Source organism: Gordonia sp. PvP123 (assembly GCF_040547295.1).
Classification (GTDB): Bacteria; Actinomycetota; Actinomycetes; order Mycobacteriales; family Mycobacteriaceae; genus Gordonia; species Gordonia terrae.
The window spans coordinates 575474-629307 of sequence record NZ_JBEPPN010000001.1; the positions used below are offsets into that span (position 1 = coordinate 575474).

48 protein-coding genes, 1 tRNA gene and 1 rRNA gene (1 of these 50 cut by a window edge) are annotated in these 53834 nt (G+C 68.9%); 23 read left to right on the forward strand and 27 right to left on the reverse strand.

Features of this window, described 5'->3' with window-relative positions; all coding sequences use genetic code 11:
- Positions 1-2229: the start of a fatty acid synthase subunit beta domain-containing protein gene (locus ABIC25_RS02625; protein ID WP_354559790.1), read on the reverse strand. It extends 7023 nt beyond the left edge of the window; 2229 of the gene's 9252 nt are visible here — the first part of the coding sequence; it begins with the start codon at positions 2227-2229; its stop codon lies beyond the left edge, outside the window.
- A 576-nt stretch (positions 2230-2805) separates the two neighbouring features.
- On the opposite strand from ABIC25_RS02625, the gene ABIC25_RS02630 reads away from it, so the two are divergent.
- The gene (locus ABIC25_RS02630; RefSeq protein ID WP_064571485.1) at positions 2806-3231 is read left to right on the forward strand and encodes an HIT family protein; all 426 of its coding nucleotides are present in this window, start codon (positions 2806-2808) and stop codon (positions 3229-3231) included.
- Positions 3228-4037 carry an SIR2 family NAD-dependent protein deacylase gene (locus ABIC25_RS02635; RefSeq protein ID WP_354559792.1) on the forward strand — a complete coding sequence of 270 codons (810 nt, stop codon included), beginning with the start codon at positions 3228-3230 and terminating at the stop codon, positions 4035-4037. The genes ABIC25_RS02630 and ABIC25_RS02635 overlap by 4 nt, the downstream gene beginning before the upstream one ends.
- A 24-nt stretch (positions 4038-4061) precedes the next feature.
- On the opposite strand, the gene ABIC25_RS02640 is transcribed toward ABIC25_RS02635, so the two are convergent.
- The 3 genes from ABIC25_RS02640 to ABIC25_RS02650 form a co-directional block, all read right to left on the reverse strand.
- Positions 4062-8246 (reverse strand): PDDEXK-like endonuclease domain-containing protein, encoded by a 4185-nt coding sequence (locus ABIC25_RS02640; protein WP_354559794.1) that lies wholly within the window; start codon positions 8244-8246, stop codon positions 4062-4064.
- Positions 8247-8350: 104 nt separating this feature from the next.
- Positions 8351-8683 carry a rhodanese-like domain-containing protein gene (locus tag ABIC25_RS02645; RefSeq protein WP_033203518.1) on the reverse strand — a complete coding sequence of 111 codons (333 nt, stop codon included), beginning with the start codon at positions 8681-8683 and terminating at the stop codon, positions 8351-8353.
- A 214-nt stretch (positions 8684-8897) separates the two neighbouring features.
- Positions 8898-10670: a DEAD/DEAH box helicase gene (locus ABIC25_RS02650; RefSeq protein WP_239402700.1), complete on the reverse strand. Its 1773-nt coding sequence runs from the start codon at positions 10668-10670 to the stop codon at positions 8898-8900.
- A 236-nt stretch (positions 10671-10906) separates the two neighbouring features.
- On the opposite strand from ABIC25_RS02650, the gene ABIC25_RS02655 reads away from it, so the two are divergent.
- The 3 genes from ABIC25_RS02655 (at position 10907) to ABIC25_RS02665 (ending at position 15231) form a co-directional block, all read left to right on the forward strand.
- Complete coding sequence (locus ABIC25_RS02655) at positions 10907-12694, forward strand: AMP-dependent synthetase/ligase (RefSeq protein WP_101818619.1); 1788 nt, start codon at positions 10907-10909, stop codon at positions 12692-12694.
- Between the two features lie 72 nt (positions 12695-12766).
- Entirely contained in the window at positions 12767-14050 is a 1284-nt protein-coding gene (gene opgC, locus ABIC25_RS02660) for an OpgC domain-containing protein (protein ID WP_354559795.1), read from the forward strand.
- An 8-nt stretch (positions 14051-14058) separates the two neighbouring features.
- Positions 14059-15231, forward strand: coding sequence for a trans-sulfuration enzyme family protein (locus tag ABIC25_RS02665; protein ID WP_354559797.1), 1173 nt, complete (start codon positions 14059-14061; stop codon positions 15229-15231).
- 163 nt (positions 15232-15394) lie between these two features.
- Here the strand turns inward: ABIC25_RS02665 and ABIC25_RS02670 are convergent, their stop codons facing one another.
- Positions 15395-16945, reverse strand: a complete 1551-nt coding sequence (locus tag ABIC25_RS02670) for a DUF7782 domain-containing protein (protein WP_354559798.1) — start codon at positions 16943-16945, stop codon at positions 15395-15397.
- Between the two features lie 46 nt (positions 16946-16991).
- A complete protein-coding gene (locus ABIC25_RS02675) occupies positions 16992-17741 on the reverse strand; it encodes an HNH endonuclease family protein (RefSeq protein ID WP_420871528.1) in 750 nt (249 codons plus the stop codon).
- Positions 17742-18010: 269 nt separating this feature from the next.
- Here ABIC25_RS02675 and ABIC25_RS02680 point away from each other — a divergent pair, with 269 nt between their 5' ends.
- The 3 genes from ABIC25_RS02680 (at position 18011) to ABIC25_RS02690 (ending at position 20687) form a co-directional block, all read left to right on the forward strand.
- Positions 18011-19618, forward strand: a complete 1608-nt coding sequence (locus ABIC25_RS02680) for a hypothetical protein (RefSeq protein WP_354559799.1) — start codon at positions 18011-18013, stop codon at positions 19616-19618.
- A gap of 75 nt (positions 19619-19693) precedes the next feature.
- Positions 19694-20089, forward strand: coding sequence for a histone-like nucleoid-structuring protein Lsr2 (locus ABIC25_RS02685; RefSeq protein ID WP_172622052.1), 396 nt, complete (start codon positions 19694-19696; stop codon positions 20087-20089).
- Positions 20090-20402: 313 nt separating this feature from the next.
- Positions 20403-20687, forward strand: a complete 285-nt coding sequence (locus ABIC25_RS02690) for a hypothetical protein (protein WP_354559801.1) — start codon at positions 20403-20405, stop codon at positions 20685-20687.
- 1 nt (position 20688) lies between these two features.
- Here the strand turns inward: ABIC25_RS02690 and ABIC25_RS02695 are convergent, their stop codons facing one another.
- The 3 genes from ABIC25_RS02695 to ABIC25_RS02705 all read right to left on the reverse strand — a co-directional run bounded on the left by ABIC25_RS02695 (position 20689) and on the right by ABIC25_RS02705 (position 23569).
- Entirely contained in the window at positions 20689-22071 is a 1383-nt protein-coding gene (locus tag ABIC25_RS02695) for an outer membrane protein assembly factor BamB family protein (protein ID WP_354559802.1), read from the reverse strand.
- A gap of 2 nt (positions 22072-22073) precedes the next feature.
- On the reverse strand, positions 22074-23423 hold the full coding sequence (locus ABIC25_RS02700; protein WP_354559804.1) for a hypothetical protein: 1350 nt from the start codon (positions 23421-23423) through the stop codon (positions 22074-22076).
- 64 nt (positions 23424-23487) lie between these two features.
- Positions 23488-23569, reverse strand: a tRNA-Leu gene (locus ABIC25_RS02705).
- A gap of 100 nt (positions 23570-23669) precedes the next feature.
- Between ABIC25_RS02705 and ABIC25_RS02710 the strand changes: the two genes are divergently transcribed.
- The 5 genes from ABIC25_RS02710 to ABIC25_RS02730 all read left to right on the forward strand — a co-directional run bounded on the left by ABIC25_RS02710 (position 23670) and on the right by ABIC25_RS02730 (position 27056).
- Positions 23670-24107: a transcriptional regulator gene (locus ABIC25_RS02710; RefSeq protein WP_101822820.1), complete on the forward strand. Its 438-nt coding sequence runs from the start codon at positions 23670-23672 to the stop codon at positions 24105-24107.
- On the forward strand, positions 24104-24454 hold the full coding sequence (locus tag ABIC25_RS02715) for a DUF3817 domain-containing protein (RefSeq protein ID WP_004019538.1): 351 nt from the start codon (positions 24104-24106) through the stop codon (positions 24452-24454). The genes ABIC25_RS02710 and ABIC25_RS02715 overlap by 4 nt, the downstream gene beginning before the upstream one ends.
- Before the next feature lie 49 nt (positions 24455-24503).
- Entirely contained in the window at positions 24504-25610 is a 1107-nt protein-coding gene (locus ABIC25_RS02720) for a glycosyltransferase (RefSeq protein WP_354559806.1), read from the forward strand.
- Between the two features lie 193 nt (positions 25611-25803).
- Positions 25804-26421, forward strand: coding sequence for a TetR/AcrR family transcriptional regulator (locus ABIC25_RS02725; protein ID WP_004019536.1), 618 nt, complete (start codon positions 25804-25806; stop codon positions 26419-26421).
- Complete coding sequence (locus ABIC25_RS02730) at positions 26418-27056, forward strand: GNAT family N-acetyltransferase (protein WP_354559808.1); 639 nt, start codon at positions 26418-26420, stop codon at positions 27054-27056. The genes ABIC25_RS02725 and ABIC25_RS02730 overlap by 4 nt, the downstream gene beginning before the upstream one ends.
- A gap of 28 nt (positions 27057-27084) precedes the next feature.
- On the opposite strand, the gene rdgB is transcribed toward ABIC25_RS02730, so the two are convergent.
- The 8 genes from rdgB to ABIC25_RS02770 form a co-directional block, all read right to left on the reverse strand.
- Positions 27085-27699 carry an RdgB/HAM1 family non-canonical purine NTP pyrophosphatase gene (gene rdgB, locus ABIC25_RS02735; protein ID WP_101822815.1) on the reverse strand — a complete coding sequence of 205 codons (615 nt, stop codon included), beginning with the start codon at positions 27697-27699 and terminating at the stop codon, positions 27085-27087.
- The gene (gene rph / locus ABIC25_RS02740; RefSeq protein ID WP_248645211.1) at positions 27699-28454 is read right to left on the reverse strand and encodes a ribonuclease PH; all 756 of its coding nucleotides are present in this window, start codon (positions 28452-28454) and stop codon (positions 27699-27701) included. Before rph ends, rdgB begins: the two co-directional genes overlap by 1 nt.
- 35 nt (positions 28455-28489) lie before the next feature.
- Entirely contained in the window at positions 28490-29254 is a 765-nt protein-coding gene (locus tag ABIC25_RS02745) for a cyclic nucleotide-degrading phosphodiesterase (protein WP_004019531.1), read from the reverse strand.
- Positions 29255-29332: 78 nt separating this feature from the next.
- Positions 29333-30139, reverse strand: coding sequence for a glutamate racemase (murI, locus tag ABIC25_RS02750; protein ID WP_180819514.1), 807 nt, complete (start codon positions 30137-30139; stop codon positions 29333-29335).
- Positions 30139-30768 (reverse strand): rhomboid family intramembrane serine protease, encoded by a 630-nt coding sequence (locus ABIC25_RS02755; RefSeq protein WP_101822813.1) that lies wholly within the window; start codon positions 30766-30768, stop codon positions 30139-30141. The genes murI and ABIC25_RS02755 overlap by 1 nt, the downstream gene beginning before the upstream one ends.
- Positions 30769-30811: 43 nt before the next feature.
- Entirely contained in the window at positions 30812-31783 is a 972-nt protein-coding gene (locus ABIC25_RS02760; RefSeq protein ID WP_354559810.1) for a PLP-dependent cysteine synthase family protein, read from the reverse strand.
- Between the two features lie 2 nt (positions 31784-31785).
- Positions 31786-32073, reverse strand: coding sequence for a MoaD/ThiS family protein (locus ABIC25_RS02765; protein ID WP_064571500.1), 288 nt, complete (start codon positions 32071-32073; stop codon positions 31786-31788).
- A gap of 2 nt (positions 32074-32075) precedes the next feature.
- Positions 32076-32483: a M67 family metallopeptidase gene (locus tag ABIC25_RS02770; RefSeq protein WP_004019526.1), complete on the reverse strand. Its 408-nt coding sequence runs from the start codon at positions 32481-32483 to the stop codon at positions 32076-32078.
- A gap of 298 nt (positions 32484-32781) precedes the next feature.
- On the opposite strand from ABIC25_RS02770, the gene ABIC25_RS02775 reads away from it, so the two are divergent.
- The gene (locus tag ABIC25_RS02775; RefSeq protein WP_248645210.1) at positions 32782-33612 is read left to right on the forward strand and encodes an LppX_LprAFG lipoprotein; all 831 of its coding nucleotides are present in this window, start codon (positions 32782-32784) and stop codon (positions 33610-33612) included.
- A gap of 42 nt (positions 33613-33654) precedes the next feature.
- A complete protein-coding gene (locus ABIC25_RS02780; protein ID WP_231896014.1) occupies positions 33655-34062 on the forward strand; it encodes a DUF4189 domain-containing protein in 408 nt (135 codons plus the stop codon).
- Positions 34063-34090: 28 nt separating this feature from the next.
- Here the strand turns inward: ABIC25_RS02780 and ABIC25_RS02785 are convergent, their stop codons facing one another.
- From ABIC25_RS02785 to clpS, 3 genes are read right to left on the reverse strand one after another with little or no spacing between them, the layout of a single operon-like run.
- Positions 34091-35191 carry a P1 family peptidase gene (locus ABIC25_RS02785; protein ID WP_354559812.1) on the reverse strand — a complete coding sequence of 367 codons (1101 nt, stop codon included), beginning with the start codon at positions 35189-35191 and terminating at the stop codon, positions 34091-34093.
- 52 nt (positions 35192-35243) lie between these two features.
- On the reverse strand, positions 35244-35819 hold the full coding sequence (aosR, locus tag ABIC25_RS02790) for an oxidative stress transcriptional regulator AosR (protein WP_354559813.1): 576 nt from the start codon (positions 35817-35819) through the stop codon (positions 35244-35246).
- 42 nt (positions 35820-35861) lie between these two features.
- Complete coding sequence (clpS, locus tag ABIC25_RS02795; RefSeq protein ID WP_033203522.1) at positions 35862-36185, reverse strand: ATP-dependent Clp protease adapter ClpS; 324 nt, start codon at positions 36183-36185, stop codon at positions 35862-35864.
- Positions 36186-36204: 19 nt separating this feature from the next.
- Between clpS and ABIC25_RS02800 the strand changes: the two genes are divergently transcribed.
- The 5 genes from ABIC25_RS02800 (at position 36205) to glgB (ending at position 44822) form a co-directional block, all read left to right on the forward strand.
- The gene (locus tag ABIC25_RS02800) at positions 36205-37509 is read left to right on the forward strand and encodes a nicotinate phosphoribosyltransferase (RefSeq protein WP_354559815.1); all 1305 of its coding nucleotides are present in this window, start codon (positions 36205-36207) and stop codon (positions 37507-37509) included.
- A 49-nt stretch (positions 37510-37558) separates the two neighbouring features.
- Positions 37559-38170, forward strand: coding sequence for an isochorismatase family protein (locus tag ABIC25_RS02805; protein WP_248645207.1), 612 nt, complete (start codon positions 37559-37561; stop codon positions 38168-38170).
- A 138-nt stretch (positions 38171-38308) separates the two neighbouring features.
- A complete protein-coding gene (locus tag ABIC25_RS02810) occupies positions 38309-40387 on the forward strand; it encodes an ATP-dependent DNA helicase (protein ID WP_101822802.1) in 2079 nt (692 codons plus the stop codon).
- A 165-nt stretch (positions 40388-40552) separates the two neighbouring features.
- The gene (locus ABIC25_RS02815) at positions 40553-42553 is read left to right on the forward strand and encodes a maltotransferase domain-containing protein (protein WP_354559817.1); all 2001 of its coding nucleotides are present in this window, start codon (positions 40553-40555) and stop codon (positions 42551-42553) included.
- A gap of 7 nt (positions 42554-42560) precedes the next feature.
- Positions 42561-44822, forward strand: a complete 2262-nt coding sequence (gene glgB, locus ABIC25_RS02820) for a 1,4-alpha-glucan branching protein GlgB (RefSeq protein WP_354559819.1) — start codon at positions 42561-42563, stop codon at positions 44820-44822.
- Here the strand turns inward: glgB and ABIC25_RS02825 are convergent.
- From ABIC25_RS02825 to ABIC25_RS02840, 4 genes are all read right to left on the reverse strand, one after another.
- On the reverse strand, positions 44816-45760 hold the full coding sequence (locus ABIC25_RS02825; protein ID WP_004019515.1) for a tetratricopeptide repeat protein: 945 nt from the start codon (positions 45758-45760) through the stop codon (positions 44816-44818). The genes glgB and ABIC25_RS02825 overlap by 7 nt on opposite strands.
- Positions 45761-45855: 95 nt before the next feature.
- Complete coding sequence (locus ABIC25_RS02830; RefSeq protein WP_354559820.1) at positions 45856-47007, reverse strand: MFS transporter; 1152 nt, start codon at positions 47005-47007, stop codon at positions 45856-45858.
- A 92-nt stretch (positions 47008-47099) separates the two neighbouring features.
- Positions 47100-47495, reverse strand: a complete 396-nt coding sequence (locus ABIC25_RS02835; RefSeq protein ID WP_004019513.1) for a DUF3817 domain-containing protein — start codon at positions 47493-47495, stop codon at positions 47100-47102.
- A gap of 61 nt (positions 47496-47556) precedes the next feature.
- Positions 47557-48759, reverse strand: coding sequence for an acetyl-CoA C-acetyltransferase (locus ABIC25_RS02840; RefSeq protein ID WP_354559822.1), 1203 nt, complete (start codon positions 48757-48759; stop codon positions 47557-47559).
- 83 nt (positions 48760-48842) lie between these two features.
- On the opposite strand from ABIC25_RS02840, the gene mce reads away from it, so the two are divergent.
- Both mce and ABIC25_RS02850 read left to right on the forward strand, forming a co-directional pair.
- Positions 48843-49313 carry a methylmalonyl-CoA epimerase gene (mce, locus tag ABIC25_RS02845; protein WP_239402681.1) on the forward strand — a complete coding sequence of 157 codons (471 nt, stop codon included), beginning with the start codon at positions 48843-48845 and terminating at the stop codon, positions 49311-49313.
- A gap of 152 nt (positions 49314-49465) precedes the next feature.
- Positions 49466-50434, forward strand: a complete 969-nt coding sequence (locus tag ABIC25_RS02850) for a coiled-coil domain-containing protein (protein ID WP_004019510.1) — start codon at positions 49466-49468, stop codon at positions 50432-50434.
- Positions 50435-50475: 41 nt separating this feature from the next.
- On the opposite strand, the gene nucS is transcribed toward ABIC25_RS02850, so the two are convergent.
- Both nucS and glsA read right to left on the reverse strand, forming a co-directional pair.
- The gene (nucS, locus tag ABIC25_RS02855) at positions 50476-51159 is read right to left on the reverse strand and encodes an endonuclease NucS (protein WP_004019507.1); all 684 of its coding nucleotides are present in this window, start codon (positions 51157-51159) and stop codon (positions 50476-50478) included.
- Positions 51160-51226: 67 nt separating this feature from the next.
- Complete coding sequence (gene glsA / locus ABIC25_RS02860; protein WP_354559824.1) at positions 51227-52660, reverse strand: glutaminase A; 1434 nt, start codon at positions 52658-52660, stop codon at positions 51227-51229.
- A gap of 135 nt (positions 52661-52795) precedes the next feature.
- On the opposite strand from glsA, the gene ABIC25_RS02865 reads away from it, so the two are divergent.
- A complete protein-coding gene (locus ABIC25_RS02865; protein ID WP_354559826.1) occupies positions 52796-53674 on the forward strand; it encodes a universal stress protein in 879 nt (292 codons plus the stop codon).
- A gap of 69 nt (positions 53675-53743) precedes the next feature.
- Here ABIC25_RS02865 and rrf read toward each other — a convergent pair.
- A 5S ribosomal RNA gene (gene rrf / locus ABIC25_RS02870) occupies positions 53744-53834 on the reverse strand; the annotation flags it as partial.

The following is a 53834-nucleotide window of genomic DNA, read 5'->3' on the forward strand; positions in this document are numbered from 1 at the left end:
GCGGTAGGTCATGGTGGCGACGTCGCCGAAGTACGGCTTCGCGGTGTCGGCCATCGCGGCGATGATCTCGTCGCGGCGGGCGGCGACGGCCTCGGCGTCACCGGCGACCTCGTCGAGCAGTCGACCGCACCGTGAGGCGGTGTTGTCGACCTCGTGGATGTCGGCGCCGAGCTGGGACCGGCCGGAGGCCATTCCGGCGGTGGCGTGACCGGCTCCGATCCACTCGTCGATACCGGCGGTGTCGACGAGGAGCTGCTTGACCTCAGGGGTGGTCGTCGCTTCCTTCGCCGCCATGGCCGCGGTGCCGATGAGGATGCCGTCCAGTGGCATGGCCGGGTAGCCGTGGGCGGCCGACCAGGTGCCGGTGAGGTACTCGCTGGCGCGTTCGGGGGTGCCGATGCCGCCGCCGACGCAGATCACGACATTGGGGCGGGCACGAAGCTCGCCGTAGGTGGCGACCAGCAGGTCGTCGAGGTCCTCCCACGAGTGGTGACCGCCGGCGCGACCGCCCTCGATCTGGACGATGATGGGGTGGTGCGGCACTTCGGCCGCGATGCGCACCACGGACCGGATCTGCTCGACCGTGCCGGGCTTGAAGGCCACGAATCGGAGTCCGGCTTCGACGAACTCGTCGACGAGTGCAACGGCGTCCTCGAGCTCGGGGATCCCCGCGGAGACGATCACGCCGTCGAGCGGGGCGCCCTGCGCACGCGCCTTCTGCACGATGCGCTTGCCGCCGAGCTGCAGCTTCCACAGGTAGGGGTCGAGGAACAGCGCGTTGAACTGTGCCTCGCGGCCGGGCTCGAGCAGGTCGGTGAGCGTGGCGATGTTGCGCGCGAAGATCTCTTCGGTGACCTGGCCACCGCCGGCCAGTTCCGCCCAGTGCCCGGCGTTGGCCGCAGCGGCGACGATCGCGGGATCGACGGTGGTCGGTGTCATGCCGGCGAGCAGCATCGGCGACCGTCCCGTGAGCCGGGTGAAGGAGGTCTCGACGACGGTGCGCCCGTCGGGCAGTTCGACGAGGGTCGGCGCGAACTGGGACCACGGCGTGGCGACCTCGGGCACGCCACCCGGGCTGAACAGATTGCGCTGTCCGACGCGCAGAGCGGCCGGAACCAGTCCGACGCCCTGTCCGCGGACGAGTGAGGCGGTGAGGCGGGTGGCGATGTCTCCGGGTCCGAAGTCCAGGACCCACTTGGCGCCACCGGTGACGATCGCGTCGACCGACGCGACCCAGTCGACGTGCCCGACGAGGATGTCGTGGGCGTGGCGGGTGGCGAGGTCACGGTCGATGCCGCACCGATCGGCCCACTGGCCGACCAGTTCGACGGCCTCGGCCATCGCCGGGTGATGGAAGGCGACCGACACCTGCAGGTGGTCGAACTTCGGCGCGAAGGGTGCCCCACCGGTGACCTTGCGCTTACGCTCATCGGCCTCGGTCGCGGCGATCCGCTCGCAGAGGGCGGCGAAGGCGGCGAGGTGCCGCGGCGCACCGGACAGCACCACCGCGGTACGGCTGTTCCTGATGGCGACGACCGGCGCCGTCGTCAGATCGCTCTCGGGCAGGCCGTCGCGGTAGTGCGCCAGGATCTCGTCGACGCGAGCCGGGCTGATGTTGGTCAGGGCGAGCATCGGCGTGCCGTCGGTGGTGACGCCCAGCCCGCGGCGGCGCGCGGTCAGCGAACCGGCTGCACCGATGAGGTGCGCAACCGCCAGCAACAGACCCTGGCCGGATTCCGCGACCCGACCGTCGGCACCGACCGCATCGGTGGCCAGCGACCCCTGGGAATGCCCGACCACCGCGTTCGGCGGCAGCGCGGCAGTGTCCAGACCCTGTTTGCGGAGGGCTTCCACAGCGGCGAGCTGGGTGAGCAGGACGCCCGGGCCGGAGAGGGTGAAGTCGGCGAGAGTGGCCTCGGCGGGGACGTCGTCTCCCGCGTCGTGGGCGTGGACCCAGGTGAGGGGGTGGAACCCGGACACACGTGCCACGACGAGTTCGTCGGCGACCGGCTCGACGAGCCGTTCGGCGGAATCGACGATCGTGGCGACCCGGTGTTCGAGGTCGGCGTCGACGACCAGCTCGGTCAGCGTGGGCAGCCATGCGCCGCCCTGCCCGCCGAAGCTGATCGCGTAGGGCTCGCCCTGCGTGAGTCGCTCGATGAGCGTGGCGGTGGGGCGTTCTGCGTTGGCGGCGCCCTGCGAGCCGGAGCGGAACTGGTCGACGGTCACGGATACTCCTCTGTGGTGGTCGGTCTCAGAGTGTGGATTTGCGGAGTGCGTAGGTGCGGTGCGGTAGATGTCTGTGGGTGTTGTGCGGGCGGCGGGTGCGCGGCCGCTGTGGCCGCGAGAAACGCTGTCAGCAGCGGCGTATGGCGTGCGCTGCCGTGAACGGTCTCGTCGACGTCGCGCGCACAACCGGCCGCCGAGGCGACACTGCCGGGTCGAGCTAGCTGGTACTACAAAGGAACACGCCTGCTGCACAACAACATTGACGAGCACCGACTCTTGGGGAGCCGGTGTCGGCGTGAACGTGACTCCTATGATGACACACGAAAGTGAGGGAACCCTCATGTTTGTCGGTGACCTACGGGTATACCGACGAGTAACCCCGCGGGTAACTTGGGCCACCGTGCCAACCGCCATGGGAAGGGTCGGAAAACCGCCAGGCCAGGCAACATACCCAGGGGTACGCCAACGGCCGAGCATCCGCTCGGTCAACCGTTATCAAAACGTGATGTGATGTGGAGCACGGCCGCGCGTCACGAGCCGGAGTGCCGCCGACCCCGGTGCCCTAGAGTCGCGCATATGAGCAGTTGCATCTTCTGCGGCATCGTCGACGGCACATCCCCCGGGCGCATCGTGTACTCCGACGACGACGTGCTCGGTTTCCTCGACATCCGCCCCGTCACCCGCGGGCACACCCTCCTCGTGCCGCGCGTCCATTCGTCCGGGCTCGACGACCTGGACCCGGCGATCGGCGCCTCGCTCTTCCGCGCCGGCCAGCGACTGGCCACCGCGATGAAGACCGGACCGATGTCGGCCGACGGCGTGAACCTTGCACTGAACGACGGCCGCGCGGCCTTCCAGACCGTCTTCCACACCCATCTGCACGTCGTGCCGCGGCACGACGGCGACAAGCTCAGCTTCGCCAAGGGCTTCCTGGTCCGCCGCGATCCCGACCCCGACGAGACCGCCGCCCTGGTACGCGCCTGCATCGGGTCCGCCGGATGACCCTCGCCGGGACACCGGACCCGGACTCCGGCGAACCGATTCCGGACGCGGTCGCCGACCTCGTGCGTCGCGCGGAGTGGATCACGGTGTTCAGCGGCGCAGGCATGTCGGCCGAGAGCGGGATCGCGACCTTCCGGGACGCCCAGACCGGGTTGTGGGAGAAGTTCGACCCCGCCGAACTCGCCACCCCCGAGGCGTGGGCGCGCGACCCGGCCCTGGTCTGGGGGTGGTACCGGTGGCGCGCTCGCGAAGTGCTTGCCGCGCAGCCGAATGCCGGCCACCTCGCACTCGCCGAGCTCGCCGCCTCGCGCACCGTCATGGTCGTGACGCAGAATGTCGACGATCTTCACGAGCGGGCGGGCAGCGACGTCGTCAGCCATCTGCACGGCAGCCTGTTCGCCCCCCGGTGTTCGGTCTGCGGCACCCCGTACGACGGCCCCGGCGCATATCCCGACCCCGCTGACCGCCCCGATGCGACGCCGGCGGACGACCCACGCGTCGACCCGCCCACCTGCCCGCGCTGCGGTGGTGTCGTGCGGCCCGGCATCGTCTGGTTCGGCGAAGCGCTGCCCGAATCGGATTGGCAGCGTGCAGATCAGGCGTTTCGCGCGGCGGGGGTGGTGCTCGTCGTGGGTACCAGCGGGATCGTCTACCCGGCAGCCGCGTTGCCGGAGCGAGCGGTGCGCGCGGGCATCCCGGTCATCGAGTTCAACCCGGCACCGTCGGCGCTGTCCGACGTCGTGACCCACAGCCTGCGGATGCCCGCCGCGGTCGGCCTGCCCGCGCTGCTCAGATCAGTGCGCTGACCGGCGGACCGGGCGCGGCCGGCGTCACTCCCCCGCGGTGAGATCGATCGGTTGCCACCTCACCGCGTCGCCGGCGGTGTCCGCGGTCGGAACAGCGACGAGGGAGCCCGGCTTGCATCCACGTTCGTCGAGCGCGGTCGCGACGTACTCCAGGACGCGATCGGGATCGAGTTCGAACTCCGACTCGCGCACCCGCACGAATTGCCAACCGCAACGACGCAACTCACGCTCACGCTCGAGATCCGAGCGCGCCTGCTGTCCGGTTCCGGCGAACTCGTCGGCGTCGCACTCGACGGCCATCCGGGCATCGGCACCCAGCACGACCAGGTCGACGACGCGGTTGTTGACCGTGACCTTCGGGGTGACGTGGTAGCCGAGGGCGACGAGGCGGTTGAACACCCGCTGTTCGAGCAGGTTGTCGAACGGAGGCACGCGACGGTCATCCGGGACGTCGATGGGCATGACCCCGATCGACGGCCCCTCGTTCGCCGTGACATAGGACAGCAATGAATGGCGAAGGTCGTTGGGGCGCAACTCGTCGAGGCCGATCGAATGGAACAGCCACAGCTGGTCCATGGCACGAGTCGCCGCCACGTTGAATCGGCGTTGCGACTCCGCCCGGGTCAGCGCCGAGATCGCACCGGCATCCGAGACGACCATCGACAGGAAGATCACGCGTCGCTCGTCGCCCTGGAAATCGGGCGGGGACCCGACCCGGATCCGGCGGGAACGCCAGGTGTCGGGATCGAACTCGGTGTGCAGCGCCTTCTCGATCGCCTCGACCTGCTTGACGCCCTGCAATGCGATCACGCCGAAGTCCAGTCCGTCATAGGCCGGATCCGCCAGGCAGCCCCGCAGTGCGTCGACGATCGCGCCCACCTCGGCGTCGTTGACGACACCGTTGCCGGTTCCCGTCGCCGTCCCGTCGACCGCGACCGCCCGCAACGGTTCGAGCCGGTCGGAACCGTACTGGCGCACGGGGATCAGTGGTGCGGACCCGTAGAACTGGCGAGACGAGAACTCGATGATCTCGGGCATCGACCGGAAGTGTTCGCGAAGGCCGACGACGTTGCCGAACCGACTGCGCAGCAACGAGAACAGACTCGACCGCGGCGTCAGCCCGTCGCGGAGATACGTCGGCAGATCCGGCAGCGCGGCGTCGAGTTCGGCGAACGCCGAGTCGAGTGTCGTGCCGTTCAGACCGGCGGGCGCACATTGCTTGTCGTCGCCCACCACGATCACCCGGGGAGCCAGCCACAGCAAGAAGGCACTGGTGATGTCGGCCTGCGACGCCTCGTCGACGATGACGACATCGAAGGAGTTGCGGCGCGGCGGCAACGTCTCGGCCACCTGGCTGATCGACATGATCCAGGCGGGGACGGCATTCTGCGCCTCGACCATGGCCTCGCGCGCCGCGCGCCGGAAACGATTGGCGTGCTTGCCCGATCCCTTGCCCAGGTTGATCATGTGGTCGCGGTAGGACTGGACGGCCTGCAGCTCGCCGGATGTGGTGCGTGTCAGCAGCTCCCGGATGGCCTGCGCAGACGCGAGACGAGTGGTCAGGGACGCGATGTCCACGTCGATGGCGTCGAGTGCCGACTGCAACCGGTCCTCGGCGAGCGGATCGCTACGGTCCTGCACCCAGGTGTGGGCGAATCGCCACGCCCATGCCGCGCCCATGTCCCGAGCGCGTTCGGTCCAGACCGGATCCTGCGCACCGGCCCACATGATCTTGGCGAGTTCGGGTGCGCGGCCACGTAATCGGAGTCCGAGGAGCTCGAGGGCGTTCTGCTCGTCGGCGTCGGCCGCGGCCGCGGTGAAGGCACGACGAGCATCGCGGATCGAAGCCGGATCGGCCGTACCCAGCGCCGAGAGCAGCGCGTCACCCTCCGGCGACGGCCCCTTCTCGAGTTCGGTCGTCAGCCCGTACACGCGATCGGCGAGTTCCTGCTCGGCCAGGACCGCGTCGTTGGCAACGGCGACCGACCGGGCCTGATGCGCCACCTCGGCCACCTCGGCGACGGTGCGCGGGCGCGGACCGCCGGGGCTGATCGCCTCGAGTTCGCGCACCAGATGCTCACGCCCGGAGAGCAACCGGGAGATCCATGACAGCTGGGTGTCGAGGCGCACGAGGTGGTCCAGCTGAGCCGACCGTGACCCCGAGGCGTCGACCGGGACGTGCAGGTCCGCGAGGATGCGATGCACCTGGTGCGTCGCGTCGACGACGGTGAGGTGATCGGCGACCCGCCGCAGCGACGCCTCGTCCCGGGGCGGACGACCGTCCACCGTCGCCCGCACCGGCGCGTCCTCCACGGCGCGCTGCTCGGGCGAGCGGCGCAGCCGTCCCCGCCACTGACCGCCGTCCCGCAGGAAGTCGGCGGCGGCATCGAACAGCGCGGCGTCCCCGGGCCGGTTGCCGTCGACGACGACCGCGTGCCCGCCCAGATCGCGGTCCCGGCGAGCAGCTTCGGCGATGACCGGCGACAGCGTCGTCACCCGCGACCAGAGGTGCGCGGCCCGACCGGCGAGCAACCGGTCGGCCATGTCGATCATCGGACGCGGGTAAGAGGACACCTCGCCGGACGCCACGGCCAGGTCATCGCAGATGTCCTTGATCCGGACCAAGCGGCCACTGTCGACCCCGTCGAGCACAGACAGCAGGGTCTCGGCACCGGCCATCGGTCCGCGGGGCCGGGACGCGATCCGCTCGCAGATCGCATCCATCTGCCCCGGGTCGGGCAGGTGGTCATCGAGGTCGACGAAGCGCTGTGCGATGCGCGAGGTGGAGCCCCCGGTGCTCGCGAGCAACTCCGCGAGCCGGACGAACTCGGCCGAGTCCAGCGGCGGCACGGCGCCGTGCACAGGGCCCGGCAGCCAGTCGAACGCGGCGGCGTCGGCCCGTACCCGCCGGACGATCTGCGCCGGGGAGCCGCGGTAGTCCCCCGCGACCCATTCGTGTGTCTCGGTCTCCCCGGCGCGCAGATCCCACAGGTCGCGGAGCGTCTGATCCCGTTGCCGCAGAGCATGTTCCCGCCTAGCAGCCAGATCGGCGATCTCGGCGTCGGCGACCCCAGGAGTGAACGACGCCTTGCGTTCGGCGAGCTCGGTCACCGCGTCCACTATCCCCTCGGCACTGTCCTGGGAGACATCGGCGATCGACACCGTGAGCGCCCGCAGCGCGGGCGGCAGCATGTCGTGCAGGACGTGGAGCGCATGAGCTTTCTCGCTCACCACCAGGACCCGCTGACCTTTTGCCAGCAGTGCCGAGGTGACGTTGGCGATGGTGTGGGTCTTTCCCGTGCCGGGCGGACCCTCGACCACCACACCGGTGTCGGCGCCGAGCCGGGCGAGGACGTCGCGTTGTTCGACGTTGGACGGCAGCGGGAACAGCGCATCGGCGACCAGCCCCGCGGGATCGAGAACGCCGTCACCCCGAAGGGCGGCGAGTCGGTCGGCGGCCTCGATCGGCCGGACGAGCTGTGCCAGTCCGACCGGCACGTCCGAACCCTCGTCCCGCAGGTCGTCGATGATCGCGTCGTAGAACGCGAGCGAGTTCTCCACGCCACGCCGGCGGAGCACGACTGCCGGACGGGTCTCGACCGACAGGGTCACGCGCTCGGTGTCGACGTCGATCGCGTCGCGCCACTCGGCCATCAGCTCGGTGGTCTTCGCCGTCAGCACCGACGCCTGCGCGGCCAGCTTGCCGCGGATCTTGACCGCACCCGCGAGATCGAGACCGTCCAGCGCCGCCAGGAGATGCGTGTCGTGCAGGGCCGGGGACGACCCGGCAGCCAGGGCCAACCGGATCGTGTCGTCGGCGTCGCGTTCGGCGACGAGCGCCTGGGTGAGAAGGTGTTCCCGGACGAGCGGCGCCGCGTCGTCGTTCGCGGCCTGCCGGACCGTGACCAGCGCCGACGCGACGACGAGCTCGAGGTCTTCGGGATTGTCGAGGAGGTCGTCGACCAGCTCGCCGAGGTCGGCGTGGCCCGAGTCGTTTTGTCCGGCGTCCTCCGGTCGCAGCTCCACGACGACCTGCCCCGGGACCGCGTTCGTGCGTGCGGAGATGGAGGTGGAAGGGCCGAGCCAGACGTGACCGGGATGATCGGCGATGTCGAGCACGTCCCCGGAGCGGGACCGGACGAGATCAGCCAGAAACGACATCAGCCGGGTGACCTGATCGCGCAGCACTTCGCGAGTGTCATCCTGCATACCGATGTGTTCCTCTCGTCGCCGGCGACTCTTACGCTACAAGACGCTGGTCAGAGGGACCCGCGCAGTCGCGCGGGACGGCGCCGGATTCTCTCGCGGGTGCTTCAGCCGACGGTGCGCGAACGCAGCGCGCGGTAACCCCCGTCGACGTAACGCACGTTGGTGTAGCCGCAGTCGGCGATCTGTTCGGCGATGCGCGGCGCCTCCGAGCGGACCGACACGACGGCGATCTCGGTGTCGCGATCGCGGATGACCGGGAAGGTGCCCGAGGGAGTGGGCGTGAACCGCCTCGGCACCTCGGTCGGATCGACCACGAGCGCACCGGGCAGGCTGCCCTGATGTCGCACCACCTGCGGACGTGCATCGACGACCACTGCGTGCCCCTCGCGGCTGTGATTCATTGCCTCTGCTGCCGAAATCGAATTCACCACTGACACCGGTGACTCACCAACCCTGTTGCTCGAATTTTGTCCGTGTACATCGTGTTTCGCGGTGACCACCGCATGGTGACCCCGCGGGATGACCCCCGTCGACCAGGTTACGGAACGATCTCGAATTGACAAGTTTTCTCACGCAGCTCTCAGAAGTGCGCCGTTGTACGCAGTTTCTGGTACTGGGAGCCCGCCGGCGGCGGGACAGTCCGGGGTCGGTTCAGGAGTGGCGACCGCGACCGGCCACGCGCGGTGACGGACGCTTACCCCAGCTGTCGCCGCGGCGACCGTCGCGTCCGCCACCATGACCACCCGCTCCGCGCTTGCCGCCGCCACGAGTACGCGGTGACCCCATGTCCTTGCGGATGTCGATCGGGTTCTTGCCGATCTTCGTGTGCCGCAGATTGGACAGGGTCTCGCTGTCGAGGTCGTCGGGCAGTTCCACGAGGCTGAAGTCGTCGCGGATGCTGATGTTGCCGAAGTCGGCTCGGGTCAGGCCGCCTTCGTTGGCGATGGCACCGACGATCGCGCCGGGCGACACCTTGTGCTTCCGGCCGACGGCGATCCGGTACGTCGCGAAGCTCGCGCCCGGGCGACGCGGTGCACGCTCGCGCTCGGGGCGCTTCTCCGACTGCGGCGGATCCGGGGTCATCAGGAATCCGCCGTCCCGCGTCTCGAGTGCCAGCGCGGCGGCGATGTCGGCCATCGCGACGTCATTGTCCCGCGCATAGTTCTCGATCAGCCCGCGGAACAGATCGAGATTGTCCGACGACAGGTTCTGCGTGATGGAGTCGGCGAACTTCGCCACTCGCTGCGCGTTGACATCGTCGACACTGGGCAGACCGATCTCGGTGAGCGTCTGTCGCGTGGCGCGCTCGATGGCGCGCAGCAGGTGGCGCTCGCGCGGCGAGACGAACAGCAGCGCGTTGCCCGAACGACCGGCGCGACCCGTGCGGCCGATGCGGTGCACGTACGACTCGGTGTCGTGCGGGATGTCGTAGTTGACGACGTGCGAGATGCGATCGACGTCGAGTCCGCGCGCGGCGACGTCGGTCGCGACCAGGATGTCGATCGAACCGTTCTTGAGCTGGTTGATGGTCCGTTCACGCTGCGCCTGCGCGAGGTCGCCGTTGATGGCCACCGCGGAGAATCCGCGGGACCGCAACTTCTCGGCCAGCTCCTCGGTCGCCTGCTTGGTACGGACGAACACGATCATCGCGTCGAAGGTCTCGACCTCGAGGAACCGCGTCAGCGCATCCAGCTTGCGCTGGTGGGAGACCTGGAGGTAGCGCTGCGTGATGTTCTGCGCGGTCGCGGTCTTCGCCTTGACCGTGATCTCCTGCGGCGAGTTCAGGTAGCGCTGCGCGAGACGCCGGATGGCGCTGGGCATCGTCGCCGAGAACAAGGCGACCTGCTTGGTGTCCGGGGTCTCGGCCAGGATGCGTTCGACGTCCTCGGCGAAGCCCATCGTCAGCATCTCGTCGGCCTCGTCGAGGACGAGGAACTCCAGCCCCGAGATGTCGAGCGTCTTCTTGTCGAGGTGGTCGATCACACGACCCGGGGTACCGACGATGACCTGCGCGCCACGACGCAGCCCGGCGAGTTGGACGCCATAGGACTGCCCGCCGTAGATCGGCAGGACCTTCACCTCGGGCATATGGGCCGAGTAGCGGCCGAACGCCTCGGAGACCTGCAGGGCGAGCTCACGAGTCGGCGCCAGGATCAGCGCCTGCGGAGTCCGCGCAGACGTGTCGAGCCGGGACAGGATGGGGATGGCGAAGGCTGCGGTCTTACCCGTACCGGTCTGCGCCAGACCCACCACGTCGCGCCCCGACAGGAGCGTCGGGATGGTGGCCGCCTGAATCGGCGAGGGCGTCTCGTAGCCCACGTCGGTGACGGCGGCGCGAACGCGCGGATCGATCTCGAGGTCGTCGAACGTGCCCACGGAGGGGTCGGTCGGGGCGTCGTGCTCGCCGTGATCGGAAGTACTCATGCGGCGGAAGTCTCATTCATCGCCCTCAACTGTAATGGCCCTGCACCAGAATGTCGGCATCGCGGCTTGCCGGGGTCGCATCAGCCCCCTGAGCAGGGCACGGACCACGATCGCCGACCGGTGTGATGCATCCCACGAATACTGGTACTGTCGGTGCCACTCATCCGGCCATCGGTCCCGGTCACACGCATACCGATGTCCGGAATGTCCATTTGTTCTCCCGTCTCAGGAGTGCCATGCAGCAGCAGTACGCCACCCCGTCTGATCTGACGATCGACGACAAGGCGACGACCGTCGACACGATCCTGCGTTACCGCGCCGAGCGCCCCACGATGCCGCTCTTCCGCAAGCGCTCACACAATCAATGGGTCAACGTCACCGCCAAGCACTTCACCGACGAGGTGGACGCGGTCGCCAAGGGACTCATCGCCTCGGGCGTGCAGGCCGGGGACCGCGTCGCCATCCTCTGCTCGACCCGTTACGAGTGGACCGTCCTGGACTACGCGATCTGGCGCGCCGGCGCCTGCACCGTCGCGATCTACGAGACCTCGGCCCCTGACCAGGTCCAGTGGATCCTCGAGGACTCCGGCGCCACCCTGCTGTTCGTCGAGAACCACGAGCACTACACCCGCCACCTCCGGGTGATCGACGAGACAGCGACCCTCAAGGAAACCCTGGTCATCGATGACCACGCGCTTCCCACGGTCACCAAGCGCGGCGCGAAGATCGCCGATGCCGACCTCGACCAGCGTCAGGCGAACGCGTTGTCGTCCGACGCCGCCACGCTGATCTACACGTCGGGCACCACCGGCCGTCCCAAGGGCGTCGTCCTGACACACGCGAACTTCCTCGCCGAGACCGCCGCGACGCGGGACGCGGTCGGCGCCGGAATGCGCGAGGGCAAGTCGACGCTGCTCTTCCTGCCACTGGCCCACATCTTCGCCCGGGTCGTCACCGTCGGGTGCGTGGAGAACGGCGTGATCCTCGGACACACCAACGACCTGACGAACCTCGTGGCCGACCTCGGCGTGTTCAAACCGAACTACGTGCTGTCGGTGCCCCGCGTGTTCGAGAAGGTGTACAACTCCGCCAAGCAGAAGGCCTACGACGGCGGCAAGGGCTCGATCTTCGACAAGGCGACCGACACCGCGATCGAGTTCAGCAAGGCCACCGAGGCCGGCAAGGTCGGACTGGGCCTCAAGCTCCGCCACGCCGTCTTCGACAAGCTGGTCTACGGCAAGCTGCGCGACGCCCTGGGCGGCCAGTGCGAAGGCGCCATCTCCGGCGGCGCCCCGCTCGGCGCGCGTCTCGGCCACTTCTTCCGCGGCGTCGGCATCCCGGTGTACGAGGGCTACGGGCTGTCGGAGACCACCGCGGCGGTCACGGCCAACAACGAGGACAACCAGAAGGTCGGCTCGGTCGGCCGACCGATCCCCGGCGTCACCGTCGCCATCGCCGAGGACGGCGAGGTCCTGCTCAAAGGACCGGTTGTGTTCGGCGGGTACTGGAAGAACCAGGCCGCCACCGACGACGCCATCCGCGACGGCTGGTTCCACACCGGTGACATCGGCACGCTCGACGACGGCTATCTGTTCATCACCGGCCGCAAGAAGGAACTGATCGTAACCGCCGGCGGCAAGAACGTCTCCCCCGCCCAACTCGAGGACACCATCCGGGCGCATCCCCTGGTGAGCCAGTGTCTCGTCGTCGGCGACAACAAGCCGTTCATCGCGGCGCTCATCACCATCGATGCCGAGGCCGTTCCCGGATGGCTCGAGCGCCACGGGCTGCCTGCCGACACCCCGGTCTCCGACCTGGTCGACAATGCCGACCTCAAGGCGGAGATCGACGCCGCGGTGAAGGAGGCCAACACCAAGGTCTCCAACGCCGAGGCGATCAAGAAGTTCTCCATCCTAGAGACCGACTTCACCATCGACACCGGAGAGCTCACCCCGACGATGAAGCTCAAGCGCAACGTCATCCACGACGCGCACAAGGAAGCGATCGCCGACCTCTACACCTGAGCGAATCTCTCAGCACGACTCGCCGCGGCCCGGGATGACCCCGGGCCGCGGCGCTGTCTATCGTGCAAGTCAATGAAACGAGACCTGGCCATCGATGCCACCCGCGGGGTGGCGATCTGGAGCATGATCACGGCGCACTTCGCGCATGAGTCCACGCTGGCCACCCCGACGCACGCCTACCCCTACGTCGACGGCATGTCCGCGTTCGTGATGCTGTCGGGAATCGTCCTCGGCCTCGTCTACCAGCGGTGGGTCGCGCGTCACGGACTCGCCTTCGCCTACCGGCGGCTGGCCAAGCGGATAGTCGTGCTCTATCTGTGCCAGCTGGTCATCGCGCTCGTCGCGGTCGCCGCGGCCCTGGCCGGTCATCGCTGGCTGACGCTCTTGCTGCCGGTCGACGGCTGGGCCGACGGCATCCGGCTCGCGCTGACGATGCAGTACCTGCCGAGCGGCGGCAACATCCTGCTCCTGTACATGGTCCTGCTGATCTCGGCGTTCGGACTCTTCCCTCTACTGCGCCGAGGCTGGTGGATCTGGGTCCTCGCCGCCTCGCTGGGTCTCTACGTGTTCTCGCTGATCTACTCCCCCGGCTGGTTCTACCTCAGCGCCTACCAGGCCGCCCCGCACATCCAGAACGTCGCCGGCTGGCAGATCATGTTCGTCCCCGCGCTCGTCATCGGCTGGAACTGGTCGACCTGGAAGGTCCCGGAGTTCGTCGACCGGTGGCTGGTCGCGATCGTCGTCGTCGCCCTCGCGGTGGCGTTGTTCTTCCACTTCGGCATCGACCACGGCCCCTGGGCGCATCTCGAGCCCTACGTCGCCGACAAGCTGGACTTCCGACCGGCCCGGGCCATCGGCGCGTATCTCGCGATCCCGGCCATCTACGGGCTCTTCCGGCTGTTGCTCAAGTGGTGGCACCACGACTGGCTGCGACCTCTGGTCATGACCGGGACCCGCAGCCTCGACTCCTACGTGATCCAGGCGATCGCCCTCGTCGTGGTCCCCATCCACATCGCGCACCGCCCATGGAACTCGGTCACGATGGACGCCGTGGCGCTACTGGTGTTCGCCGCCTGCTGGGGCTGGGCCGAGTTCCGCCACGTCGCCCACATCGACAAACTGCACAAGCTCCCGGTACGGGTGGTCGACCTCGTCCGCCCACGCCGAGCCGAGGTCGCCCCCGGATCCGGACCCGGCGTACCCCCGTACGAGAAACCGGACGCCACTCGGTCTGCGGGACCGGTCGTCGACGACCTGTCGGCCGGTGTGGTGTCCGACGACCTGTCCGGAATGGATCGGGACGTGATCGACCCGGCCGGGTCAAGCATCGACGAACCGATGGGAGTTCATCCGTGACAGGTGAGATGACACGCAGCGTCCACGCCGGGAACGACGCGTCGGGTCCGTCGGTGCGGACTCCCATCACGATGGCGAATTCGTATCACCTGCCGCCCGAACCCGAGGCGATGAGCTGGTCGGGCACCGAGCAACTGTTCTACACGCGCAACACGGGCGCCAACCAGGTCGCATTGCAGGACAAGCTCGCCGCACTCGAAGATGCCGACGACGCCGTCGTCCTCGCGTCCGGGGTGGCCGCATTGCACGCCGTGTTCTTCACCCTCCTGTCCGCCGGTGACCACGTCGTCGTGTCGGACACGACGTACGAGGCCACGTGGAAACTGTGGTCGGACCTGTTGCCGACGAAATACGGGATCGAGGCGACCTTCGTCGATGTCGGGGATCTGGATGCCACCCGCGCCGCCGTGCGGCCCGGCACCACCCGCATGCTGATCGCCGAGACGATCGCCAACCCGACCACCAAGGTCGCCGACATCGGCGCTCTCGCACAGATCGCCGCCGACACCGGAGCGCTGCTGCTCGTCGACTCGACCTTCACCCCACCGGTGTTGTACCGCCCGCTCGCCGACGGCGCCGATCTGGTCGTGCACTCGCTGACCAAGTACATCAACGGTCACGGTGACGCGATGGGTGGCGCCGTGCTCGGCCGGCCGGACCTGATCGCGCAGATCCGGGAGCAGGCGATGGTCGACGTCGGCGGCGTGATCTCGCCGTTCAACGCGTGGTTGATCGCCCGCGGTGCGATCACCCTGCCACTGCGATTCGCTCAGCATCAACGCAATGCCGAGCGGGTCGCGGCCTTCCTCGACGACGACCCGCGCATCGCCTACGTGCGCTACCCGGGACTGTCGTCGCATCCCGAACACGACCTGGCCGCGCGACAGTTCGGCGGTCGCGGCTTCGGAGGCATGATGGCCTTCGCGGTCCGCGGCGATCCGGCCACCCAGAATCGCTTCGTCTCGGCGCTGACGACGATCACCTCGGCGGTGTCACTCGGTCACGACGAATCGCTCATCGTCCACGTCGGTGCCGACGGGCCGCGGGTCGCCGCGTACCCGGAACCCTTCCGCGAGTGGGGCCATCTGCGATTCTCGGTGGGCCTCGAGGACGCCGACGACCTCATCGCCGACCTCGCCGCAGCGCTCGACGCGACGTTCCCGGCCACCCCAGGTGGTTGAGCCGGCGCCACCCCCTGCTGGTTGAGCCGGCACCGAGCGAAGCGAGGAGCTTCCCCCGCTGGTTGAGCCGGCACCGAGCGAAGCGAGGCGCTTCCCCTGCTGGTTGAGCCGGCACCGAGCGAAGCGAGGAGCCGAGTCGAAACCACCTCCCCCGCAACCACTCTCAGGTCGCTTCGTACAGAATCCCCCGGCCGATCGCCTCACGGACGACGGGCAGCGCGGCGTCGGCCAGGGCGTCGGCATCGACGCCGTGGAAGTCGGCGAGGAGTTCGAGCAGGACACCCAGCGGCACCTGTCCCCGGCAACCGGCGAGCAGGGCGCGCGAGATCTCGTCGACGCCGAGAACTGCGCCGGGACCCCCGGGCCGGCGAACCGCGGCCGACACCTGTTGCCAGCCCTCGTCACCCGGGAGCGAGTGCTCCTCGAGCATGACGGGCGCCACCGACAGCCGCCGCGCGAGCAGTCGGCCGTCGGAGGTCTCCCGCAGGTAGCGCCGTCGCGCGAGAAAGGCCTGCGCCTCGTATCCGGTCACCTCTTCACCGGCGCCGGTGATCTCCTCGACCACGACGTCGGGAGCGCGGTTCTCGTCCGGCATCGGAAGCCGGACGGTGATCGAGCCCATCCCGATCGCCGCGATGCCGTTGGTCTCGAACCATTCGAGCCACTCCGCTCCCCGCTGGGCGGCGTCGGACTCGTCCTCACCGGCGTCGGACAGCCACAGGGAGATGTAGCTGATGGGGTCGGCGACCTCGCGCTGCACGACCCACGCGTCGAGTCCGGTGCCGGCGAGCCACGACCGGACGCGCTCCTCCCACGGTTCGCCGTCGCGGATGATCCAGTTGGCCAGGATCTGGCCGGTGCCACCAGGATTCAGATGCGCGGGCAGCCCGCGGACGAGTTGTTCGCAGAGCCCGTCCCCGACGACCCCGGAATCGCGGTAGATGTAATCCTGGCCACCGGCGCCGACGACGAACGGCGGATTCGACACGATGAGATCGAAGCGTTCCCCGCCGACGGGCTCGAACATGCTGCCCGAGCGCAGATCCCACGACATCCCGTTGAGGCGGGCCGTTGCCGCGGCCAGCGCCAGCGCTCGGTCGTTGGTGTCGGTGGCCACGATCTGCTCGCAGTGGGCGTCGAGATGCAGAGCCTGGATGCCGCACCCGGTACCGATGTCGAGCGCGCGACGGACGGGCTCACGGATGACCGCTCGGGCCAGCGAGATCGACGCACCACCGATCCCCAGGACGTGGTCGCGGGCAACGGGTCCGGGCCGCATCGCGGCGTCCTGATCGGCGACGACGAGGTAGTCGCGGGTGTCGTCGGCGTGCGGCCGGATGTCGAGGTTCGCGCGAACCCGCGACCCATCGACCCGGACCAATACCCCCTGGGCGATCAGCGCGTCGATTCCGGCCGTCGGGAACGACGCGGCGACAGCGTCTTCGGGCTCGTCCGAACCCAACAGGAACAAGCGGATCAGAGTGGCCAGCCGACCGTCCTCGCCTGCGGCGTCGCGCGTGGCGGCGAGCGCAGGCCACCACACACCCCGCACGAGCGCTTCGTGCGCGTCGGCGCCGAGCAGGCCGGTGACGCCGTCGTTCGTGTACCCCGCCGACCGCAGATCGGCACCGAGCGCCGCGACGACGGTGTCGTCGGTCAGCGGATGGCCGGCGGCGTCGTCGGATGGCTGGGGTCGTCCCTGGTCGGCGGTCACGGTCGCCAAGGCTACCGACGAGACCGCCGACCGCGGCCCGACGGGTTCAGCACGATGCGAGCACCCGCCGCATGGCGTCGCGTTCGGCCGGGGTCACCCACAGTCCGTACGACTTCTTGACCTCGATCTGCCGGCCGACGTAAGTACATCGGTACGCCTTGTTCGGCGGGAGCCACGTGGCGGCGTCGCCGTCGCTCTTCCGTTGGTTCACGGTCCCGGAGACGGCCTGCAGATTCCGCGGATCGTTCGCGAACTCGATGCGCTTGCCCGCGGCCCAGCCCGCCGCGCCCTTCTGCCAGGCGTCCGACAACGCGACGACGTGATCTATCTGAACGAGAGCCGACGTCTCCTGTCCTCGGGTGAACGGGATGGTCGTACCGGTGTACGGGTCGGCCAGCGTGCCGGCGAGAACTCGACACCCGTCGTCGTGGACCGTGATCCCGGTGAGGTCTCGGCGGAGGATGTCCTCTCGCGTCCGGCAACCGTTGCGGCCGAACTGCACGTCGACCGCGTCGTCCCACGCCTTGCCGAACCGCGCCCGGGCATAACCGGTCTTGGGGGCACGTCCCTTCACCTGGAGAGTTGCCAGGTCGGCGAGGGCCTGACCGACGCCGGGTACCGGCGTCCGGACCTCTGGTGACGGCAGCGCAGATGTCGACGAGCCGACGGGCGGAGCCGACGGGCGGAGCACCTGCCCCGATTCGGTGTCGGTCCCGGATACGAACAGGGCACCGAGTCCCACGACGACCGACACCGCGGCGATCATCACCGACAACCATGCCGCTCGACGTCTCACCTCGAAATCGTTGCACGACGCACCGACAGTGCTTCCGGTCCACCCGGTGCGCGGACCGGCGCCGCGCACCTTAAGATTCGTTCGACTAACTTCCCCTTCGCGGATTGCTCTGGTCGCGCACGACGCCGTGATGGCGGCGGGCGCCGACACTCCTCGCCGGGGTACCAGACGACTATTCGGGTAGTGGGTGCATGAGTTCAGGTCGGGGCAATGCAGCACGGCGCGTACAGCCATGGGTACTGCGACTCGTCGCGGTGTTCACATTGACGATGTCGCTGCCCACTCTGGCGGCCGGGACGAGCACTGCCGCGATCGTCGGTAGCACGGCACCGTTCTCGGCAGCTCCGCTGCGCGCGACGCCGGTCCACGAGCTCACCCCGACCGTCGATCCGGAAACCGAGACCTATCCGGAACGCCTCGAACGCATCGAGACCCTGACCCACCCCCTGCTGCCGACGCCGAAGTCGCTCGAGGGCGCCGAGACACGCTGCGCGAGCGGCGATTTCACCACCCTGTCGGTCGTGTACGAGTCGATCTTCGAGGCCGTCTACGACATCCTGCCGCCCTCGTTGCAGGCGTCGGCTCGCGCGAGCCGGGCTGCGGCGCATCGCGACATGCGCAGGCTGCACATCTCGACCCTCGCCGTGACCGAGCATCCGCTCACCCTCGGTGCCGACGACGACGATCCCGCCCTCGACTACCGCGACCCGATCTCGCAGCTTCTCGTCTCGAACCTCCTCAAGATCCGCGACGGCCGGCACACCGAGGCGATCCCGCTCGGGAACATCACCGTGATCCAGGCCGTCGAAACGGTGTGGCTGTACATGTTCACCACCGTCCTGATCCCGGCCCGGCTCCTCGTCGGGTCGGCACCGGACCTCGGCAGTCCGTTCGCCGGCACCGACGCCGACGGCCTCGCGCAGTTCGTCACATACAACTGGCTGCTGTCCGCCTTCGTCTTCTCGTCCGAATTCGCGGTGAAGGCCCTCTTGCGCGCCACGGCGAAGACCGTTCTCGACCAATGCGTCGCACGAGTGACCGACGAGCAGCGCGCCCAGGCGGGACGCCCGAGTGACACCGTCCGCTTCGACATCCCCATCCCGCCGATGGTGGCCGAGATCGCCGACCACCTCGCACTGGCCGATGTCGAGACCTGCACGCCGATCGGCTCCCTCACGCTCGGCCGGTTGGTCCGCTACGTGTCCGCGCAGGCGCAGGAGAACAACCCCGCCGATGCAGCCAGGATTCGCGGCGAGACGACGCGAATCCTGAGCGTCATGCGCGGAATCCGCATCCACCACAACCTGATCCCGCTCGACCCGGCGGAGGATCGCTCCGTCGGGGAACTGGGCGTCTCGCTCTTCGGTTCCCTGATCCCGATCTTCGGCGGCGCCCCGCTCGACATCTTGCTCGGCATCGGACACAACCTCGGCCACGGCGCGGATCCCTGGGAAACCGTGTCGCTCGACGAGCTCACCGTCAGCAAACCGATCACCGCGGCGCACTACGCGTACAAACTCGCGCTGCACCTGATCCGTGAGGTCGGCAATGTCGTCGAGCCGTCCATCCTCGGAGACAGCCCACTGCGTCCGACCCGCCTGCTGGTGACCGTATTGGGACTGCCGATGACCTATGGGCTGGTGACCGCGCACCATGTGATCCGGTCGATGTGCCTGCGCGTCGACGACACCACCGGTAGCGGGTTGGGCGCCGAGGCGAACCGACGGAAGACAACCGACCCCACTCCGCGAGTCGGCGTGACCCGGAAACGCGAATCAACCCGGCCGTCGGCGTCAAGAACTGCGGAGCCGTCGCGAGCCACCTCCACGATTCCGTGTCCCGAAGCACCTCGATTCAGCATTCCCGGCCTGAATTGAGCGGACGAGTCCGCATTCGACGGACTTGTCGCTCTATATCCGAAGTGACTCCCGACACCGGGAATGCAGACGTCCATGAATCCGCCTCGTCTTTCGACTACCGTGGTCAGTGTGTCGAAAATACAGACAGTGACCTTTGTCGACGATCTTGACGGTCGCGAACTCGATCCCCAAGACGCACAGACGGTTTCGTGGTCGTGGCTCGGCGTAGACTACGAACTAGACGTGTCCTCGACCAATCTCGACAAGATCGAGCAGGGAAAAGTGACCGTCGCGAAATTGCTCAAGGCGTCGACCCGAGTCGGTGGGCGTCGGCGGTCACCATCCGCACGAACGAAGACCAATTCCGGCGGGGCCGGTTCGTCGGTGAATGCCTCAATTCGGGAATGGGCGGCCGACAACGGTTACGAGGTCTCCGCTCGCGGCCGGATTCCGAACGACATTGTCGAGGCGTACAACGCCGCCCACTGATCCAGTCGACGACTGCCTGATCGATCGCCAGAGTCCGATACCGCGGACTCTGGCGATCCGCATTTTGGCCAGGCCGTCACGTACACCCTGATCGCGATCGCGCTGCGCCGCAGACGATTCGGTACACACGACGGAAACTCACTGCGGCGTCGAATCGAGACGCTGGGCCGGCTCCGTCGCACGAGCAGCACCTTCCGCGACATTCACGCTGTCAATGGACTCATTTGATAAGCTGATGCGCACGAACGGTGTGCCACCGGCGTGCGGAGCAGTTCACCGTCGGAGGCCACCCCGAGGGGGACAGGACAATCGGATGAGCACAACGGAGAACGAGCCGGTCGACCACGACGGCGCTGACAGTGAGGCCCCGGACGAGGTCGCCGTGGCGGCACGGGTCAGGGTCACACTCGACGACGGTTCGACCAGAGAGGGCGAGGTCGTCGACGACTTCGCGGACCTGGCCGGCGACACCACCATCGAAACCCGCATCGACGACGAGCACACCGCGCGCCTGCGCCGCTGGGCGATCTCGACCGACGATCACGACATCGTCTTCGCCGACGACGACGCGGTCGAGGTCATCCCGGCCCAGATGTGACTCAGAGGGGCGCGAGCCTGATCATTCGACGGTCCGACGAGAAGATCCACCCGTCGCCGTAGGGCTCGAGTGCTGTGCCGGTGACGAACGCATCCGGGTCGGAATCGATGGCGAGGAACGGTGCCGTCCACGCGATCTCGCCGGTGGTCACGTCGACAGCGGTGAGGGTGACGCCATCACTGCCGGCCAACAGACGGTCGCGATAGCCATCTGGGTTCACGCCGGCAGAAGCATCGTCGCGCCACGCTCTGTGCCACAAACGTTTACCGGTTCTGAGGTCGACACCACCGTCGCTGCGGGCGGTGCTGTCCGTCACGTACACAACGCCGCCGGCGACCGCGGTCACGGCTCCGGTTGCGTTGGTGTCGCGCGATGTGAGGTCGCTGTTCGTCCACAATCGGTCGCCGGTGGCGCGGTCGTAGGCCGAGTCGCCGAGTAGGACGGGGTCGGAGTCGGTCGTGGACTCGTACCCCGGCCGTTGGACGGTGGGATTCGAGCTCGACGCGACCACCTTCCCGTCCGGCACCCTGAGCAGTTGCTCGGACGCATTGCCGGCCGACTCGCAGCCGGTGTCGGCGTGGACGAGGAACCCGCCCGGCAGCAGCGACGAGGTTCCGACGCATTGTGTTCCGTTACTCCACAATTCGGCGCCCGATCCGGCATCGAACAGGGCGACGTCGCCACCGGTGCGCACGAGCCCGACACCATCGATCACGGTGAGCGCCTCGCTGCTGTACACCTCCTCATAGGAGGCACCGACGTCGAATTGGCGGGTCCAGTGAGCCGACACGTCGTCGAAGGTGCCCGAGTGGACTCGCACGTCGTTCTCCTCGACGCTGCCCTCGGCGACGTACAGGGCGTCAGACGTGGTCGCGATGGCGAAGATACTCTCGGACACCGTGCGTCGTGTCGAGTCACCCGAGTCGATGTCGTAGCTGACGAGTTCGTGGTCCTTCTGAAGGGCGTGGCAGTAGATCTTGCCGTGGAGCGGAACATCACTGCAGCTGACGAGATCGTGCGCGGGAGCCTGCCAGCGCACGTCTCCGCTGCCCGCGTCGATGCCGATCATCAGGGGATCACCGAGGGTCGTCCCCTCATTCGGGGTGCCGACGACAGTGAGAAGCGTGTCGCCGGACCGGATCATCCCCGGCTCGCCTGCGGCGAACGCGGTTCCTCCGCGCGGGTCGGCGAACGCGGCGAACGGACGACCCAGCGACTCCGCGGGATCGAGCGACCAGGCGAGACCAGGCGTCCCCGCAGTGGTTCCGGTGATCTTCTTGACCGTCGACGGAACGCGGTCCACCCACACCACGGCCGCCGCGGAGACCGTCACGACCGCGACCACCGCGGCGGCAACCAGCGTCCAGGTACTCCGGGCCGGCATCGTCAGAGCTCCAATCCTGGTGTCAACGCGATGTTCTCGAGCTCTTTCATCGGCAGCGGCTCGGTCGGCGAGGCTGCCGAGGAACTGACCGAGACGCGGGTGCCCGTCGGGCGGGTCACCACCACGGAATGGGTCGTCTCACGGATCTGTTCGCGTGGGTCGGTCGTCGACGACCTCGACTGCGACATGACGTCGGTCTGCACCAGGGTCCCATCGGGAAGGGCGCGCAGCGTCTTCGGGCTACCCCGGCCCGGAACCGGGCGTTCTGCGGACGGCCTCGGCTGGCCACCGATGATCGTGATGTCTATGGCCACACCATCCCCGAGATCCGCGACACCGGTGCACAGCATGCCCTCCGCGGGCGAACCCACCGGCGCCATGGGCGGCAACCGCGCGCCGCCGAGATCGACGGTGGCGAGAACCGCGTCGAGTTCGCGTGCCTCCTCACGCGTCACCGGGGTGCCCTTGTACGACTCGAAAGGGCTCTCACAGTGTTCGATCGGCGTCGGCGTACCCGGGGCAACCGGGGTGCTGACACGAAGTCCCGGGTCGTCGACGATGCGCACCAGGTCGTCGATGGACAACGGCACCGAGCCGCTGCGGTCTTGCTGGTTCGCACCGGTCGCGTCACTGGCCCGCGCGGCGATCCAGGATCCGTCGGCCACGTAGGCGCGGGCCGTCCTGCTGAGGGTGCGAACGCCGTCCACTTCCTGCCAAGTGTCGTGGACGTCGACCACCACGCCGTCGCGCAGAGTGCGGCGTTCATCGAGTTGCCCTGCCACACAGGGCGGAATCGGTAGCGACGAGCGTTGTACATCGACAGACACCGAGCCCCTCGCATCTCCGTTGATCAGCTCACCCCCGGCGTACGTCGACCCGCGGGGCTCCGGGGCCGGGGCCTTGAAAGAGGTGATCGGCTGGAAGATGAACGATTGCCGCGGGCTCGCGAAGGCGATCTCGGCCCGGGCCGGGAGCGCTCTCGCCAGCGCGGTGGACATCGCGGTCGCCTTCGGTCCGTTGAACCACGGGAACTCCGGATTGTCGTATGTCGGCGGCGGCCCCATTCCGGTGAACGCGGTGTAGCCCGACTCCTCGGGCACCTCCACGATGTCGCATCCGGGGATCGGTGCTTTCGGGTCGACCGGCTCGTCGACCACCGTCGGTGCCTCGGTGGCAGCGGGATCGGACTGCTCGGTCCCGGACGACGCCGGCGGCGGTGTCGTCGTGAGTCCGGGATCGGGTGACGGCAGCACGAGCCCGACCACCACGAACGCGAGAGCGACGATCGACACCAGCACCAGCGCAGAGGTCCAAGTCCGCGTCGACGGCGACGAACTCGTGTCGTCCAGCATCTCTGCCGACCCCGCTTCCGTCGACGGACGCGTCACGCCGGACCGCGCCGAACACAATTCAGAGTGCGCGAGGGGGGACTTGAACCCCCACGTCCTGAGACACTGGAACCTAAATCCAGCGCGTCTGCCAATTCCGCCACTCGCGCGTGGGCGCGACGCCCCAGGAAGGCGGGGAGTCACGCAGTGTAACGGCGACCACCCTACCGGCCGCGTTCTGATCATCGCAGGCCAGGTACCGTCGTAGGCATGTCCTCCACCCGTCGCCGCGCCCACCGGCCCGCGCTCACGGTGCTCGCCGTCTCCGCCGCCGTGGTGTGCCTGGCGCTTGCGTGGTGGCAGTGGTCGCGGTACGAGTCGGCGTCTGGTTCCGGATTGAACCTCGGTTACGCCCTGCAGTGGCCGGCGTTCGCGGCGGCGGTGATCTACGCCTATCGAAAGTTCGTCATCCTGGAGAGCGATCCCGACGAGGCACGCAGGGTCGGCGCCGGGAAGTCCACGGACCAGATCCCCGAGGGAATCCTCCCCGAACGTCCGACGACTCCCAGTGCGTCGTCACTGACCTCGTCGGACCCCGCGAACGACGTCGCCCTCGCCGAGTACAACCGCTATCTGGCCGAGCTCCGCGACGCCGACGCCCGTCCGACCGACACGAAACCCACCCCCTCATCGAAAGGCCAGCAGTGACCGAGACCGATTCCACCGCCCCCGCCCTCGCCGCCCCGGTGGAGAAGGTCCGCGGCGCGTTGTTGCGGTATCGCGTCCTCGCCTGGATCACCGGCGTGTGGTTGCTGCTGCTCGTCGTCGAGCTCGTGCTGACGTACGGCTTCGACAATCACGCACTCGACTTCGTGCCGTTCGTGCACGGCTGGGTCTACTTCGTCTACCTGATCATGGCCATCGACCTGGCGATCAAGGTGCGCTGGAGTGTGGGCAAGACCGTCATCACCGCCATCGCCGGCACGATTCCCTTCCTGTCCTTCTGGTTCGAGCACAAGCGCACCCAGGAAGTGAAGGCGCAGTTCAACCTCTGATATCCCCACGCTGGACGTCCGTTCACCCGGGTCCGGCTCACTGGACTCCGTGCGGATCGTCCAGCTCGCGAACTTCTACGGCGGACGCTCCGGCGGTCTGCGCACCGCGGTGGACCGCTGGGGCGCCGGCTACGTGGAGGCAGGTCACGACGTCGTCCTGATCGTCCCCGGCGCCGACCCCGGCGAGGAGGCACTTCCCTCCGGTGTCACCCGGATCACCGTCGCAGCACCACGCATCCCGGCCTCGGGCGGCTACCGCCTCGCGTCTGCGCGTCGCGTCGCCGACGTCCTCGCCCATCTCCACCCCGACGCCCTCGAGGTCTCTGACCGCCTGACCCTCCGCGGTTTCGGCCGGTGGGCGCGCGCCCGGGACATCCATTCGACGATGGTGTCCCACGAGCGCCTCGACCGCCTACTCGGTCAGATCATGCCCGGCCCGACGGCGCGGGCGCTCGCCGATCGAGCCAACGCGGCCACCGCCCGCGACTACGACACCGTCGTCTGCACCACCGACTTCGCCGCCGCGGAGTTCGATCGCGTCGCGGCGCCCAACGTCGTCCGTGCTCCGCTGGGTGTCGACCTCGACGTCTTCGACCCGCGGCACCTCGATCCCAATCTGGGCGAGCAATGGTCCGACGGCACCGGCGCGCTCATCGCCCACTGCGGACGCCTCTCGGTGGAGAAGCGCGCCGACCGAAGCATCGCGGCACTCAACAGGCTCCACCGTTCCGGGACGCCCGCACATCTGGTGGTCGCGGGCGACGGGCCGATGCGAGGCCCGCTGCAACACCTGGCGCGCGGACTACCGGTGACATTTCTGGGGCACCTCACGGACCGGCGGCAGGTCGCCGCACTCCTCGCGAGCGCCGACCTCTCGCTCTCCCCCGGGCCGCACGAGACGTTCTGCCTCTCCGCGCTGGAATCACTGGCCGCCGGTACACCGGTCATCGGATCGCGCTCGTCGGCCGTCGCGAGCCTCGTCGACGACACGTGCGGCGCTGCTGCCGAAAATTCCGGGTCGGGCTTCGCCAGCGCGATCCGGCAGGTGCTCAGCCTCCCTCGGCTCGATCGCGAACGAGCGGCCCGGCACCGGGCCACCCAGTACCGCTGGCCCGATTCGGTCGCGCGGATGCTGGGTGTCCACGCCGGCAGCTGATCACCCTCGCACCTCTCCCGTGCACGGTCGATGAATGTCGACGCGCTCTCGACGGGATCGGACGCGCGCTCGACGGACCGGGCGAGACCGCCAGGACCCTCGCATTCCCTCGGGGATTGAAACTGTACCGTCTGGACGGTACAGTTGTAGATGACGTCAGGAGACCCCCGGGTCCGATCAGAAGGAGGACGACATGGGACGCACATCCGGACGCACCGCCGCCGATACGCGACGGTCCATCCTCGACGCCGCGGCCCGTCTCGTCGCGCGCCAGGGTGCCGCGGTATCGGTGTCCGAGATCGCCGCCGCGGCCGGGGTGTCGAAAGGCGGGTTGCTCTATCACTTTCCCGCCAAAGACGGACTGCTCGAAGAACTCGCCGCCGACCTGATGGCCAAGTTCCGGGCCGAGGTCGAACGAGTCGCCGGCGAGGAGGCCGAGACACCGGGACGACTCACCAGGGCCTACATCCGGGTGAGTTTCGCCGACGCCCGGGACTCCGCCGGTCTGCGCGACCAGATCGCTTTGGCCGCGAGCCTGATGTACGAACCGGGCCCGGCCGAACTCGCCCAGCAGGACGCCGATCACTGGCGAACCACGCTGGCCGACGACGGCCTCGACCCGGCGATCACACGACTCATCATCGCGGCCGCCGATGGCTCGAACACCGCCCCGCTCTGGGGAGCGGTCCTCGACGACGGCGACCGGGCCGCACTCGAAGCAGACCTCATCGCACTCACCCACGGCTCGGGTCCGGTCGCCCCCAACCCGACAACCACACTCGACAACACCTACGAAAAGAAGGGATCATGACCGACATCACTTATCGCCCATACCGTTCCACCGACGCCGAGGACGTCAAGAAGATCATCGACGAGGCGTTCTTCATCCACCGGTACGTCCGCGGTCGTCGCGTTCTCGACAGCGCACTCGAGGTCTATCTGCGTGAGCAACTGGTGGCGAGCACCTGGAGCCGCGTCGCCGAGAAGGACGGTCACGTGGTCGGGATCATCCTGGGACGTGTCGACGGTGAGCCGCACCTGCCCGAGCGGGCGACGAACAGGGCACTGCTCTGGGCACACACCGCCCGAGCCGCCGTTCTCGGACTACCCCAGCTGAAGTCGCTGCGCGGCTTCTTCGCATACGAATCGGTGGCCCACCGGCTCGGCGCCCGCACCGGCAGGCCGCTCGACGACGAACTGACCCTCTTCGCCGTCGCCTCCACCACCCGGGGACACGGCGTCGGAGCCGCACTCTACCGCGCGTTCCTGGACCATCTCCGGGGACGCGGCCGCTCGGACTTCCATCTGTACACGGACTCGCTGTGCACATTCGGATTCTATGAGCGACAAGGGATGTCGCGTGCCGGCGCCGACGACATGAACATCTTGCTCGACGGCCGGCCCCATACGTTGGGCGTCTACATGTACACCGGCACGGCGAGCTGATCTCGTCCGCGCGTCGACGCGACGGGCGTCAGCCCGCGAGCGCGCGCAGCGCCGGGACCAACTGCGCCAGCGCTTTTCCGCGGTGACTGAGCCCGTCTTTCTCCCCCGGCGACAATTCCGCCGCGGACCGGCCGGCGGCGATCTCGTCCTCGGGGGCGAACAGCGGGTCGTAGCCGAATCCGTGCGGCCCGCGTTCTTCCCGCAGGACGCGTCCACGCCACTCGCCGCGCACCACCGTCTCGGTCCCGTCCGGCAGCACGAGGGCGCACGCCGACACGAACGCCGCGCCGCGGCGTTCGTCCGGGGTGTCCGACAACTGGGCCAGCAGGAGCGCGTTGTTGGCCGGGTCGTCGCCGTGCCGGCCCGACCAGCGCGCCGACAGCACGCCCGGCATTCCGTTCAGGGCATCGACCGCGATACCGGAATCATCGGCGAGACAGGGCAACCCGGTCGCTCGAGCACCTGCGTGAGCCTTGATCAGCGCGTTGTCCTCGAAGGTGGCGCCGGTCTCGGGCTCCTCCGGGTAGTCGGGCACCGCGTCGAGGCCGACGATCTCGACCCCGGTGATGCCCGCGGCATCGACGACGCGCTGGAGTTCGGCGAGCTTCTTGGCATTGCGGCTCGCCAGGAGCACCGAGGACATCAGGCCCGTCCGGGGAGTTCGCCCGGGTACGGTTCGGCGAGCACCGCGCGCTGAGCCTCGAACAGCTTCTCGGTACCGACGGCGGCGACGTCGAGCAGCGCATCGAGCGTCGAACGCGGGAAGGTCGCTCCCTCGCCGGTGCCCTGCACCTCGACGAGGGTGCCGGCATCGGTGGCCACGACGTTCATGTCCACCTCGGCCCGCGAATCCTCCTCGTAGGGAAGGTCGAGTCGGACACGGCCGTCGACGACACCGACGCTCACCGCGGCGATCGCGCACGAAAGAGGTTGCGGGTCGGACAGTTTGCCCGCCGCGCGCAGGTAGGTGACCGCATCTGCCAGCGCGACATAGGCGCCGGTGATGGCCGCGGTGCGGGTACCGCCGTCGGCCTGCAGGACGTCGCAGTCGAGAGCGATGGTGTTCTCGCCCAGCGCGCCGAGATCGATGCACGCGCGCAGCGAGCGACCGATCAACCGACTGATCTCGTGGGTGCGTCCGCCGACCCGCCCCTTGACCGACTCACGCGACGACCGATCGTGGGTGGCGGCCGGCAGCATCGCGTACTCCGCGGTCAGCCACCCGAGCCCGGAACCACGACGCCAGGGCGGCACGCCGTCGGTGACACTCGCGGTGCACATCACCCGGGTCCTGCCGAACTCCACCAGGACCGAACCCGCCGGGTGGCTGGTGAACCCGCGGGTGAACGTGATGGGACGGAGTTCGTCGTCGGCTCTGCCGTCAGCTCGTGTGGTCACGGGTCTCACTGTAACGACCGGCGCGCGCACGACATCTAGGTGAGGTCGATGACCTGTCCCTGGCTGACGAGCTCGGTCGGGCCGGAGAACGTACTGCGGGCCTCGGCGAGGATCTCCGCGGAATCCGACCACGGCGCGACGTGGGTGATGGCGAGCGCACGGACGTTGGCCTTGGTCGCGGCCTCCCCCGCCTCGATCCCCGACATGTGCAGATCCGGTGGGCGTTCCGACGGTGCGTGTGTCCACGACGCCTCGCACAGGAACAGGTCCGCGTCGGCCGCGAGATCGATGAGTTCGTCGCAGGGTGCCGTGTCCCCGCTGTAGGCGATGACCTGCCCCTCGGGTCCGGTGATCCGCAATCCGAAGGTGTCGGGCGGGTGGTTGACGTTCATCGCCCGGATCCGCATCCCGCCCAGCGTGATCTCCTGATCGTCGCTCCATTCGTGGACGTCGAACGTGTCGGTGATGTCGTCGAGCTGGCCGGGGAACTCCGATGACCCGTAGCCGATCCGCAGCGCGGTGCCGTGCGGCCCGTACAACGGTGCCCGCCGGCTGGCCGGCTCGGGCGCGTACCGCCGCCAGACGAGCATCGCGGGGAGATCGAGACAGTGATCGGCGTGGAGGTGGCTGAGGACGACGGCGACGTTGCTGGGGTCGGCAACGCGCTGCAGCTCACCGAAGACTCCCGGGCCGCAGTCCACCAGTACCGGTTGTTCACCGGGAACGGAGAGCAGATAACCGGAGCACGCGGCGCCCGGCCCGCCCACACTGCCCGAGCACCCGAGGACCGTGAGACGCATAGGCCCCACTGTGCCACGATTCCGCGCCCGGGCGTCGGCATACGGGTCACAACTGCGCGGCGAAGCGCGGTGGGTTCCTCAGACGTGCTGCACGGCTCCGATGACCGGACCGAGGAATCGGTTCGAGAGCTTCGCGAAGAGGTCCGGATCGCCCGTCGCCTGGAAGACGCGGGTCGCGTCGCGGCCCGTGTGCGGATGCAGTAGGTCGGCCTCGGTGAGGACCCGGAAGAGGTCCTTCGCGGTTTCCTCCGCGCTCGACACCAGGGTCACCTCGTCGCCCATCGCGAGCTGGATGACCCCTGAGAGCAACGGATAGTGCGTGCAGCCGAGAACCACGGTGTCCACCCCGGCCTGCTGCAGCGGCTCCAGGTATCCCTGGGCGAGCCCCAGGATCTGCCGGCCGCTGGTGATCCCGCGTTCGACGAAGTCGACGAATCGCGGACACGGCACCGCGGTGATCACCGCGTCCCGCGCCGCCGCGAACGAATCCTGGTACGCCCGTGAAGAGATCGTGGCCTCGGTGCCGAGGACGCCGATCCGGCCCGTCTTGGTGGCGACCACCGCACGACGCACCGCGGGCAGCACGACTTCGATGACCGGGATCGGTGCGTACCGCTCGCGAGCATCGCGTAGGCAGGCGGCCGACGCGGTGTTGCAGGCGATGACGATGGCCTTCACGCCGCGCTCGGCGAGGTCGTCGCCGATCGCGAGGGCGTGGCGTCGGATCTCCGGGATCGTCAACGGCCCGTACGGCCCGTTGGCCGTGTCGCCGATGTAGACGATGTCCTCGTCCGGCAGCAGGTCGATGATGGCGCGTGCCACCGTCAGCCCGCCGACGCCCGAATCGAAGATCCCGATGGGCGCGTCCTGGCCGCCCGCCGCGATTATGGCGTCACCCCCGGGTTGGTGGCCGCCGGCTTGCGCCGATCGCGAGCCGCCAGCGCCCACGCCGCGAACACACCGGCGATCGCGCCGAACAAGTGGGCCTGCCAGGAGATCAGCGGATCCGAGGGCAGGACGCCCCAGAGGATCGATCCGTACACCAGGAACAGCACGAGGCCGCCGAGGATCTGCCACAGATCGCGGTTGAACAGACCGCGGACGATGAGGAAGGTGAGCCAGCCGAACACGATGCCCGACGCCCCGACGGTCACCGAGTACGGCGCCGCGAACAGCCAGACGCCGACCCCCGACACCACCCAGATGATGCCGGTGACGATCAGGAACCGCTGCGTCATGAGCACGAGGAAACACAACACCGCGCCGGGCATCAGATTGGCGAACAGGTGCTGCCAGTCGCCGTGGAGGAACGGCGCCCACACGATGCCGTCGAGCCCGTCGACCTGTCGTGGTTCGATGCCGTTCTGGTCGAGATCGACGCTCGTCGCCACGTCGATCGCCTCGATCACGAACAGCACCGCGACGATGCAGGCGGTGATGATCGCCGATCGCAACCACAGCGGGCGGGTGCGCCGGGTGGGCTGCTGCCCGACCGGCGGGGTGTACGAGCTCATGGCCTGGTGGTTCCTCGGGTAGCGGAGTTCCTCGGTAGCGGGATCATGCCCAGAGCTGGCCGTCGAGTGCCTGCTCCGCGTCGTCGAGACTACCTTCGTACGCCCCGGTCGACAGATACTTCCATCCCGCGTCGGGGACGACGAACCCGATGTCGGCACGGGTACCCGCTTTCAGGGCGCGACGGCCGATGCCACGCGCCGCCTGCAGGATCGCTCCGGTGGAGATCCCCGCGAAGATGCCCTCGAGCTCGATCAGTTCGCGGACGCGCGCGACCGCGTCGACGCCGGTCACCGAGAAACGCCGGGTGAGCACCGAGTCGTCGTAGAGCTCGGGGATGAACCCCTCGTCGATGTTGCGCAGACCGTAGACCTCGTCGCCGTACCGCGGTTCGGCGGCGACGATCTCGATGTCGGGATTGCGTTCGCGGAGGAACCGCCCGACGCCCATCAGGGTGCCGGTCGTCCCGAGACCGGCCACGAAGTGCGTGATCTCGGGCAGATCCGCGAACATCTCGGGCCCGGTGCCCTCGTAGTGCGCCGCGACGTTCGCCGCATTGCCGTACTGGTACAGCATCACCCAGTCGGGGTTCGCCGCGGCGAGTTCCTTGGCCACGGCGACCGCGGTGTTGGACCCGCCCGCCGCGGGCGAGGAGATGACCTGGGCCCCGAACATCCGCAACAGCGAACGGCGTTCCTCCGAGGTGTTCTCCGGCATCACGCAGATCAGCTCGTAGCCTTTGAGTTTCGCCGCCATCGCGAGCGAGATGCCGGTGTTGCCGCTGGTCGGCTCGAGAATGGTCGACCCCGCCTGCAGCAACCCGTCCCGTTCGGCCTGCTCGATCATGCGCAGGGCGGGACGGTCTTTGATCGACCCGGTGGGGTTGCGGTCCTCGAGCTTGGCCCAGAGGCGGACGTGCGGGCCGTCGTCGGAGTCGTGCCAGCGCGGCGAGAGCCGCTGCAGACCGATGAGCGGGGTGTTGCCGACCGAGTCGATCAGGGAGTCATAACGTGCCACGCTCAGCCGCCGGCGACCGCGGGCAGGATGGTCACCTCGTCGCCGTCGTCGATCGGGGTGTCCAGGCCGCCGGAGAAGCGCACGTCCTCGTCGTTGACGTAGATGTTGACGAAGCGGTGCAGCTTGGCGGTGCCGTTCTCGTCGGGCGCGACGAGACGTTCCTTCAGGCCGGCGTTGCCCGAATCGAGGTCGTCGATCAGCGCGGCCAGCGTCGAACCCGACCCCTCGACGCGCTTCTCCCCGCCGGTGTGGGTGCGCAGGATCGTCGGGATGGATACGGTGACAGACATTCTCAGCTCCTGATCTCGATCTCTTCTTCGGTGACCGCACCATCGACGATGCGATAGCTACGGATCTCGGTGGTCTCCGGATCGCGTGTGGACACCAGCACGTAATGCGCGCCGGGCTCTCCCGCGTAGGAGATGTCGGTGCGGCTCGGATACGCCTCGGTGGCGGTGTGCGAGTGGTAGATGACCACCGGCTCCTCGTCGCGGCGGTCCATCTCGCGCCAGACGGCGAGCTGTTCGGCCGAGTCGAAGCGGTAGAACGTCGGCGATCGCTCGGCGTTGACCATCGCGATGAAGCGCTGCGGGTCGTCGGACCCCTCGGGACCGGCGATCACCCCACACGCCTCGTCGGGATGGTCGGCGCGTGCGTGCGCGACCATGGCGTCGACCAGCTCCTGCCCGATCGTGAGCATCGGTGTCCCGTTCTCCTGTCCAGACGTGTACGCGCCCCGAGGTCGTTTCCGAAGGTCTCCTCGCGGGTGTCCCCATTGTGGCGGATCTCGCCGACGTGCAACGTCGGCGTCGCGGCACCTATTCCGCCACCAGGTCCCTCCACCTCGACGCGCGGGGCTGCATGAGCGGATCGACCGTCATCCGACGAGACGTCATTCGGCAACCGTACGTACCCCCGATCCGACGCGGGACGCCGCTAGTGTTGCGTCCCAACGGCACCGGGGGTGTGTCGAAAAGTCAACGGAGGAGGCGCTTCTCATGCAACGAGCCCAACGGGTGGCCGCGGCCGCACTGTCGACGGGGATCGTCGCCGCGATCGTTCTGACCGGATGTTCCACCTCCCAGACGGGTTCGCCGACCGCGACCAGGGCGTCGGCCTCGACCACGGTGATCGTCGACCCGGCGGCCCAGCTCGCGGCCGCGGCCACGAACACCGAGGCCCTGACCGGCGCCCACCTCGACCTCGTGGTCGACGGCACGGTCCCGAACCTGAACGCGAAGAAGGTCACCGCGGATCTGGTGACCACCCCGGCGGACGCCGCCAAGGGTGAGGCCACCGTGGTCTTCGGCACCAAGGACCCGCAGGAGGCCTCGGCCCCGTTCGTCTACGTCGACGGAGTGCTCTACGCCGACATCGCCGGGGACGGATACCTGAGCTACGGGGACGGGAAGTCCATCTACGACGTCTCGGTGTTCCTCGACCCGGAGAACGGCCTGGCCAACGTGCTGAGCGAATTCCAGAACCCGGCCAAGGTCGGCTCGGAGACCGTCGACGGCGTGGAGACGGCACAGATCAACGGCACTGTGCCGGCGGGTGCCCTCGCCGCGCTGACCGGCGCGCGTCAGGTCGTCGGGCCGCAGGACGCGCCGGTTCCGACCACTGTCTGGCTGACCACCGGGACCAACCAGCTCGCCCGGCTCGTCTTCAGCCCGAACCCCGCGGACCCGGACACCACGATCACCGTCGACCTGACCAAGTGGAACGAGACCGTCGACGTGGAGAAGCCCGACGTGATCCAGACGCCGACCGAGACCCCCTCCGGCACCCCGACTCCCGGCCAGCCCACCCGTGAACCGGCCGGAGGTTAGAACGCCATGCCCACCTCTGCCACTGCACACCGAGGAGCTTCCGTGAGATCCACCCGCCCGGGCCTGACCCGACGTGTCACCGTGCTCGCCGCCTCCGTGGCGGCGACCGCCTCCGCCCTCGTCGGCACCGCGGTCGCCGACCCGGCTCCGGCGCACGCGTACTACGACTACTACGGCGCGCTGGCGCTGTCGCCGTCGACCGGTTCGGTCGGCCGCGCCCTCGACTACGGGTCGTACGCCGCGGCCTCCGCCGCCGCGACGCGGGTCTGCCCGGCCGACGACTGCCGCGTCGTCGCGCAGTTCGTCAACGGGTGCGGCGCGATCGCGTCGTCGCCGAGTTACTGGGGATACGGCACGGGATCACGGCTCTACACCGCCCAGGCCAACGCGCTCTACTACGCGGGCGGCGGCTCGATCTACTACTGGGGCTGCACCAGCGGGCACGGCTGAGGGCGTCGGAGCCCGGCCCGCGGAGCGGTCATCGGAACGCCGACGGCGCCGCCTGCGCGTAGGTGGGGATCGATGCGACCGGTTCCGCCGCGAGGACCGCGTCGACGATCGCCCGCTGGACGACGTCGGCCGCGACCCGGCACACCTCGGCGACCACCGCGACGTCGGCGTGCATGCCCGCGGGCGCCGGCACGGGCGTCGCCGGCCGGACCGCGCCGGTCGCGATGCCGAAGACCGTGTCCCCGTCCAGCGGCGAGTGCGCCGGCCGGATCGCGCGCCCGAGACCGTCGTGCCCGGCCATCGCCAACCGCTTGGTCATCGGGGCGTCGAGGACGGCGTCGGTCGCCACGACACCGATCGTCGTGTTGAGCACGGTCTGTTTCGCGGCGAGGTCGGCGAGCCGGTCGAGGTCGGTGGCCGACGGACGGGACAATCCGAGATCGGCGAGTTCGGCCTCGCCCAGATCCCACGGCAACCCGGTCTGCGGGTCGATGACCGCACCGACCGGATTGGCGACCATCAGTGCACCGACGGTGATCCCGGCCGCGGGGCCGGCGTCGATCGTCACCGATGCCGTCCCGACCCCGCCCTTGAGCGCGCCGGCCCGGGCACCGACACCTGCGCCGACGCATCCGACGGCGAACTCGGTGTGCGCCGACCGAACCGCCTCCGCTCCGAAGTCCGCGTCGGGCCTGTGATCCCACGCACCCACCGGCAGGTCGAAGATCACCGCGGCGGGGACGATGGGCACCACATGGCCCCGATCGTCGAGCGGTAGGCCCACACCGTCGGCCTCGAGCGCGCGCATGACGCCGTCGGCGGCGGCCAGCCCGTAGGCGCTCCCCCCGCCGAGCACGATCGCGTGCGCGGTCTGCACCGTGTTCGACGGGTCGAGCAGGTCGGTCTCGCGCGTACCGGGACCGCCGCCGCGGACGTCCACCGCGGCGATCGCGCCCGGTGCCGACACGCGCACGACCGTGGTGCCGGTGGCCCATCCGTGGCCGTCGGGCGCCGCTGGGGATCCGGCCACCCGCGCATCGTCGTCGATGCGATGCGCATGCCCCACGGAGATGCCTGCGATGGCGGTGATGCGGTTGCCGGCGCGGGCCGGTCGACCGTGTGTGCTCACAGAACTCCTGACGTCGATGCGGACACAGACCTCGAACTCCCTGGACGTCGGCTCACATCAGCGCTTCGACGAGCAGATCCTGCATCACCGTGAGCCAGTGGTAGACGTCGAGATGCGCGGCGTGCGGGTGATCCGGCGGCAGCTGCTCGGGGGTGTCCTCGGAGATGCCGAGCATCGCGCCGAGCGCGAGCCGGACGTCGTTGAGCGCGGTGAGCCAGGCCGCGGCCTCCTCGGGCGTGAGGACGAGGTCCCCGCCACCCGCCGGGAGCGTGTCGAGCAGCACCCGGGCCGCACCGAGCTTGGCGTCGATGATCTGCGGCTCGTGCACGCTGCGCAGCGCCGAGTTCAGTTTTCCGTTGACGACCTCGGCGGAGAGCTCGTCGTCCTGGTCGGGGCGATGGAAGTCCGGTAGGAGGCGCCCGAGGGTGACGTCGTCGGGTGCCTCCGAGTGACCGACACTGATGCCGGTGAGCGTCGCCAGGTCGTCGTGGGGCGCGGAATCGGCCCGCTCGGTGAGTAGTTCGCACATCGAGGTGACCATGGATGCGAGCAGTTCTGCTTCGTGCGCGTCGAGCTGCGATGCGATCCGCATCGTGTCGCCGCGCCCTTTGCGTTTCCAGGTGCGCACGCGTTCAGTGTGCCCGGAGTGTGCGCGAAGCGGACCGGCCGGTCACGAATCCCGCTGCATCGTGGCCCACAGACCGGCGGCGTGCAGCTTCGCGACGTCGGCCTCGACCTTGTCGCGGTCGCCGGAGGACACCACGGCCCGGCCCTCGGTGTGGACCTGCATCATCAGTTCATTGGCCCGGGACTCGGAGTAGCCGAAGATCTTCTGGAAGACGAAGGTGACGTACCGCATCAGGTTGACCGGGTCGTCCCACACGATCGTCATCCAGGGCTTGTCGAGTCCCGCCGCGCCGTCGGCGACCTCTGGTTCGGCAACCGCCGTACCGCCGGGGGTAGCCTCGTGCGCACGAGTTTCGTCAGGCGCCATAGGGACAGGGTAAGCGATTGTGAGCATCGACAACACCGCGCTGCTGACCGATCAGTACGAACTGACGATGGTCGCGGCAGCGCTTCGCCACCCGGTTGCGCACCGCCAGTGCGTATTCGAGGTCTTCGCGCGCCGCCTCCCGGACGGTCGGCGCTACGGCGTCGTGGCCGGGACCGGCCGCGTCCTCGACGAGCTCGCGGCGTTCCGGTTCGGCGACGAGGAGATCGCCGTCGTCGAACGATTCCTCGAACCCGACACGGTGGCCTGGCTGCGGGACTATCGGTTCTCCGGTGACATCGACGGCTACCGCGAGGGCGAGCTCTACTTCCCCGGGTCGCCGATCCTCACCGTCCGCGCGACGTTTGCCGAGGCGGTCCTGCTCGAGACCCTGATCCTGTCGATCCTCAACCACGACAGTGCGATCGCCTCGGCCGCGGCGCGCATGGTCAGCGCCGCCGGGTCGCGGCCGATCATCGAGATGGGATCGCGGCGCACCCATGAGCGCGCGGCCGTCGCCAGCGCGCGTGCCGCCTACATCGCGGGCGTCGCCGCCACCTCGAATCTGGAGGCGGCGCGCCGTTTCGGCGTGCCCAGCGCCGGCACCGCCGCCCACGCGTTCACCCTCGGCTTCACCGGACCCGACGGCCCGGATGAGAAGGCCGCGTTCGCCGCACAGATCGAGGCCCTCGGCGTCGGCACCACACTGCTGGTCGACACCTACGACATCACCCAGGGCGTGCGCAACGCCATCGAGGTGGCCGGGCCCGGGCTCGGTGCCGTGCGCATCGACTCCGGCGACCTCGGTGTGCTCGCCCGACAGGTACGCGCACAGCTCGACGACCTCGGTGCGACGGAGACCAAGATCGTGGTCTCCGGCGATCTGGACGAGTACGCGATCGCCTCGCTCCGCGCCGAGCCCGTCGACACCTACGGTGTCGGGACCTCGCTGGTCACCGGTAGCGGGGCTCCGACGGCGGGGATGGTCTACAAGCTCGTCGAGGTCGACGGTCTGCCGGTGGCCAAACGGGCGAGCCACAAGGAGTCACGCGGTGGGGCCAAATCGGCCGTGCGTGCGGCACGATCGAGCGGCACGATCGTCGAGGAGATCGTCTATCGCGCCGACGGCACCCGCCCCGCGCCGAACGGGCTCGGCTTCCGGGACCTGCAGATCCCGCTCGTCCGCGGCGGCACGCCCGTCGAGGCGCTGCCGACACTCGCCGATGCCCGCGCCCATCTGGCGGCCGGCCTGGTCAGTTTGCCGTGGGAGGGTCTGGGCCTGTCCCATGGAGATCCCGCGGTGCCGACCCGCTACGAACTCGGCTGAACCGCCCCACACGCCCGGACCCGATGACCCCCGACGACAGGAGACATGGATGAGCGCCGAACGCAGCGACGGCACCCGTCCCGCCGACGCGCTGATCGTCGTCGACGTGCAGAACGACTTCTGCGAGGGCGGAGCCCTCGGGGTCAACGGCGGCGCCGCGGTGGCGCGGGCGGTCACGTCGATCCTCGACGAGTATCGGACCGTCGTCGCGACCCGCGACTACCACATCGACCCCGGTGCGCATTTCTCCGACGAACCCGACTTCGTCGACACCTGGCCGCCCCACTGCCGCGTCGGCACCGACGGAGTGGCGTTCCATCGCGAGTTCGACGCCGGCGCCACGCACGAGGTCTTCTCCAAGGGCGAGTACAGCGCCGCGTACTCCGGGTTCGAGGGTGCGGCGGAGGACGGCTCGACCCTCGCCGCATGGCTGCGCGAGCGGAAGGTGAAGTCGGTCGACGTCGTCGGCATCGCCACCGACCACTGCGTGCGGGCGACCGCCCTCGACGCGGTCGAGGCCGGGTTCCGCACCCGGGTGCTGCTCAACTTCACCGCCGGCGTCGCGCCGGAGACGACCTCGACGGCGCTGTCGGCGTTGCGGGAGGCGGGCGTGGAACTCGTGGGCGACCTGCTCTACGACGGGTCGAGCCGGACCGGATAGCCGGCCGCCGACCTCGCGATTCTCGATCCTGGCGTCGATCGAGGGAACCGACCGGCGCCGCGACACGTCTGAGACAACACGCCCTTACCCGTACGCGAGCTCACCGCGACCACAGCAAGGACAACCGGAACCCACCTCATGCCCAACACACCCCCGGTGACCGACCTGCTCGACGCTGCGGTCACCGCACTCGGCGGCCGTCGCCGCGACGGCCAGGTCGCGATGGCCTCGGCGGTCGCGCACGCCATCGACACCGGTGAGCACCTGGCCGTCCAGGCCGGCACCGGCACCGGCAAGTCGCTGGCCTACCTCGTGCCGGCCATCCGCCACGCCGTCGAGAGCGGCCGCACCGTCGTGGTGTCCACCGCGACGATCGCGTTGCAGCGTCAGCTCATCGAGCGCGATCTCCCTCGCCTGGCCAAGGCGCTGAAGAAGCCGATCGGCCGCGAGCCCACCTTCGCGATCCTCAAAGGTCGCGGAAACTATCTGTGCCTGAACAAGATCCATTCCGGAACCGCGGAGGAACCGGACACCGAGCTGTTCGACCCGTTCGAGTTGTCGCGGACCGGCCGGGAGGTGACGCGCCTGCGAGAGTGGAGCAGCGACACCGAGACCGGTGACCGCGACGACCTGGTCCCCGGCGTGTCCGACCGGTCGTGGCGGCAGGTCAGCGTCACCGCACGCGAGTGTCTCGGCGCGGCCAACTGTTCCTACGGCGAGGACTGCTTCGCCGAGCAGTCGCGCCGCCGGTCCGGCAAGGTCGACGTCGTGGTCACCAACCACGCCCTGCTGGCCATCAACGCGACGAGCCCGGCGAACGTCCTGCCCGAGCACGACGTCGTCATCATCGACGAGGCCCACGAACTCGTCGACCGGATGACCTCGGTGGCCACCGACGAGCTGTCGGCCGCCTCGGTGGCGCTCGTCGCCCGCCGGTGCGGGAAGCTCGTCGACGAGGAGACCGCCGATGCCCTGCTCGGCGCCGGTGAGCAGCTGGGTGAGCTGCTCGACTCCGCACCGATGCGCCAGTGGACCGGCCTGCCGGCCGACGCCACCGCGGTGCTGGTCATGCTCCGCGACCGACTGTGGCAGGCCCGTACCGCCATCGGTCCCGTCCGGATGGCCGGCGCCGACGACGGTGCGGCGGCCGCCCGATCGGCCGCGCTGACCTCACTGGAGGACATGCACGACACCGTCGTGCGGATCCTGGGTGCGTTCGACGAACCCGACGAGGCCAAACGACGCGACGTCGTGTGGGCGTCGCTGGACACCTCGCGCCGCGGCGCCGAACCCCGGCCGATCCTGCACATCGCGCCACTGTCGGTCGGCGGCCTCCTGCGGGCCTCGCTGTTCGCCGACGCCACGGTCATCCTCACGTCGGCGACTCTCACCATCGGCGGCTCCTTCGACGCCCTCGCCGCGACCTGGGGACTCCCGGCGTCCGGGCGCGGGACCGACCGTCCGGTGACGGACGAGACGAACGTCTCCGACGTCACCGCGAGCGGGAAGGCGGTCCCCTCGGATTCGGGTTCGGCCCGCTGGACCGGTCTCGACGCCGGCTCGCCCTTCGACTATCCGCGGTCGGCGATCCTCTACGTCGCGCGCCACCTCCCCCGGCCCGACCGCTCGGGCATCGCGTCGCGGACGATGGACGAGATCGCCGAACTCGTGAACTCCGCCGGCGGTCGCACGCTGGGCCTCTTCTCCTCCATGCGCGCGGCCCGCGAAGCCGCCGACGCGATCCGCGACCGCACCGATCATCCCGTGCTGTGTCAGGGCGACGACACCACCTCGACCCTGGTCCGGCGGTTCGCCGACGATCCCGCGACCTGCCTGTTCGGCACGCTGTCCCTGTGGCAGGGGGTCGACGTACCCGGCCCGTCGCTGAGCCTGGTCCTGATCGACCGCATCCCCTTCCCGCGTCCCGACGACCCGTTGCTGACCGCTCGACAGCGCGCGGTCGACGCCCGCGGCGGCAACGGGTTCCTGTCGGTGGCGGCCAACCACGCCGCCCTGCTCCTCGCCCAGGGCGCCGGCCGGTTGCTGCGTTCGGTCGACGACCGCGGTGTCGTGGCGGTCCTCGACTCCCGGCTGGCGACGGCCGGTTACGGCGGCTATCTGCTCGCGTCGTTGCCACCGATGTGGCGCACCACCGATCCCGCGGTGGTCCGGTCGGCACTCGCCCGGCTGACCGATCCCGCTCGTTCGGTGGGCTGACCTCGACCGACCCGGAGAGCACCCGACGGGGCCGACACGGCCGCGCGGTCCAGGACAAGACAATCCCGTCCGCGGGGCACTAGGTTGGGTACCGGTGATACCAACGAAGGCGAGACCGACAGCGCACCCCGGCCAGTCACGGGAGCTGACGACAGGAGGCTCCACGTGATCGGGCGCATGGGTATCGACGACATCGCACCCCTGGTGTCGGCGGGCCAGCAGCCAGCCAAAGCCGTTGTGGGAGAATACTTCCCGGTCAGCACCACGGCCTGGCGCGAGGGGCACGACGCCCTGGGTGTCACACTGCACGTCGAGGCGCCCCGCCGCGAGGCATTCGACATCCGGATGGTCCCGGCCCCGGAACCGGACACCTTCAACGCGGCCTTCGTGCCCGACGCCGTCGGGTTCTGGTCCTACCGCATCGAGGCCTGGAGCGACCCCTACGCCACGTGGCGGTCGGCCGTCATCAAGAAACTCGACGCCGGACAGGGCGCGGCCGACCTCGCCAACGACATCGAGACCGGGGCGCGGGTGCTCGACACAGCCGCCGGGTTCGTCTCCGGCGAGGACCGCGAGTTGCTGCTCGACGCCGCTCGTCAGCTCCGGGCGCGCCGGCGCCGCGTCGAGAACCGGGTGGGTCTGGCCATCTCCGACGAGGTGGTCGAGTTGCTCTCCGCGCACCCCGTTCGCGAACTCGTCACCAAGAGCCGCACCTACCGGGTGTGGGTCGACCGCACCCGGGCGCTGTTCGGCTCGTGGTACGAGCTGTTCCCCCGCTCCACCGGCGGCTGGGACGGCGAGGGCAATCCCGTCCACGGCACGTTCCTCACCGCCGCCCAGGACCTGCCGCGCGTGGCCGACATGGGATTCGACGTCGTCTACCTGCCGCCGATCCACCCCATCGGCGAGGTCAACCGCAAGGGTCCCAACAACACGCTCGTCGCGGGACCCGACGACGTCGGTTCGCCGTGGGCCATCGGGTCGGCGGACGGCGGTCACGACGCGATCCATCCCCTCCTCGGCAGCGAGGAGGACTTCGAGTATTTCGTCGGCCGGGCTCGGGAACTCGGATTGGAGGTCGCGCTCGATCTGGCACTGCAGTGCGCGCCGGACCATCCGTGGGCGATCGAACACCCCGAGTGGTTCACCACCCAGCCCGACGGCACCATCGCGTTCGCGGAGAACCCGCCGAAGAAGTACCAGGACATCTACCCGCTGAACTTCGACAACGACCGCAACGGCATCTACCGCGCGGTGCTGAAGGTCGTCCTGCACTGGGTCGGGCTCGGCGTCGACATCTTCCGCGTCGACAATCCCCACACCAAACCGCCGAACTTCTGGGAATGGCTGATCAGCGAGGTCAAGAAGCGGCACCCGGACGTGCTGTTCCTGTCCGAGTCGTTCACCCGGCCGGCCCGGCTCTACGGCCTCGCACGACTCGGCTTCACCCAGAGCTACACCTACTTCACCTGGAAGACGCTGAAGTGGGAGCTCGAACAGTTCGGCCGGGAGATCGCCGACCACGCCGACGAGGCCCGTCCCAATCTGTTCGTGAACACCCCCGACATCCTCCACGCGAGCCTGCAGCACGGCGGACCGGGCATGTTCGCCCTACGCGCTGCCCTCGCCGCCACCCTCGCCCCGACGTGGGGCGTCTACAGCGGGTACGAACTCTACGAGCACGTCGCCGTCACCGAGGGCAGCGAGGAATACCTGAACTCGGAGAAGTACGAGCTGCGGCCCCGCGACTACAAGGCCGCGGCGAGTCGTGGCGAGTCACTCGAGCCGTGGATCACCTCGCTCAACGAGATCCGCCGCCGCCACCCGGCGCTGCAGCAACTTCGCAACATCCACTTCCACCACGTCGACAACCCATCGCTCATCGCCTACTCGAAGATCGATCCCGTCTCGGGCGACCGCGTGGTCGTGATCATCAACCTGAATCCGTTCGGCGCGGAGGACTCCACGGTCTGGCTCGATCTGCCGAAGCTCGGTTTCGAGTGGTACGACCACTTCTCCGTCCGGGACGAGGTCTCGGGCGAGGAGTACTGGTGGGGCCAGGACAACTACGTCCGCCTCGAGCCCTGGCGCGCGGTGGCGCACATCCTCGCCCTGCCGCCCCTCGACCCCGCCGTCGCACAGCAACTCGCCCTTCGGATCCAGTGAGGTATTCGTGACCGATCGCCCTGATCCGCCGGGCCTGCCGGACCTGCCGGACCCCGCTGCCACCGACCACGACCTCCGTCGGCTGGCCGCGCAGACCCATCCCGACCCGCACGCGTTCCTCGGTGCCCACGACGCCCCCGGCGGCACCACCATCCTGCGTACGTTGCGCCCGGACGCGCTCTCGGTGTCCGCGGTCATCGGCGGGGTCGATCACCCGATGACCCGCCAGACCGACGACCTCTGGGTGGTCACCGTACCGATGGCCGACCTGATGGACTATCGGTACCGCGTCGTCTATCCCGATTCCGCCGGCGGCACCGCGGAATTCGTCGTCGCCGACGGCTACCGCTTCCTGCCGAGCCTCGGCGAGATCGACATCCACCTGTTCAGCGAGGGCCGTCACGAGTCACTGTGGAACGCCCTCGGTGCGCGCGTGACGTCGTACACGACCACCGACGGCGAGGTGAACGGCACCGCCTTCTCCGTGTGGGCACCGAATGCCCACGGCGTCACCGTGATCGGCGACTTCGACGCCTGGACCGGACGGGTCGCGCCCATGCGCAAGGTCGGGGTCAGCGGCGTGTGGGAGGTCTTCGTCCCCGACGTCGGCGACGGCACCCACTACAAGTTCCGCGTCCACGGAGCCGACGGCGTCATCCGCGACAAGGCCGATCCCATGGCCTTCCGCACCAGTACCCCGCCGGCGACCGCGTCGCGGGTCACCGTGTCCGAACACGTGTGGTCCGACGACGCCTGGATCGCTCGCCGGGAGCGGTCGGCACCCGAACGTGAGCCGATGAGCGTCTACGAGGTCCACCTCGCGTCGTGGCGTCAGGGCCTCGGGTACCGCGAACTCGCCCACGAACTGGCCGAGTACGCGGTCGAGAAGGGCTTCACCCACGTCGAGTTCCTACCCGTCGCCGAGCATCCGTTCGGCGGCTCGTGGGGCTATCAGGTCACGTCCTACTACGCGCCGACGGCCCGCTTCGGGACGCCCAACGACTTCCGCTACCTGGTCGACCATCTCCACTCCCGCGACATCGCCGTCATCGTCGACTGGGTGCCGGCCCACTTCCCCAAGGACGACTGGGCGCTGGCCCGTTTCGACGGCACCCCGCTCTACGAGCACGCCGATCCGATGCGCGGTGAGCAGCTCGACTGGGGCACCTACGTCTTCGACTTCGGTCGCCACGAGGTCCGCAACTTCCTCGTCGCGAACGCCCTGTTCTGGTTCAGCGAATTCCACATCGACGGTCTGCGCGTCGACGCCGTCGCCTCGATGCTGTACCTGGACTACTCGCGCCCGGCCGGGCAGTGGCGCCCCAACGTCCACGGCGGCCGCGAGAACCTGGAGGCCGTGCAGTTCCTCCAGGAGACGAATGCGACCGTCCACAAACACTTTCCGGGCGTGATCACGGTCGCCGAGGAGTCGACCGCCTGGCCGGGCGTGACCCGCATGACCGATCTCGGCGGGTTGGGTTTCAGCTTCAAATGGAACATGGGCTGGATGCACGACACCCTCGACTATCTGTCGCGCGACCAGATCCACCGGAGCTTCCACCACCACGAGATCACCTTCTCGCTGGTGTACGCGTGGAGCGAGAACTTCGTGCTGCCCCTCTCCCACGACGAGGTCGTGCACGGCAAGGGCACGCTGTGGACGCGGATGCCGGGCGACTCGTTCGCCAAGGCCGCGGGTGTGCGGGTGTACCTCGCCTACATGTGGTCGCACCCGGGTAAGCAGTTGCTGTTCATGGGACAAGAGTTCGGGCAGACCGGCGAGTGGGCCGACAACCGCAGTCTGGACTGGCATCAGCTGGAGGGCTGGGAGGGCGAACTGCATTCCGGCATCTCGGCTCTCGTCACCGACCTGAACCGGATCTACCGCTTGCGACCCGCGCTGTACTCGCAGGACACCGACCCACTCGGCTACGAGTGGATCGACGCCAACGACACCGCGAACAACGTGATCAGCTTCCTGCGATACGGCACCGACGGCTCGGTCGTCGCCTGCCTGTTCAACCTCAGCGGTTCCGATCGCTCCGACTATCAGGTCGGGCTGCCGTCGGCGGGCGTCTGGGACGAGATCCTCAACACCGACGCCGACGCCTACAGCGGCGCCGGACGCGGCAACATGGGGTCGGTCACGGCGGACGGTCCGTCATATCACGGGCGTCCCGTGTCGGCGCGGGTCATGCTGCCCGCCAACTCGGCGATCTGGCTGGTGCCGCGGCGGAGCCGGCCCGCCGTGGCCTCACCCCGTCAGTAGAGCGCGCTGGCGAGCTTGCGACGGGCGCTCACGACGAACTGTTCGGCGGGATCGAAGAGTTCGAACAGCTCGAGCAGTCGCGTGCGCGCACGGGTGCGCTCCTCGCCCGCGGTCACCCGGACCACGTCGATGATGCGGTCGAACGCGGCCTCGGGTTGCTGCGACAGCAGCAGGACATCCGCGGCCGCGAGTTGCGCGTCGACGTCACGCGGGGACGCCGTCTCCACGATCGCGGGATCGTGCGCCTGCGCACGCAGGATGAACTCGAGATTGCGTGCGGCAGATGCCGCTTCGAGGTTCTCCGGCTCCGCCTCGGCGATGGCCCGATAGTCTGCGAGGGCACCGTCGAAGTCACCGTCGTTCAGCTTCGCCTCGGCCGCGACCAACCTCGGGTCCTCGGGTTCCGGTTCGGGAGCGGGCCCGTCCGGCACACCGGGCAGGACGTCGCCGACCTGGGCGAAGATGTCGTCGATCCACTGGGTGATCTCGGCCTCGGAGCGGACACCGTTGAAGGCGGTCACCGGCTGACCCTGCACGATCGCGACGACCATGGGGATCGACTGCACCCGGAACGCCTGTGCGATACGCGGATTCGCATCGACGTCGACCTTCGCCAGCATCCAGCGCCCGCCCGATTCGGCGGCCAGACGCTCCAGGACCGGCGAGAGCTGCTTACACGGACCGCACCACTCCGCCCACAGGTCGATGACGACGAGTTGCTGCATCGACCGGTTGAGGACCTCTGCCTCGAACGTCTCCTCGGTGACGTCGAGGACCGCTGCCGACGCGGGTCCCGCGCCGGCGGCCGCCGGTTGTCCGCCCGGGGCAGGCGCCTGACCGGGCTGGGCCGCCTGGGACTGTGCCCGTTGTGCCTGCGCGCGTTCGGCTTCGGCGCGCTCCTTGAGGCCGCCGAGATCCACCGCGCCGGACATGGCCATGGCTGCTGCCGCCTGCTGTCGGGCCGCGGCGGCGGCCTGCTGACGATTGGTTGGTCGCGTCACCCCTCCAGTGTGTCACGACCCGCGACGCGGAATCAGTCGGCGTCGCGTGAACCGGCCCCGTCCGGGGTTGCCGCGCGGGCACCGTCGGGACGAACGACGGGCGCGAGTGCGACGGCGAGTGCGAGTGCCACCACCGCGGCGAGCAGTCCGGTGTTCAGCGAGGTCCGGCTGCTGATGAAGCCGACGACCGCGGGGCCGGCGAGCATGCCGAGGTATCCGCATCCGACGACCGCGGAGATCGTCCGACCGCTCGACTCACCCGACAGATTGCCCGCCGCGGTGAAGATCTGCGGGATCAGGCCCGCCAGGCCGAGCCCGAACACGCCCCACCCGACGATCGCGAGCGCGGGTACGGGCGAGAGCACCGCGATCACGATGCCGGCGGTGCCGAGCAGACCGCCGTAGCGAACGACGGCCACCGGGCCCACCGACGCGACCACCGGGTCGATCACGAACCGCGTCACGGTCATCGTCGCGCTGAATGCGCCGAACGCGATGGCGCCGACCGCCTCGGCGGAGCCGAAGGTCTCCACCACGTGCAGTGCACTCCAGTCGTAGGCGGTGCCCTCGGCCAGCATCAGCGCGAAGGCGACCACCGCCAGGAGCACGAGGCGCCGCCGGTCCACGGTGTGCCACCACTTCGCGGACTCGGTGTCCGAGGTCCGACCGCCTCGTGCGCCCGTCTCGTCGGAGCCGACCTCGCGGCCGGCCAGTCCACGGGCGTTCCACGCGACGACGCCGACACCGGCCACCGCGGCGCAGGCCACCGTGAGGATGACTCCGACGTCGGCCCACAGCGTCGCGGCGACCACTCCGGATCCCACCAGGCTGCCCGCGGAGAAGAAGCCGTGGAACGACGACATGATCGGACGGCGGTAGGCCCGTTCCACCACAACTGCCTGCGCGTTCATCGACACATCGAGACAACCGTTGGCGAAGCCGAAGGCGACGAGTGCGGCGGCGAGGGTCAGTGCGTCGACGGCGAGCACCGGCGCGATGATCACCGCCGACAGCAACACGGCGGCCCCGATGGTCACCGGGCGGGAACCCCGACGGTCGATCAGGCGGCCGCAGACCTGCATGCCCACGAACGCCGAGGCGCCGAGCAGCAGGAGCAGGCCGCCGAGTTGATCGTGGCCGACCCCGGTGCGCTCGCTGATGACCGGGATGTGCGCCACCCACATCGCCGCGAGGAACCCGTTGAGCGCAAAGATCGCCCCGACGCTGCGGCGTGACCGGCGTAGCGTCGGGGCGATCGAAGGTGCGGTCGGGGCGGTCAGGCTGTGGCCTGCCTCGGTGCGCGATCGGTGGACAGCTCGGCGAGATGGCCGTTACGGCGCGCCCACCACTCGAACACGATCGTGCCGAACGGCGGCAGGCTCGACACCAGCGCGAGCAGGGTCACGATCGGGATCCCGATCCGGCGCGAGCCCACCGGCAGCTCCCACTTCACGGAGTTCCACTTGAGCTGCACAGCCGTGACGAGGGCGACGACCACGAAGAGCACGAAGACGATCCCGTGGATCATTCCCGGCTTGGCAATCGCCTCGTCGTCGTCGTTCACCCGCTTGACGACCATGGCGACCAGCAGTATCGCCCAGGTGATCGCCTCGGCGACGGCGACGAACCGGAAGCGCTTGGCGGGTGTGGTCAGGTCGAAGAATGACAGCATGGCCCTCATTGTGCCGAATCGGACAGAAAACTACTACAAGGTGTCGTAGACGTCTCGTTCCTCACGCCTTCGGAACCCGGATGATCAGGGCGTCGCCCTGGCCGCCGGCTCCGCACAGCGCAGCCGCCCCGACACCACCGCCGCGTCGCTTCAGCTCGAGCGCCACATGCAGCGCGATCCGCGCGCCGGAGGTGCCGATCGGGTGCCCGACCGCGATCGCGCCGCCGTTGACGTTGACGATCTCGGGGTCGATGCCGAGTTGCTTGGTCGAGGAGAGTCCGACGGCCGCGAACGCCTCGTTGATCTCGATGAGGTCGAGGTCCGCCGGCGCGATGCCCTCGCGGTCACAGGCCTTGACGATGGCGTTGGCCGGCTGCGCCTGCAGGCTCGAGTCCGGTCCGGCGACGACCCCGTGGGCGCCGATCTCGGCCAGCCACGTGACACCGAGCTCCTCGGCCTTGGCCTTGCTCATCACGACCACGGCGGCCGCGCCGTCCGAGATCTGCGACGAGTTGCCCGCGGTGATGGTGCCGTCCTTGCGGAAGGCCGGCTGCAGGCCGGACAGCGACTCGGTGGTCGTGTTGGCCCGGATGCCCTCGTCCTCGGCGAACTCGATCGGGTCGCCCTTGCGCTGCGGGATGGACACCGGGACGACCTCGTCGTCGAAGACACCGTTCTTCCATGCGGCGGCGGCGAGCCGGTGGCTGCGCGCGGCGAACTCGTCCTGCTGCTCACGGGTGAAGCCGTCGGCGTCGTTGCCCTGCTCGGTCAGCGCCCCCATCGGCTGATCGGTGAAGGCGTCGAACAGTCCGTCGAAGGCCATGTGGTCGACGAGTTCGGTGTTGCCGTACTTGAAGCCGCCGCGGCTGTTGGGCAGGAGGTGCGGTGCCTGCGTCATCGACTCCTGGCCACCGGCGACGACGACGTCGAACTCCCCGGCCCGGATGAGCTGATCGGCCAGCGCGATCGCGTCGACGCCCGACAGGCACATCTTGTTGATGGTCAGGGTCGGGACGTCCCAGCCGATGCCCGCCTTGATCGCCGCCTGGCGAGCAGGCATCTGACCGGCCCCCGCGGTCAGCACCTGGCCCATGATCACGTACTGGACCTCCGAGGCGGGTACGCCGGACCGCTCCAGCGCGCCCTTGATGGCGACTGCGCCGAGGTCCACTCCGCTGAAGTCCTTCAGCGAGCCCAGCAGGCGGCCGAAGGGTGTGCGTGCACCGGCGACGATGACCGTTGTCGTGTCGGCAGTCGAAGTCATGAAGGAACCTCCGGGGGTGTCGAAAAGGGGGCCAACCGAGCGCCCGCTCTGTGCGCTCAACACCTCAACGCTACCGTTGTCCCATGTCTTCCTCTGCAACGGACCCCAGCACCACCGCACTGATCTCCGACCTGATCATCGCCATCGATCACGTCGGCATCGCCGTCCCCGATCTCGACGCCGCGAAGGAGTGGTACGCCACCCACCTCGGGTTCGAGACGCTGCACCAGGAGACGAATGCCGAACAGGGTGTCGAAGAGGCCATGGTCGGGCCGGCCGGCGGCACCGGCGCGGTGATCCAGTTGCTCGCGCCGCTCGACGAGTCCTCGACGATCGCCAAGTTCATCGACCGGAACGGCCCGGGTCTGCAGCAGCTCGCCGTGCGCGTCACCGACGTCGACGCGGTGACGGCGCGACTCACCGAAGCCGGCGTCCGGGTCCTCTACCCGGCAGCCAAGCGAGGCACCGCCGACTCGCGGATCAACTTCGTCCACCCCAAGGACGCCGGTGGCGTCCTGCTCGAACTCGTGGAGCCCGCCGCCACCGCGCACTGATATCCCGCAACGGTCGAAAACCGTTGCGTCACTGACCGACTCACCGTGCCGAGCCGGTCGGGCCCGCCGGCGGCCCGACCCGCTCGGCACGTCCGCGTGCGGCGTCGCCGAGGCCGGGGAGATCCCGCGCGCTCTCCGATACACTGGCCGCCATGCCAGGTCCCGCACGGCAATTGCCCTTCGCGATCGTGATGCGCGGTTATGACCGTGAGCAGGTCGCCGACCACCTCCAGCGGCTCGACGCCGATCTGCGCGTCCTCGCCGCGGATCGCGACGCCGCCACCGCCAACGCGCACGAACTCGCCGCGCATCTCGAGGACGCCCGCGACGAGATCGCCGAGCTCCGTCGCGAGGTCGACAAGCTCTCGGTCCCGCCGACCACCGCGCAGGGCATGAGCGAGCGACTGTCCCGGATGCTGCAGCTGGCATCCGACGAGGCGTCGGAGATGCGCGCCGAGGCCTCGGCCGAGGCCGCCGAGACGCTGTCCATCGCCCGCCAGGAGGCCGCCGACATGCGGTCTTCCGCCGCGACCGACGCCGAGCGTGTCCGGGGCGAGGCCCGCACCGCCGCGAAGAAGCTGGTCGACGAGGCCGCCGCCCGGGCCCGGCAGGTCAAGGAGACCGCGGCCGCCAACGAGTCGGAGTCCGCGCGCCTCATCGCCGAGCGCTCCGCCGCGATGGAGGCCGAACACAGCAAGACGATGCAGGCCGCCAAGGACGAGGCCCGTCGACTCGTGGAGAAGGCGAAGGCCGACGTCGCCGAGATGGAGGCGGTCAGTGCCGCCGAACGCAGGGCCGAGCGGGAACGCCACGACGCCGAACTGGCCGACCAGCGCGAACGCGCTCTCGACGAGGCGGCTCACATCCGGCAGACCGCACTGGACATCGCGACGGAGCGGCTCGACCGGTCACGCGAACTCGCCCAGGCGGCCGATCGCACCCGTCAGGACATCGCCGCGAACCTCGGACATCTCCGCGACAAACTGGCCGAGCTCCCGGAACTGCTGGCCCAGCCGGACGATTCCGAGTACTCCGTGCTGTCCGACTCCGACGACCTCGAGCTCCTCAACCGCAAACTGTCGCCCGAGGCGCGGTCGCCCGAGGTGCGATCCAACGCCTGACTGGAGGACTGTCCGCTGGTCGAGCTGGTCGAAGCCACTCCTCAGAAGAGCCGGAACTCCGTACTCTCCGCTCCGCGCAGTTCGTCGTAATCCAGCACCACACACCGGATTCCGCGGTCCTCGGCGAGCGTCCGGGCCTGCGGCTTGATCTGTTGCGCGGCGAAGACCCCGGCCACCGGGGCGAGCGTGGTGTCGCGGTTGAGCAGGTCGAGGTACCGCGTCAGCTGCTCGACGCCGTCGATCTCACCGCGTCGCTTGATCTCGACCGCCACCGTGGCACCCGACGCGTCCCGACACAGCAGGTCGACCGGCCCGATCGCGGTCATGTACTCGCGGCGGATGAGGGTGTGACCCGGACCGAGCGTCTCGACGTGCTCGGCGAGCAGTTCCTGCAGATGCGCCTCCACGCCGTCCTTGACGAGACCGGGGTCGACCCCGAGCTCGTGCTGCGAGTCGTGCTCGATCGACGCGATCGTGATGCGGAGTTCCTCACCGGCCTTGTTGGTGACGACCCAGTACGCCTGTGCCTGCGTGCCGTCGGGAACCTGCGCCTCGGTGAGCCAGCACGGCGGACTCATCCAGTTCAGCGGCTTGTAGGCCCGGTCGTCGGCGTGCACGCTCACCGACCCGTCCGACTTGATCAACAGCAACCGTCGAGCCATGGGCAGATGAGCGGTCAGCCGCCCCACGTAATCGACCTGACACTCCGCGATGACGAGACGCACGTGCCCACCCTAGGCCATCCGGACGAGGGTTTCGGTGACCCCCTGTCCGTCGGCCACGGGTCGCTGCTCACCGGTCGTAATAGTGCTTGAGCAAGAACGTCTCGGCGTCGGTGATCGCGTCGCCCATGGTCGAGTGCACGTGCGGTAGCGCCGGATCGAAACCCTGGAGTTCTTGCGGCGCATCGAGATCGGGCAACGCCGTGTCGTTGCGGTGGCGGTCCACACTGGCTCGCACCACCCCGTCGGGGTCGACGAGCATCGCCCGTCGACCGGTCTGGTCTAGCCGCCGCTTCATGCTCAGGACCATGGTGCGGGCGACGGCGTCGATCACCCCGATCCGCGAGATCTCGACGATCACCACGGTGTACTGGTTCATGTCGGCTTCCAGACGGCGATGCACGCTCTCGGCTCCGGCGAAAGTCAGATCACCCTGGAGTTCGTATACCCGTATGGTGTCGCGGCAGGTCCGCAGATAGCTGCGCTCCCGCTCGCTCCACTCCGCTCCCACGGATGTGTCCGAGAGGTCGTAGACCGACCGGATTGTCACCCGGCTCTCCCTGGTCACGTTGAACATGTGCAGTCCGAGATCCTTCGACAACGAACGGCACACCTGGACTCCGCGGACGCTGTTGCCGTGCTCGTCGAGGCGGGGTGAGTACACCCCGATGCCGAGCTGGCCCGGCAGGACCGCGAGGATGCCGCCGCCGACGCCGCTCTTGGCTGGCAGGCCGACTGTGGTGACCCAGTCACCCGCACCGTCGTACATGCCGCAGGTGGTCATGACACTGAGGAGGCGTTGCGCCGTCTCACCGGAGAACACCGAACGGCCGGTACGCGGGTTCACCCCACCGTTGGCGATGGTGGCTCCGATTCCGGCGAGATCGTCGGTGGTCACGCGAATCGAGCACTGCCGGTAGTACAGGTCGAGCGCGGCGTCGGGACTGGTCTCGAGCGCCCCGAAGCTGTCGAGCATGTAGGCGATCGCCCGGTTGCGCGATCCGGTGGCCGACTCCGAGGCATAGACGTCCTCGTCCATCGTCAGTCGTCGACCGGCACACCCGGAGTAGAACTCGAGCACGTCGGCGAACGCCGCCGCCACCGCGGCCTCGTCGACGGCGTCCATCGGCGGCAACAGCATCGACGCCGCGAAGATCGCGCCGGCGTTGATCATCGGGTTCTTCGGCCGGCGCCGGTCGTCGACGCTGATCTCGTTGAACGCCTCCCCCGACGGTTCGACGCCGATTTTCGCGTCCACTGCGACCGCACCGTGCTTCTGCAACGCCATCGCGTACGTGAGCGGCTTCGACACCGACTGGATGGTGAACGCCGTGGCCGTGTCGCCGTGCGAGTAGGTGTGTCCATCGTGCACACAGAGGGACAGCGCATACCCGTTCGGGTCCACCGCAGACAGTTCCGGGATGTAGTCAGCCACCGCACCCCCATGATCCGATCGGCACTCGTTCATGATGTGGCTGAAATATCCGTCGACGAGGGACTCCATGTCCTCCATCTAAGCGTGTCCCGTGCCACCCCGACACCGCGACGGATCTCCGCCGCGTCGGGTACACCCCGGGGCTCCACCCGATGACTAGGCTGGCGATGACCGGGGACCGAGACACCGACGCTGGGAGTACCCATGAAGTTGCTCGTCGCATACATCGCGACCTCGGGAGGCGACGACGCGGTCGCTCTGGGTGCCTGCCTTGCGCGCACCTTCGACGCCGAACTCGAACTCTGCATCGTCATCCCACCGGAGCCGGAGAGCACCGACCCGTCCGAACAGGTGTCGGTGGAACGCCTCTCCGACGCCCTGGACAGCGCTGCCCGACGCTGGCTCGACGCGGCGGCAGCCAAACTGCCCGACGACATCGAGACCACCACGACGATCGCCGAACATGCCAATCCGGGTGAGGGACTGATCGTGCAGGCCCGACGGACCTCGGCAGACATGCTGGTGATCGGCGGCGCAGGCGGCGGCATCCGCGGACGACACACGCTCGGGACCGTCGTGAACGACATCCTGCACTCGGCACCCGTCCCGGTCGCGGTGGCGCCACCGGGATTCGCTCACCTCGGCGCCGACGAGGTCCGGGAGATCTCGGTTGCGATCGGCAGTCGACCCGGGACCCAGCTGCTGTTCCAGACCGCGCTTCGCAGCGGCGTCCGTGCCCAACGGCCGATCCGCTTGATCTCGCTGGTGGCCGTCGACGACGTGCAACCGTGGCGCACCGAACCCGAGGAACGCGCACTCGACTCCGCTCGGGAACACGCACGACGCAGTCTCGAGGCGGCCAGAGAGCAGCTGCCACAGGACTTTCCGGTCAGCTCCGCGGTGGCCCAAGGATCGACGATCGAAGACGCGGTCGGTTCGCTGGACTGGCAGGACGGTGACGTGGTGATGGTCGGGTCGAGCCGGCTCGCGGCGCCCAGCACCTTGTTCCTCGGAACAACCGCGGCCAAGATCCTCCGGGCGGTGTCCGTGCCGATGATCGTGGTACCCAAGGGCACCGACTGAACCTGGACACTGATCCAGAAATGCACTGTGGCCCCTCACGAATCGTGAGGGGCCACAGTGGGAAATTGTGTTCGGCGGTGTCCTACTCTCCCACACTGATTAGGGTGCAGTACCATTGGCGCTGGAGGGCTTAGCTTCCGGGTTCGGAATGGGGCCGGGC

What these genes read in the sequence shown, in the direction of transcription:
- ABIC25_RS02630 (WP_064571485.1), top strand. Translation starts at nt 2,806, where the DNA reads ATGAGCAGTTGCATCTTCTGCGGCATCGTCGACGGCACATCCCCCGGG.
- ABIC25_RS02745 (WP_004019531.1), bottom strand. Translation starts at nt 29,254, where the DNA reads ATGCGTCTCACGGTCCTCGGGTGCTCGGGCAGTGTGGGCGGGCCGGGC.
- ABIC25_RS02635 (WP_354559792.1), top strand. Translation starts at nt 3,228, where the DNA reads ATGACCCTCGCCGGGACACCGGACCCGGACTCCGGCGAACCGATTCCG.
- ABIC25_RS02865 (WP_354559826.1), top strand. Translation starts at nt 52,796, where the DNA reads ATGAAGTTGCTCGTCGCATACATCGCGACCTCGGGAGGCGACGACGCG.
- rdgB (WP_101822815.1), bottom strand. Translation starts at nt 27,699, where the DNA reads ATGTCCTCGGTGCTCCTGGCGAGCCGCAATGCCAAGAAGCTCGCCGAA.
- ABIC25_RS02775 (WP_248645210.1), top strand. Translation starts at nt 32,782, where the DNA reads ATGCAACGAGCCCAACGGGTGGCCGCGGCCGCACTGTCGACGGGGATC.
- ABIC25_RS02725 (WP_004019536.1), top strand. Translation starts at nt 25,804, where the DNA reads ATGGGACGCACATCCGGACGCACCGCCGCCGATACGCGACGGTCCATC.
- ABIC25_RS02835 (WP_004019513.1), bottom strand. Translation starts at nt 47,495, where the DNA reads ATGCTGTCATTCTTCGACCTGACCACACCCGCCAAGCGCTTCCGGTTC.
- ABIC25_RS02700 (WP_354559804.1), bottom strand. Translation starts at nt 23,423, where the DNA reads ATGCTGGACGACACGAGTTCGTCGCCGTCGACGCGGACTTGGACCTCT.
- ABIC25_RS02640 (WP_354559794.1), bottom strand. Translation starts at nt 8,246, where the DNA reads ATGCAGGATGACACTCGCGAAGTGCTGCGCGATCAGGTCACCCGGCTG.
- opgC (WP_354559795.1), top strand. Translation starts at nt 12,767, where the DNA reads ATGAAACGAGACCTGGCCATCGATGCCACCCGCGGGGTGGCGATCTGG.
- ABIC25_RS02685 (WP_172622052.1), top strand. Translation starts at nt 19,694, where the DNA reads ATGAATCCGCCTCGTCTTTCGACTACCGTGGTCAGTGTGTCGAAAATA.
- ABIC25_RS02655 (WP_101818619.1), top strand. Translation starts at nt 10,907, where the DNA reads ATGCAGCAGCAGTACGCCACCCCGTCTGATCTGACGATCGACGACAAG.
- glsA (WP_354559824.1), bottom strand. Translation starts at nt 52,660, where the DNA reads ATGGAGTCCCTCGTCGACGGATATTTCAGCCACATCATGAACGAGTGC.
- ABIC25_RS02730 (WP_354559808.1), top strand. Translation starts at nt 26,418, where the DNA reads ATGACCGACATCACTTATCGCCCATACCGTTCCACCGACGCCGAGGAC.
- ABIC25_RS02770 (WP_004019526.1), bottom strand. Translation starts at nt 32,483, where the DNA reads ATGCTCACGATCGGGCAGGAGCTGGTCGACGCCATGGTCGCGCACGCA.
- ABIC25_RS02710 (WP_101822820.1), top strand. Translation starts at nt 23,670, where the DNA reads ATGTCCTCCACCCGTCGCCGCGCCCACCGGCCCGCGCTCACGGTGCTC.
- ABIC25_RS02850 (WP_004019510.1), top strand. Translation starts at nt 49,466, where the DNA reads ATGCCAGGTCCCGCACGGCAATTGCCCTTCGCGATCGTGATGCGCGGT.
- ABIC25_RS02695 (WP_354559802.1), bottom strand. Translation starts at nt 22,071, where the DNA reads ATGCCGGCCCGGAGTACCTGGACGCTGGTTGCCGCCGCGGTGGTCGCG.
- ABIC25_RS02765 (WP_064571500.1), bottom strand. Translation starts at nt 32,073, where the DNA reads ATGTCTGTCACCGTATCCATCCCGACGATCCTGCGCACCCACACCGGC.
- ABIC25_RS02690 (WP_354559801.1), top strand. Translation starts at nt 20,403, where the DNA reads ATGAGCACAACGGAGAACGAGCCGGTCGACCACGACGGCGCTGACAGT.
- mce (WP_239402681.1), top strand. Translation starts at nt 48,843, where the DNA reads ATGTCTTCCTCTGCAACGGACCCCAGCACCACCGCACTGATCTCCGAC.
- ABIC25_RS02665 (WP_354559797.1), top strand. Translation starts at nt 14,059, where the DNA reads ATGACACGCAGCGTCCACGCCGGGAACGACGCGTCGGGTCCGTCGGTG.
- ABIC25_RS02810 (WP_101822802.1), top strand. Translation starts at nt 38,309, where the DNA reads ATGCCCAACACACCCCCGGTGACCGACCTGCTCGACGCTGCGGTCACC.
- ABIC25_RS02825 (WP_004019515.1), bottom strand. Translation starts at nt 45,760, where the DNA reads ATGGCCATGTCCGGCGCGGTGGATCTCGGCGGCCTCAAGGAGCGCGCC.
- ABIC25_RS02805 (WP_248645207.1), top strand. Translation starts at nt 37,559, where the DNA reads ATGAGCGCCGAACGCAGCGACGGCACCCGTCCCGCCGACGCGCTGATC.
- ABIC25_RS02830 (WP_354559820.1), bottom strand. Translation starts at nt 47,007, where the DNA reads ATGTGGGTGGCGCACATCCCGGTCATCAGCGAGCGCACCGGGGTCGGC.
- ABIC25_RS02755 (WP_101822813.1), bottom strand. Translation starts at nt 30,768, where the DNA reads ATGAGCTCGTACACCCCGCCGGTCGGGCAGCAGCCCACCCGGCGCACC.
- clpS (WP_033203522.1), bottom strand. Translation starts at nt 36,185, where the DNA reads ATGGCGCCTGACGAAACTCGTGCGCACGAGGCTACCCCCGGCGGTACG.
- ABIC25_RS02650 (WP_239402700.1), bottom strand. Translation starts at nt 10,670, where the DNA reads ATGAGTACTTCCGATCACGGCGAGCACGACGCCCCGACCGACCCCTCC.
- ABIC25_RS02680 (WP_354559799.1), top strand. Translation starts at nt 18,011, where the DNA reads ATGTCGCTGCCCACTCTGGCGGCCGGGACGAGCACTGCCGCGATCGTC.
- ABIC25_RS02840 (WP_354559822.1), bottom strand. Translation starts at nt 48,759, where the DNA reads ATGACTTCGACTGCCGACACGACAACGGTCATCGTCGCCGGTGCACGC.